The sequence below is a fragment of the Vibrio sp. V33_P6A3T137 genome (assembly GCF_009904835.1).
GTDB classification, from domain to species: Bacteria; Pseudomonadota; Gammaproteobacteria; order Enterobacterales; family Vibrionaceae; genus Vibrio; species Vibrio metschnikovii.
Window position 1 is genome coordinate 1 of the sequence record NZ_WXWK01000081.1, and the last position, 57,671, is coordinate 57,671.

At 44.6% G+C, this 57,671-nt stretch carries 40 protein-coding genes and 1 pseudogene (1 of these 41 running past the window's edge); 12 read left to right on the forward strand and 29 right to left on the reverse strand.

Annotation, left to right across the window (positions count from 1 at the left end):
* Nucleotides 1-104: 104 nt before the first annotated feature.
* Nucleotides 105-1,559, reverse strand: coding sequence for an N-acylglucosamine 2-epimerase (locus CAG60_RS07615; RefSeq protein ID WP_161438686.1), 1,455 nt, complete (start codon nt 1,557-1,559; stop codon nt 105-107).
* A gap of 270 nt (nt 1,560-1,829) precedes the next feature.
* Nucleotides 1,830-2,546, reverse strand: coding sequence for a substrate-binding periplasmic protein (locus CAG60_RS07620; RefSeq protein ID WP_161438658.1), 717 nt, complete (start codon nt 2,544-2,546; stop codon nt 1,830-1,832).
* Nucleotides 2,547-2,756: 210 nt separating this feature from the next.
* On the opposite strand from CAG60_RS07620, the gene CAG60_RS07625 reads away from it, so the two are divergent.
* The 3 genes from CAG60_RS07625 (at nt 2,757) to CAG60_RS07635 (ending at nt 11,769) form a co-directional block, all read left to right on the forward strand.
* The gene (locus CAG60_RS07625; RefSeq protein WP_161438659.1) at nt 2,757-3,335 is read left to right on the forward strand and encodes a class I SAM-dependent methyltransferase; all 579 of its coding nucleotides are present in this window, start codon (nt 2,757-2,759) and stop codon (nt 3,333-3,335) included.
* A gap of 6 nt (nt 3,336-3,341) precedes the next feature.
* The gene (locus tag CAG60_RS07630; RefSeq protein ID WP_161438660.1) at nt 3,342-6,266 is read left to right on the forward strand and encodes a DEAD/DEAH box helicase family protein; all 2,925 of its coding nucleotides are present in this window, start codon (nt 3,342-3,344) and stop codon (nt 6,264-6,266) included.
* A gap of 238 nt (nt 6,267-6,504) precedes the next feature.
* The gene (locus tag CAG60_RS07635; protein WP_237667761.1) at nt 6,505-11,769 is read left to right on the forward strand and encodes a RecQ family ATP-dependent DNA helicase; all 5,265 of its coding nucleotides are present in this window, start codon (nt 6,505-6,507) and stop codon (nt 11,767-11,769) included.
* A 290-nt stretch (nt 11,770-12,059) separates the two neighbouring features.
* Here the strand turns inward: CAG60_RS07635 and CAG60_RS07640 are convergent, their stop codons facing one another.
* The 3 genes and pseudogenes from CAG60_RS07640 to CAG60_RS07650 all read right to left on the reverse strand — a co-directional run bounded on the left by CAG60_RS07640 (nt 12,060) and on the right by CAG60_RS07650 (nt 15,502).
* Complete coding sequence (locus CAG60_RS07640) at nt 12,060-13,409, reverse strand: phospholipase D family protein (RefSeq protein ID WP_161438662.1); 1,350 nt, start codon at nt 13,407-13,409, stop codon at nt 12,060-12,062.
* A 332-nt stretch (nt 13,410-13,741) separates the two neighbouring features.
* Nucleotides 13,742-15,184: pseudogene (locus tag CAG60_RS07645) on the reverse strand (DUF4041 domain-containing protein).
* Between the two features lie 3 nt (nt 15,185-15,187).
* Nucleotides 15,188-15,502 carry a hypothetical protein gene (locus CAG60_RS07650; RefSeq protein WP_161438663.1) on the reverse strand — a complete coding sequence of 105 codons (315 nt, stop codon included), beginning with the start codon at nt 15,500-15,502 and terminating at the stop codon, nt 15,188-15,190.
* A gap of 338 nt (nt 15,503-15,840) precedes the next feature.
* On the opposite strand from CAG60_RS07650, the gene CAG60_RS07655 reads away from it, so the two are divergent.
* Entirely contained in the window at nt 15,841-17,688 is a 1,848-nt protein-coding gene (locus CAG60_RS07655; protein WP_161438664.1) for a M3 family metallopeptidase, read from the forward strand.
* Nucleotides 17,689-18,087: 399 nt separating this feature from the next.
* Nucleotides 18,088-19,761, forward strand: a complete 1,674-nt coding sequence (locus tag CAG60_RS07660; RefSeq protein ID WP_161438665.1) for an alkaline phosphatase D family protein — start codon at nt 18,088-18,090, stop codon at nt 19,759-19,761.
* 82 nt (nt 19,762-19,843) lie between these two features.
* Here the strand turns inward: CAG60_RS07660 and CAG60_RS07665 are convergent, their stop codons facing one another.
* On the reverse strand, nt 19,844-21,526 hold the full coding sequence (locus tag CAG60_RS07665; protein WP_161438666.1) for an SWIM zinc finger family protein: 1,683 nt from the start codon (nt 21,524-21,526) through the stop codon (nt 19,844-19,846).
* Nucleotides 21,527-21,772: 246 nt separating this feature from the next.
* On the opposite strand from CAG60_RS07665, the gene CAG60_RS07670 reads away from it, so the two are divergent.
* Nucleotides 21,773-22,795: a helix-turn-helix domain-containing protein gene (locus CAG60_RS07670; protein WP_161438667.1), complete on the forward strand. Its 1,023-nt coding sequence runs from the start codon at nt 21,773-21,775 to the stop codon at nt 22,793-22,795.
* A 37-nt stretch (nt 22,796-22,832) separates the two neighbouring features.
* On the opposite strand, the gene CAG60_RS07675 is transcribed toward CAG60_RS07670, so the two are convergent.
* Nucleotides 22,833-23,855, reverse strand: coding sequence for an alpha/beta hydrolase family protein (locus CAG60_RS07675; RefSeq protein WP_161438668.1), 1,023 nt, complete (start codon nt 23,853-23,855; stop codon nt 22,833-22,835).
* A 299-nt stretch (nt 23,856-24,154) separates the two neighbouring features.
* Between CAG60_RS07675 and CAG60_RS07680 the strand changes: the two genes are divergently transcribed.
* Nucleotides 24,155-25,522: an endonuclease/exonuclease/phosphatase family protein gene (locus CAG60_RS07680; protein ID WP_161438669.1), complete on the forward strand. Its 1,368-nt coding sequence runs from the start codon at nt 24,155-24,157 to the stop codon at nt 25,520-25,522.
* A 61-nt stretch (nt 25,523-25,583) separates the two neighbouring features.
* Here CAG60_RS07680 and mgtE (CAG60_RS07685) read toward each other — a convergent pair whose 3' ends face one another.
* The 6 genes from mgtE (CAG60_RS07685) to CAG60_RS07710 form a co-directional block, all read right to left on the reverse strand.
* A complete protein-coding gene (mgtE, locus tag CAG60_RS07685) occupies nt 25,584-26,954 on the reverse strand; it encodes a magnesium transporter (RefSeq protein ID WP_154168936.1) in 1,371 nt (456 codons plus the stop codon).
* Between the two features lie 284 nt (nt 26,955-27,238).
* Nucleotides 27,239-27,946, reverse strand: a complete 708-nt coding sequence (locus CAG60_RS07690; RefSeq protein WP_158137975.1) for an MgtC/SapB family protein — start codon at nt 27,944-27,946, stop codon at nt 27,239-27,241.
* A 76-nt stretch (nt 27,947-28,022) separates the two neighbouring features.
* On the reverse strand, nt 28,023-29,393 hold the full coding sequence (gene mgtE, locus CAG60_RS07695; protein ID WP_202598546.1) for a magnesium transporter: 1,371 nt from the start codon (nt 29,391-29,393) through the stop codon (nt 28,023-28,025).
* A gap of 12 nt (nt 29,394-29,405) precedes the next feature.
* Nucleotides 29,406-29,912, reverse strand: a complete 507-nt coding sequence (locus CAG60_RS07700) for a hypothetical protein (protein WP_072668742.1) — start codon at nt 29,910-29,912, stop codon at nt 29,406-29,408.
* A gap of 559 nt (nt 29,913-30,471) precedes the next feature.
* Complete coding sequence (locus CAG60_RS07705) at nt 30,472-30,795, reverse strand: DOPA 4,5-dioxygenase family protein (protein WP_158139017.1); 324 nt, start codon at nt 30,793-30,795, stop codon at nt 30,472-30,474.
* A gap of 174 nt (nt 30,796-30,969) precedes the next feature.
* Complete coding sequence (locus CAG60_RS07710; RefSeq protein WP_158137971.1) at nt 30,970-31,875, reverse strand: LysR substrate-binding domain-containing protein; 906 nt, start codon at nt 31,873-31,875, stop codon at nt 30,970-30,972.
* A 103-nt stretch (nt 31,876-31,978) separates the two neighbouring features.
* Here CAG60_RS07710 and CAG60_RS07715 point away from each other — a divergent pair, with 103 nt between their 5' ends.
* The 3 genes from CAG60_RS07715 (at nt 31,979) to pcp (ending at nt 35,854) form a co-directional block, all read left to right on the forward strand.
* Complete coding sequence (locus CAG60_RS07715; RefSeq protein ID WP_161438670.1) at nt 31,979-33,244, forward strand: D-amino acid dehydrogenase; 1,266 nt, start codon at nt 31,979-31,981, stop codon at nt 33,242-33,244.
* Nucleotides 33,245-33,497: 253 nt separating this feature from the next.
* Entirely contained in the window at nt 33,498-35,042 is a 1,545-nt protein-coding gene (locus CAG60_RS07720) for an alanine/glycine:cation symporter family protein (protein WP_161438671.1), read from the forward strand.
* A 167-nt stretch (nt 35,043-35,209) separates the two neighbouring features.
* A complete protein-coding gene (gene pcp / locus CAG60_RS07725) occupies nt 35,210-35,854 on the forward strand; it encodes a pyroglutamyl-peptidase I (RefSeq protein ID WP_161438672.1) in 645 nt (214 codons plus the stop codon).
* A gap of 55 nt (nt 35,855-35,909) precedes the next feature.
* On the opposite strand, the gene CAG60_RS07730 is transcribed toward pcp, so the two are convergent.
* The 5 genes from CAG60_RS07730 to CAG60_RS07750 all read right to left on the reverse strand — a co-directional run bounded on the left by CAG60_RS07730 (nt 35,910) and on the right by CAG60_RS07750 (nt 42,616).
* A complete protein-coding gene (locus CAG60_RS07730) occupies nt 35,910-36,503 on the reverse strand; it encodes an acetate uptake transporter (protein WP_154168954.1) in 594 nt (197 codons plus the stop codon).
* A 376-nt stretch (nt 36,504-36,879) separates the two neighbouring features.
* Nucleotides 36,880-38,352 carry a BCCT family transporter gene (locus CAG60_RS07735; protein WP_161438673.1) on the reverse strand — a complete coding sequence of 491 codons (1,473 nt, stop codon included), beginning with the start codon at nt 38,350-38,352 and terminating at the stop codon, nt 36,880-36,882.
* 261 nt (nt 38,353-38,613) lie between these two features.
* Nucleotides 38,614-40,065 carry a glycoside hydrolase family 19 protein gene (locus tag CAG60_RS07740; protein WP_161438674.1) on the reverse strand — a complete coding sequence of 484 codons (1,452 nt, stop codon included), beginning with the start codon at nt 40,063-40,065 and terminating at the stop codon, nt 38,614-38,616.
* Between the two features lie 383 nt (nt 40,066-40,448).
* A complete protein-coding gene (locus CAG60_RS07745) occupies nt 40,449-41,636 on the reverse strand; it encodes an MFS transporter (RefSeq protein ID WP_161438675.1) in 1,188 nt (395 codons plus the stop codon).
* Complete coding sequence (locus CAG60_RS07750; RefSeq protein ID WP_161438676.1) at nt 41,633-42,616, reverse strand: aldo/keto reductase; 984 nt, start codon at nt 42,614-42,616, stop codon at nt 41,633-41,635. The genes CAG60_RS07745 and CAG60_RS07750 overlap by 4 nt, the downstream gene beginning before the upstream one ends.
* A 61-nt stretch (nt 42,617-42,677) precedes the next feature.
* On the opposite strand from CAG60_RS07750, the gene CAG60_RS07755 reads away from it, so the two are divergent.
* Nucleotides 42,678-43,619 (forward strand): LysR family transcriptional regulator, encoded by a 942-nt coding sequence (locus CAG60_RS07755; RefSeq protein WP_161438677.1) that lies wholly within the window; start codon nt 42,678-42,680, stop codon nt 43,617-43,619.
* Between the two features lie 70 nt (nt 43,620-43,689).
* On the opposite strand, the gene guaA is transcribed toward CAG60_RS07755, so the two are convergent.
* Together guaA and guaB are read right to left on the reverse strand one after the other, a co-directional pair.
* Nucleotides 43,690-45,243, reverse strand: coding sequence for a glutamine-hydrolyzing GMP synthase (gene guaA, locus CAG60_RS07760; protein WP_154168966.1), 1,554 nt, complete (start codon nt 45,241-45,243; stop codon nt 43,690-43,692).
* 91 nt (nt 45,244-45,334) lie between these two features.
* The gene (gene guaB, locus CAG60_RS07765; protein ID WP_040904637.1) at nt 45,335-46,798 is read right to left on the reverse strand and encodes an IMP dehydrogenase; all 1,464 of its coding nucleotides are present in this window, start codon (nt 46,796-46,798) and stop codon (nt 45,335-45,337) included.
* A gap of 208 nt (nt 46,799-47,006) precedes the next feature.
* Here guaB and xseA point away from each other — a divergent pair, with 208 nt between their 5' ends.
* Nucleotides 47,007-48,338, forward strand: a complete 1,332-nt coding sequence (xseA, locus tag CAG60_RS07770) for an exodeoxyribonuclease VII large subunit (protein WP_161438678.1) — start codon at nt 47,007-47,009, stop codon at nt 48,336-48,338.
* Nucleotides 48,339-48,363: 25 nt separating this feature from the next.
* Here the strand turns inward: xseA and CAG60_RS07775 are convergent, their stop codons facing one another.
* The 9 genes from CAG60_RS07775 to CAG60_RS07815 all read right to left on the reverse strand — a co-directional run.
* Nucleotides 48,364-48,585 (reverse strand): zinc ribbon domain-containing protein, encoded by a 222-nt coding sequence (locus tag CAG60_RS07775; RefSeq protein ID WP_158137954.1) that lies wholly within the window; start codon nt 48,583-48,585, stop codon nt 48,364-48,366.
* Nucleotides 48,586-48,655: 70 nt separating this feature from the next.
* A complete protein-coding gene (locus tag CAG60_RS07780; protein WP_161438679.1) occupies nt 48,656-48,844 on the reverse strand; it encodes a hypothetical protein in 189 nt (62 codons plus the stop codon).
* A gap of 413 nt (nt 48,845-49,257) precedes the next feature.
* Nucleotides 49,258-50,748: a ribosome biogenesis GTPase Der gene (gene der, locus CAG60_RS07785; RefSeq protein WP_158137952.1), complete on the reverse strand. Its 1,491-nt coding sequence runs from the start codon at nt 50,746-50,748 to the stop codon at nt 49,258-49,260.
* Nucleotides 50,749-50,919: 171 nt separating this feature from the next.
* Entirely contained in the window at nt 50,920-52,080 is a 1,161-nt protein-coding gene (gene bamB, locus CAG60_RS07790) for an outer membrane protein assembly factor BamB (protein ID WP_158137950.1), read from the reverse strand.
* Between the two features lie 12 nt (nt 52,081-52,092).
* Nucleotides 52,093-52,707: a tetratricopeptide repeat protein gene (locus tag CAG60_RS07795; RefSeq protein ID WP_161438680.1), complete on the reverse strand. Its 615-nt coding sequence runs from the start codon at nt 52,705-52,707 to the stop codon at nt 52,093-52,095.
* A gap of 39 nt (nt 52,708-52,746) precedes the next feature.
* Nucleotides 52,747-54,015 (reverse strand): histidine--tRNA ligase, encoded by a 1,269-nt coding sequence (gene hisS, locus CAG60_RS07800; protein WP_161438681.1) that lies wholly within the window; start codon nt 54,013-54,015, stop codon nt 52,747-52,749.
* Between the two features lie 24 nt (nt 54,016-54,039).
* Nucleotides 54,040-55,164 (reverse strand): flavodoxin-dependent (E)-4-hydroxy-3-methylbut-2-enyl-diphosphate synthase, encoded by a 1,125-nt coding sequence (ispG, locus tag CAG60_RS07805; protein ID WP_004395841.1) that lies wholly within the window; start codon nt 55,162-55,164, stop codon nt 54,040-54,042.
* An 8-nt stretch (nt 55,165-55,172) separates the two neighbouring features.
* Nucleotides 55,173-56,087, reverse strand: a complete 915-nt coding sequence (locus CAG60_RS07810) for a RodZ domain-containing protein (RefSeq protein WP_161438682.1) — start codon at nt 56,085-56,087, stop codon at nt 55,173-55,175.
* A 559-nt stretch (nt 56,088-56,646) separates the two neighbouring features.
* Nucleotides 56,647-57,671: the 3' portion of a bifunctional tRNA (adenosine(37)-C2)-methyltransferase TrmG/ribosomal RNA large subunit methyltransferase RlmN gene (locus CAG60_RS07815; RefSeq protein ID WP_161438683.1), read on the reverse strand. It continues 97 nt past the right edge of the window; 1,025 of the gene's 1,122 nt are visible here — the last part of the coding sequence; its start codon lies beyond the right edge, outside the window — the gene reads right to left on this strand; its stop codon occupies nt 56,647-56,649.

The following is a 57,671-nucleotide window of genomic DNA, read 5'->3' on the forward strand; positions in this document are numbered from 1 at the left end:
CTTTTTAGCACTCGATATCACGATGAGTGCTAAAAAAGAAAACAATTAACCACTTTCGCGCCGCGATTTACGCTCGAACAACAAAATCCATTTTGGCCGAAACATTAAGGATGAATATCAACAAATTGCACCTCTAGACGCGGTAAACCCTCTACGGACGTAAAGCGGTGTTGCTGAACGTGCCCTTGGAAATAATAAGGCGCAAGTCGGCTCTGCTCTGTTGGCTCAAAAGCAAAGTACAACGTTGCTGGTTGTTGATTGAGCTGCTGGGCGGTCAAATATCCCACCAACGCATGCTCAAACTGATGGTAGCCATTACCCCAATGAAACGCCTTGGTTGATTTCGGGTTAAGGCCCACTCCGCCATACTGCTCATCCACCCAGACCTGCATAAACGCGGGCGCTGTATACGCCAAGACAGACTCCAACTGGCCTTCGAGTAGCGATAGCGTCATCGCCGCTTGATCCAGCTCTGCCCATTCCCATGAAGAAATGCCATAACTCATCGGCCTGTTACGCCAACTCGCCACCGGCTTACCTTGCCACTGTTTTGCTAACGAATCGGGTAAGCGCGGAGCGATATCCGTCCAATTCGGCTGATATTGCGCTTGGCGAATGGTCGTTCTCATCCCCTGCTTTGCTAAGCTTTGCCACTGTGAGTTTTGCAATACACTGCCGGTGAGATACGTCATCCAATAGGCTTTAATCGTATGGCCAAAATCATTATGTTTAGCGCTTTGGGTCATCACTGCTGGATGATGTATTGCGCCATAAAAGCGCTGCTCGGGTTGATGATGATAGTGAGTTAACATCACCTCAGTTAGCCAAGCGAGATCCCCAAGCCACTGGCTACGATATGGCTCAGGTAACAAGGGAGCGACCAGCAATAAATACCCATTGATTTGATCAAGCTGGGCAACCAATTCGCGCTGCTGAGCGCTTTCGCCATCGCCCTCTTTTAACACCCACGCCAATCCTTGATCATCGGCTAATCGATAATGGTCAAAAATAAACTGTTGCTGTTTAATCAACACCGCTTCCAATTGCGGATCACGAGTCAAATAATAGAGCATCGCCAGCCCCACCAAGGCATAGGCTTGGTCTTGCGAGGTGCGCTGTTGCCACTCAAGCCCCGGCTGACCGTTTTCGGTAAAACTAATAAAACCGCCGTTGTGCTTATCTTGCAAATGGTCAATTAAATAGTGCGCTCCAGCGTTGGCGAGCACTAACGCCTGAGCATCACCAGTTAAATGATACAGCACGGCATATGCGTAAGTTTGGCGCGATTTCATCCGCGTATAGTCACGACCAAAGTGTGGGGTTATCCACCCTTTATTGAGCTCTTGGCAAACGTGGTTAACATCAAGCAATTGACCGTTATCACAACGAAAGGTAGGAAAGTTACCCAGCGGCTGACCGTGAGCGGCCTCCATCATCCAGTACGGCGCTAAGCCCTGCTGCGCATGGTTTAACCACGCCTCACCATTTGGAAAACTGGCCAACTTATCGGTTTGTGCCTGCGCTAAAGCACTGCATAACCCCAAACTGAGTAACCACATAGTAGGTTTTAAATTGTGTTTCATTTTGCTCTCGAGATCGTCTTGTTCATGCTCCGCACTATACAAGAGAGCAAACGCGCATTTCGTTGAAAGGGTCACAGTTAACATGCAACTGATTGAGAAGTAAGGATTAGGAGATAAGTCTGAATTGAAAAGGCTAAACCGCCAATGTTCAAAATTTAAATAGGCAGTTCTGATTCAAAGTAGAACTGCCTAATACGATTATCACAAACGGTTATTAATGGTCATCGGTTACCAGCAAATTAAAACCTACTGACCAAGGATCTCAGCCAAACGACCATTGCTCTCTAATTGCTTAAGTCCATCATTAAATGCGGCAATAATCTCTGCCGCTTTAGGATGTTTACGAGACACAATTAAATGATAAGGCACGAATTTAATACTTTTGTCAAAATAAGCGACTTGGCTAAAGCCGACACTGGCCGCCAACCCCAAGCCAACCAATCGCTCTTCCATTACGCCATCCAAACGGCCTGCTTGCAGCTTACGAAAGTTGTTTTCGGGTTGACTAACTCGTTCAATGGTATAACCCGCATCTTCACGGACAAAGCCATAATCATAGGCAACCACGCCACCGAGCGTTTTAGCTAATAAATCTTGCTCACTCTCCCAGCGCAGCGGTTTATCGGGATGATAAAAAACCACTGTACTCAAGGTTATCACCGGCTCACTATAGTGAAAGCGCGCAGCACGATCTTGATTAAAACTGTACAAAAAAGTCCCATCCAGTTCAGCATTCTCAGCAGCATTGAGCCCCCTAGCCCAAGGAAGGTATTGGTAGTTCACCTGCCAGCCCGATAGAGCAAACGCTTCGCTCACGACCTGAGCCGCCGGCCCGCCACTCGCTAAGCTTTGCCCTTGATAAGGCTCCCACTCACCACTGGCAAGGGTAATGGTATTCGCCAAAGTCACACTCGCCCAAAACACCAACGAAGCCAATATCGATTGCAGTATTAATTTCATCATAAACTCCAAACTCACACTATCGAATGATAGTGTAAATCTAGTTCAGCTTGCTCTATTTACAAGCTTGTGATCCATGAGCCTAACATGGCTGATGCCGTACAAGAGCAGCAAAGAGATGTGCGATTTCGCAGATAGGGTCACACTTAACATGCAACTCATTGAGTGAGAAAGCGTAGACAGTTACAATCCGTTGGCAAATTAGGAGTGCTTATGTCTATCGACTTTTATAACCAACATGCCGCGCAGTTCTTTTCATCGACCGTAGACATCGATGCGTCGAGCTTACTTAAGCCATTTTTAGATTACCTACCAGACGGTGGGTACATCCTTGATGCCGGATGTGGTTCAGGTCGTGATAGTAAGCATTTGATTGAGCTTGGTTATCAAGTGCAGGCTTTTGATGCCAGTCCAGTGCTCGCTGGGTTAGCACAAACGCTGATCAAACAACCGGTCACCGTTGCCACCTTTCTTGAATTTCAAACCGACCAACACTTTGACGGAATTTGGGCTTGCGCATCGCTACTGCATGTTCCGCGCCCATTGCTCACCCAGACGTTGGCGCACCTCGCTGCAATGCTCAAAAGCGGAGGCGCGTTTTACTGCTCATTCAAATACGGCCAAGAGGAAGTCACTCGTGATGGCAGATGTTTTACCAATTGTGATGAATCATTACTCTGCGAACTATTAAGTGATGTGCCTCTAGGCATCGAAAAGCTATGGATTACTCAAGATCTGCGAGCAGGCAGAGAAACTGAACAATGGCTTAACGCCATTTTATTAAAGGCATGATCGACCATGCCTAATGCAACGACTGGTCAACTCTATTCTGGGCATCGACTCTCTTCGGGTGGGGTAAACGATCCGCTCCTACCGAGGTTAATTCAAGCCATCAACCATGCCAGCGAGATCGAAATATCAGTCTCCTTTATTCAACCTTCCGGTTTAGCACTGCTGTTTGATCCTCTGTTCGATGCTATGCAAAGCGGCGCGAGAATAAAACTCCTTACCTCAGACTACTTAGCCATCACTCACCCCGTTGCTCTGCGCCGCTTGATGCTATTGGTTGAACGGGGCGCAACCTGCCGCATCTTCCAATGTGGCAACGATAGTTTTCATATGAAGTCGTACATTTTTGTTCGCCAGCAACAAGGGGAAATCGTCGAAGGCTGCGCATGGATAGGCTCGAACAATATCAGTCGCACCGCTTTGTTAAGTAGCCACGAGTGGGCTTTGCGCCACGACTTTGAGTTACCCAAAGATTCCCCAGCCGCACTTGAATTTACTCATATACGTCAACAGTTCAATGCTATTTTTGAACACAACCAGAGTCAGCCATTAAGCCATCAATGGATTGATAATTACCTCTGCCGTTATCAACAAACACAGCAGCAGCGTACCATTGCTCAGTTGGTCACAGAGGATGAACAAGAAACCATCGACGTCCCAACACCAAATTCAATCCAAATTGAAACCTTAGCCGCACTGGATGCCACTCGACAACAAGGCTATTCAAGAGGTTTAGTGGTACTGGCAACTGGCATGGGAAAAACTTGGTTATCCGCCTTTGATGTGATGCAAATGCAAGCGAAAAATGTGTTATTTGTCGCTCATCGCGAAGAGATCCTCCTGCAAGCAGAAAGAACCTTTAGCCAGTTGATCCCCTATGCCAAGACCGGCCTCTACAACGGTTCGATACAAGATGATCAAGCAACGCTATTATTTGCCTCTGTCGCCACCTTAGGTAAGCAAAATCACCTACAACGTTTTGCCGTTGATCACTTTGATTACATAGTAGTGGATGAGTTTCATCATGCCGCCGCAAAAAGCTATCGTCAGTTATTGGCCTATTTTCAGCCTAAATTTCTCCTCGGTTTAACAGCGACACCAGAGCGCTCTGATCAAGCTGACATTCTCTCTTTATGTGATGATAACTTAGTCTTCGAACGCAATTTAGTGCATGGCATTGATGATGATATTCTCGCACCGTTTGATTATCACGGTATCTACGATCAAGCGGTAAATTATCAAGAGATTCCGTGGCGTAACGGTAAGTTTGATCCTAATACGCTTGATAATAAACTGGCTACATCGCGACGCGCTGAACATGTCTATCGTGAATGGCAAGCCAAAAAACAAACGCGAACCTTAGCGTTTTGTGTCTCAAAAAAACACGCGGATTTTATGGCACAGTATTTTACCAGCAAAGGCATTCATGCCGTGGCGGTGTACAGTGATTCAGTCGTAAGGCGTAATCAAGCGCTGCAATGGCTAGACCAAGGTAAAATTGAGATTATTTTCTCGGTCGACCTGTTTAATGAAGGCACAGATCTCCCCTCGATTGATACGATTTTAATGGCTCGCCCAACCGAATCAAAAATTCTCTTTCTACAGCAATTAGGTCGCGGGCTACGCCTTTCTCCCATCACCAATAAACGCAAACTTGTCGTGCTGGATTTTATTGGTAATCACGATTCATTTTTAAACCGACCAGCAACCTTGTTTAATGTTAAAACCCTAAAAGAAGTGATGGGGAGATTGGAAACTAACGCGCCACTAGCCAAAGGTTGTCATGTTAATTTTGATATTGAGCTGATCAATTTTTGGCAAAACTTAGCCAAACGGCTACGCAATAATGTCCAAGATGATTATCAACAATTAGCGCATCAATTGGCTCATCGCCCGACCGCCAGTGAATTTTTCCATCATGGCTACCCGATGAAGAAAGTTCGCCAGCAAGCGATAAGCTGGTTTCATCTGGTTGCCAGCCAAGAAAATGACCCACGAATCAGCGAGTTCGTCAGTCATTATGGTGATTTTCTCCTCCATGGCATTGAAAACACAGCGATGAGTAAATCGTTTAAAGCGATCTTACTCGAAGCCTTGCTGGAACTTGATGGGCTGCGCCATCCACCGACACTCAGCGCGTTAGCCGAGCGAAGCCATCATGTGTTGTCACGTCGCCCACAGTTAATGGCGCAAGAGCTCACCGCCAGAGCCAAGCAGTTTAAAGCCAGCGATCGTGGCTGGTTAAAATATTGGCTAGATAATCCCATCAAAGCTTTTACCAAGCCCAATAATAAAACGGCTCCTTGGTTTGCAATTAATGATCAAAAGTTTGTCGCTACCTTCGCGGTAAAAGATCAGCATATCGAGTTATTACACGATGCCATGCAAGAGTTGGTTGATTTACGTTTGGCTGAATATGCCCAGCGACCTAAGCAACAACAGCCATCGAATCAGCCAGACATTGAACACTCACCTTCAGCCCAAGTACTCGAATTTGCCAAACAAAGTGATCCGCAAGGGACGATGCTGCCGTTTTACCCTGAACTTAAAATTGCTTGCGGTCATTTTAAACGCGGATCTCATGAAGCAGTTCAATACCACTGTGTTGCCGATGGCTATGGCAAGCTAGACCCTACTCGCCATTTTGTTGCCCCCGCGGCAGGAAACTCTATGAATGGCGGCAAAAATCCAATTCAAGACGGGGATCTGTTATTACTTGAATGGGTGACACCAAGTAGCGCGGGTTCCATTTCTAACTTAACAATGGCAATCGAAACCCAAGATGAGACCGGAGATAACCACTATTTGCTGCGGGTAGTACGCAAAATCGCACCAAATCAATACCAGCTACAAGCGCAAAACCCAAGTTATCCAGATATGCCAGCAACCGATACAATGAAGACCTTTGCACGGTTGAAGGCGGTGTTGAAGTGATAGCTAAGCCAATCATTAATCGGTGAAGGGTTTTATGATTATTTAATAAAATTAAACAACCAAACTGTGTAATTATGGCTCAAATCACAATTAATACTGTTGCATAGACAACAAAAATCATACTTCCGAATTCCATCATCATAGACTTTTAGTAATATTTTGAATCCATAAGCCTTACTAATATTTTCGCTTGTACCGTAAGGAATAATTAATCTAGGACGAATATTTGATGGAACCCATGAGCATGGTCAGTTTTTTCCGTGATGCGAAAATCCTCTCTTTTGATTTAGAACTGAGCAGAGATGAAAAATTTCATCATCTAGGAGCAATTCTCTCAGAGCATCAACTGAGTATAAAAGGTAATCAAGAGCAAGCGATCCAAGCATTAGATAATTTAGCGAAGACGGCTGATCTCGTACTAGGTCATAATATCTTAGATTTTGATCTCCCTTGGCTCTCCAAGCAAATACACAGACCTCAGTACCTACTCGATAAACCAGTTATTGATACTCTTTATTTGTCTCCATTAGCCTTTCCAAGAAACCCTTATCACAAATTGGTTAAGGATTATAAATTAGTAAGGGATACGCTCAACAACCCTGTTGCGGATGCAAAACTAGCACTGTCCATATTTCAAGAACAATTAATGGCACTGAATGCTTTACCTCTAGCGCAACGTCAACTCTACCAATATCTCTTTAGCCAAGGCGTACTCAATCCATTTAATACTGAGGGTCTATCATTAGTTTTTGCAAAATTAACCGGCCTAGAACTGATAAAACTCTCTGAACTGCCGACCATAATAAAAAGTGTTGTACAAAATAAAGCCTGCTCTAACCAGCTTAACCGCGTAATTAGTGATGCCATAAGACAACCAGCATTACTTCTTCCTTTAGCTTATGCCTGTGCTTGGTTACCCGTGTCGGGAGGGAACTCGGTATTACCACCTTGGATTTGGCGACGATTCCCACAAACTGCGGAGATTATTAACACCATTCGCGAACAACATTGTGGTGATAACTTCTGTTCATATTGCGAAAAAAATCACAATTCACAATACCATTTACGTAGACTGTTTGAGCTTGATAGCTTTCGTCCTTTACCCGATGGTACACCACTCCAAAAAATACTAGTTGAAGAAGCGATGGCAGGTGTCCCTTTGCTTGGCATATTGCCTACCAGCGGTGGAAAATCCCTTTGTTATCAATTACCAGCTCTCATCCGTAATCAACGTACTGGATCGCTAACTATAGTAATCTCTCCATTACAAGCGTTAATGAAAGACCAAGTCGATAACCTCAAGCACAAAGCGGGCATTGAAGGAGTTGCAGCAATCTCAGGCATGCTAACGCTTCCAGAGCGTGGTGCCATTCTTGAACAAATTCGTATGGGTGATATAGCCCTACTCTACTTATCACCAGAGCAACTTCGTAATCGTACGGTTAAACGAGCCCTAAAACAGCGCCAAATCGGAGGTTGGGTGTTTGATGAAGCGCACTGCTTATCAAAATGGGGACACGATTTTCGACCTGATTATCTTTATTGTGCCAAGGCAATCGAAAATATCGCTAAAGAACAACAAGTTGTGATACCACCCATTTTTTGTTATACCGCAACAGCTAAACCTGATGTCATCAATGATATTTGCCAGCAATTTATCAGCAAATTCCCTCAACCACTGCGTCGTTTTGAAGGTGGCGTTGAACGTACAAATCTAGATTACGAAGTAATAGAAAGTCCAAGCTTCAACAAACAAGGGCAAATTCTGTTACTACTGGAGCAGTTTTTTGGTCAAGAACAACCTGGATCTTGTGTTATTTATTGCGCGACAAAACGCAATGTTGATGAGCTAGCGGATTTTCTTGGTCAACAGCAATCGCTGCCTGTTGGTCGCTTCTACGCTCGAATGGATGCAGGACAAAAGAAAACGACACTAGAGCAATTTATTCAAGGAGAACTGCGTATCATCTGTGCTACCAATGCATTTGGAATGGGTATAGATAAAGACGATGTTCGTTTGGTGATTCATGCAGACATTCCCGGCTCATTGGAGAATTATTTACAAGAAGCTGGACGTGCAGGAAGAGATACTCAGCAAGCACATTGTATTTTACTGTTTGATGAACAAGACATAGAAAAACAGTTTCGCCTCGAAGCCATGAGTGAAGTAAGCCTTCGCGATATAAAACAGATCCTGCGAGGAATCCGTTCGCGGGCCAATAAAGGGGATAAAGGAAATAAAGATGCCAGTGGGTCTCACCAGACTTTAATTGCCACTAGCGCTGAGCTGATTAACCAACCAGACGTCGATACTAGTTTCGCCTCAGACGATAATAATGCTGATACAAAAGTTAAAACAGCGATAGCTTGGCTCGAACGAGCTGGCTATGTGGAAAGATCCGACAATATCACTCAGGTATTTCAAGGTCGTCCGTTATTTACCTCTCTCGATGAAGCGATGCAGCAGGTTGAAAAATTCAATCTAAATCCTAAAGCAAAAGCCATTTGGCAAGCCGTTATCTTAGCATTGATCACTGCCGATGAGGATGACGGATTAAGTGCCGATGGGATCGCTGAAAATGCAGGGCAATATTTGACAGATAAAGGATCAGGCGTCCAAGCCAGCGAAGTAATGCGAGTATTAACGCAAATGGCCGATGCTGGTTTACTGTCGAAAGGTATACAGTTAACAGCTTGGATTCGTCCTAAAGGTAGGGATAATAGTCGACTTATCAATACACACGTCCATCAAATCGAACGAGCAATGCTCGATACCTTGCGTGAACAGTTACCTGATCCTGAGCCTCAAATAGCCTGCCCACTCAATATGCGTTTACTCAATCAGGCAATTAAAGACCTTGGTTTTGAACACAGCAATCCTAATTTATTACGTAATTTACTGATTAGTTGGGTTCAAGATGGGCGTTCTGGTGGAGAGAAAGGATCAATAGATGCTAAATACCTCTCTCGCGAACATTACCAAATCAATATCAATCGTCCTTGGTCTCAAATTGAACAGATCATTGAGCAACGCCATAAAGTCACGGGCGCAACCCTAGATTTTTTATACACTCAGCTAGCTCAGAGTGAAGAAAGCGCTCAACGGCAAATAATGATCTCTTTTTCACTTGAGCAACTAATTCAGCATCTGCGCCAAGATATTGATATAGCGCAACAGATACAAAGACGCGACGCTATAACGCAGCAAGAATGGCTGCTAAAGGGAGCCGAACGAGCCCTACTCTATTTACATGAGCAGCACGCCATCGTACTACAAAATGGACTAGCCGTTTTTCGCTCGGCCATGACATTAACTTTAACAGCTCAGCGGCAACAACAATACGGTAAAGCAGATTATCAACCTCTTGATCATCACTATAAGCAGAAAGTCATACAAATTCATGTCATGAACGAATATGCCCGCATCGCTCTGCTTCACCTCAAAAATGCCCAGCGCTTAGTCAAAGACTATTTCACCATGGAAGCCGATCGCTTTCTTGGCCAATATTTTAAAGGTCGCAGTAAAATTCTCGAATTAGCCACCAGTGAACATTCATGGAAACGAATCGTTGAGGCTCTCAACAATCCGACCCAAGAGTCGATCGTACAATCGTCACCGGAACAAAGTCTGCTGGTATTAGCAGGCCCTGGTTCGGGAAAAAGTAAAGTGATAATACATCGATGTGCTTATTTACTCCGCGTCAAACAAGTTGATCCAGCAAAAGTTATGTTGCTTTGTTACAACCATAATGCGGCACTATCACTACGTAAACGGTTAGTAGATTTACTAGGGCGCGACGGCTCACGTGTGGCTGTTCACACTTTTCATGGCTTAGCGATGATCCTCACTGGCCATGCCATACAAAACAGCACAACAGACGAGATTAATTTCACTCAAGTTATTGATGATGCTATTCGACTATTAAAAGGAGAACAGAGCCAGCTAGGTTTGGAGCTTGAAGAACAACGAGAGCGTTTATTAGGTGGACTGCAATATCTATTAGTCGATGAATATCAAGATATTGATGAACAGCAGTACCAATTAATTGCTGCTCTGGTAGGAAAAAGCGAAGAAGATGAAGAAACTCGTTTGCACTTAATGGCCGTCGGTGATGATGATCAGTCTATCTATGGTTTTCGTGAAGCAAATGTCGACTTCATTCGGCGCTTTGAACAAGATTATCAAGCTCAAATTCACTATCTGACATGGAATTACCGCTCTACCGCACACATTATTAATACAGCTAACCATTTGATTGTACATAACAAAGATCGGATGAAACAATCTCATCCAATTGTCATTGATAAGCTGCGTCAACTTGAACCTCTTGGCGGACGCTGGGAATTATTAGACCCCTCAAAAGGACGAGTCATTATCCAATCCTGTTCTGATGCAGCACAGCAAGCTGCTGAAGTAGTCAGACAAATCAAACTAATTTGCGAAAACGACTCTAGTTGTTCCTTCGATTCTATCGCGGTTCTCGCCCGTTATGGCATTGAAAAAGATGAGCTAGCTTGGGTACGCTCAGCCTTAACTGATGCCAATATCCCTTGTCGTTTCACCTTAGACAAAGAACAAAGCTTTCCTATTCACCGTTGTCGTGAGCTTCTTGGTTATCAGCGTTGGTTACAAAAACAAGGCTATCAACTGATGACAGCACAACAACTTACAGAACCTTTACCTCCTATAGAACAAGCCAATCGATGGGAAAAACTGCTGTATGAATTGATCTATCAGTGGCAAGACAGTCAAGGAGAACAAGCTCTCTCCGCTCATCATTTTATGATGTTTTTGCAGGAATATCTTAATGAACAGCGACGCCAGATCCGATTTGGAAAAGGAGTATTACTAAGCACTATTCACGGGGTCAAAGGCGAAGAGTTTCATCACGTGATTGTTTTAGATGGCGGTTGGCAACAGTCTTTTGGCTCAAGCCAAGATCTGCACGAAGAGGAACGACGTTTATTTTACGTTGCACTAACTCGAGCAAGAGAGCGTCTAGTGGTGATGGCGCGTGAAGATCAAAAGCATCCGCATCTAAGCTTAATTGAAACGATTTGCTTCAAAGAAGCTAAACAAGCGAGTCGTCCTCAACATAAACGCCGCTTTACCGTCATGGGCATGCGCGACTTGGTACTAAGTTATGCTGGCTGGTGCGATCCTCAACATGAAATTCATCATAAATTAAGTCAGATCAAGGTCGGAGATTCGGTAAGAGTCGACTTTGATAATCAGCAGCGCCTCCATCTGTTCCATGAAAACTACCCCATTGCTCGCCTATCTAAAAAAGGAGAATCCGTATGGCAATATCAATATCAAACGATCAGCACAGCAAAAGTACTTGCAATGATAGAACGTCATAAAGCACAACAAGAAGAAACCTATCAAGATCGACTACGTAGTGAGCACTGGGAGATACCGATTATTGAACTGGAACTCTATCCTGAATCACAAATAGAGACTGAGTCGCAAAATAAAAAGACACTGATAACAGATATATAATCCCAGTCTCTAGCCATCTTTTGACTAGAGACTGGTTAAATACTGTGAACTGGTTTCGTTTTAATTACGACAGACAATAAGTTGAGCATTCTTTCATAATTTCTATCGGTAGTTAATCGCTTGGTGATCACACGAGCTAGTTTTAGCTTCTAGCTCGGTATTGGACATTCCTGCTTTGAGCTGTTACTCATAACATTACTGAGCCTAGCCCTTTGGAGAGGAAAGCTAAGCTGCCAGATGATCTGGCAGAGAAATGGACTCCCTAATTGGAGCCTTGTTTGTATGGAACTCTACATATTAACCTTAACTGAGTAACCCAAGGCTCTTAGTGCCTTGTTGGTTCGACCATTTCTAGGTGGAGTATCTTCAGGTCTTGCCCATCCTGCAACTTCAGCTATTGAGTTGATACCATAGTGACTAAATCTGTATTCTGGATCCTTACCTGCTAGGTAAATCCGTTCCCACATCTGATCTGCTTTCCCACCATACAAAACGAACTTTAGAAGATCAACCACAGTCTGTCTCTTTTCATTGCGTTGAGCCATTAGCCATTCGGTAAATAGGGGGATCCTTTCATTTTTGGTAAGAGACTTCTCATGTGGCTTCCCAAGTGATGCTGTACTCATCTTGATTAGATGATCCATGGTTGCATGAGTTGCCCTTAGTATGCCTGTTAGCTCACTCTCTGTTAGGGAATCAATATTGGCTTTATTTAGACTTTTTCTAATCAGGGGAGCATAGTCGTATAAGTTTATATCTTCATGTGAAGGTGGTGATGGAAGCTCTTTCCACCATGTTAGCATTTCAAGAAGTGCAGCTTGAGGGTTCTTGCTGTTAGTTTTGTGGTAGCTTTCATAGGGATAAGTATTGTCCTTCTGTTTGACTTGGTTGTAATAGTAGGCATGTAGAAATTGGTCCACTTGCCAATATGCAGGGATATTTTCGCTAATCCAGTTAGGTCTGTAGTCGTTAATTTGAGATGCGATATTTCGGATATAAGATAATGTGCCATTCCATTCCATACGGAAATTTTCTTTGCGTTTGTCTTTGGCTTTCTTGTCTGAAACGAAACTAGGACCTTCCCAGAGTGGTACTTTACGTTTGGGGGCTTTAGCTCTCTCTTCTTTCTCTTTTTCTCGCTTCTGTTTGAGCAGCAACTTCTGTTCATCAATGATCTCTTGGGTTAGCTCAAAGGCTACGTCCAGTTGTTCCAAACCATCAAAAAACTCTTCCAATTGCTCTAGCATACCTGATTCGTTTAGGTCGCTCTCACTAAAGAATACACCAGCTTCTATGTTGCCGTTCCATGCTCGATCTGTGAGGTTAGCTGAGCCAACATAAGCACCGTATCCTCTCCACCAGATGACCTTGCTGTGTAGGCAGTCGGGAATCAATTTACAGAATATATTGTTCTTAGCATTCGCAAGTAGCTTGCTAAGGAAACTAGGTGCAACTGGTACTGTTTGGTCATAGCGCATCCAGATATCTAGTCGATACTTGTTGTTGAGACAGTGCTGTAATAGTTGGGTTCTATCGTCTCCGTATGCGATAGCTGCTACCACACCATCAATCTCTGTTCCTGTTGGTGGAAGTAGAGACCTGAAATACTCACGGTTCAAACTGTTTGCTACTAATTTCATCTTGCTCATTGCCTTAGCTACTACTCTCTGCATTAAACATACATCGTTCAGTAAAGAGTGAGCAAACGTAAGTCGTTGTTATGTGGACCACATTACAAATTGGAGGCCCAGTAATTCAGAGTTAAATAGATGTGAGTGCAAAGTGACCACTTGGCTGTAAATTAGACCTACACTAAGGGACGGTCCTCATTGATACGCCCCAGCAATACTGAACAATCATCTAAGCGAAACTTGCCATACTTCAGACAATTCTTTGCTAAATTGGCAAAGACGCGACTCAGAAATGTCCAAAATTGAGCTAGCTAGAGCAGCTAGCTCAGTACATTTCCACATTATGCGGCTTCACTTAATCTCAAGCTTTCATAGTAATCCTCAGCTAAAGCCGTCATTTTAAATTCGGCTTCTATTCCAGCTATCTTTTCTACGGCTTCTTGGATAGATGTAAGGTCGACATTAAAGAACTCTTTACGAAGGTTTACAGCGTTTACACGTTTAGAATTGAATTCGCGGTGTAACGCTGTTTCAAGAGCTGGAGCATCATCGGTGTAAATCATGGCATGTACGTCAAATGGGAATGGTACACTTGCATCGCCTAGTTCTTTAACCCTATCCATTGGCTCTAGACGGCGAGTAAGTCCTATCTTGTAAACATCCTCACCAAACGAACCAATATTACTGATGACGTAAACATGCCCCTTACGGGTTTGTTCCGCCATACTCTTAGCTCGTTCTTCTTTGGCTTCTGCTTCGGCGAGTTGCTGCTCAAGTATTGCTATGCGTTGCTCCATTTCAGAGCGATCCTGCTCACTAGCCTGAGCAAGTTCTCGCTGTGCTTTATCAAGAAGATTACGGTACATTTTTTCTTCTTTTTCGGCATCGGCTATCGCTTTCTCAAATTCTTTAATAGCTCGCTGTTCTTCACGGATCTGTTCTTTGATAAGCTTCTGCTCAGCGACCTCTTCTTGCTTTTTAAGTGTGTATTGGTATTGAAGCTTACACTCTTCGAACTTAAGTTCGATGTAATCTATATTAAATCCGCACTCTAATGTCGCTGCTGACTTTTCTAGTGTGTTGGCAAGTTTTTCTATACGTTCTAGAGTACGCCCAAACGAACTCGGCGACACCTTACCGATAAGAAGATCACATTCAATATTAAAAGCAATAAGCATGAGTTTAACTTGACCATTTAGAATTGTATTATTGAATGACTTGTCGTTAGATATCACCGTTGACTCTGGGAAAATGATCGCAGTTTTATCTTTGATCATATCTTTTTGCTGCTGTCTAACATCCTTGATCTCTTCCGCGAATCGAGTAGATGTTTCGTAAAGGTACTTAGGCATTTCAAAATGACCATGAGCAGTGTATTCATCAAGCCTTGAATATAAGTCAAGATCACCCATTAACTCTTCTAGCTCAAGCTCACCTTTTTCAATCCTTGAGTTAAGTTCATCTAATGTTGATTTAGTCGATTCTAAGGTCGCTTGCTGCTCTTGAATGCTCTGTTTTAGTACATTATCTTGTCCTTTCAAAGCTTGAAGTTCGGCAGTTTCCTCATTGATTTTATCTAGCTCTAGCTTTGCGGTTTCAGTGGCAGCGATTATTGATTCTCGGCTTATACACGCTGAATCATATTCCTCTTTTGTTTTTGCTAGTGCTTAATCTAGCGACTTATATTGCTCGATTTTCTTATCGGCTGAGCGTTTTGTTAGAATATAAGTTAATACGACAGCTATTAATGATAAGCCTGCCAACATCAGTAAATTATTATCCATTGATTACTTTAGAACCTCTTGTATGAATTGCTTCCTAAGAGCGGCTCGCTCTTCACATCGCTCCTGGTATTCTTCTGCGGCGTTAGCTACTGCATCTTTAAAAGCTTGCTTTGCTGCTGACTTATTTAGTCTCGCTTGCCTTTGTAATTCGCGCTGAGCTTCTCGCACTTCTCTTTCGTGCTCTCTCATTTCCTGAGCATGTGCGCGCTCACGAACTTTTTGCCTACGCTCGGATTCACGAACCGCTTGTTTGTTAGCTCTATCTATTGCTTTAACAATCTTTATAGCCGTTCGTAAACCACTACCTCGTCTAGCCAATGGTTCCTCCTTTAAAGTGGTGTAATGCTGACTTTTTGGATGCTAGCACAATCGAATATGTGCAACTGATGCTCATGTCAAACAGATGGCATATTTTTAGGGGTTATGGGGTGTAAAATGGATTACTTTTAGTATTGCAAAAGCTCATGAATAGGGTGTGAATGAGTAAAAGGTCTAAGCAACTTTGGGAAAAAAGCGTATTTGCTCCCCATCCCCCTGTAAATACCAAGTACATTTACCTTTACGCGGAGGCCATCAACCATAGCTGGGTTTGTATCGCTCGTTTGTGCTGAGCGTGAGATAATCTTCGATTAACTCAACCATTTTTAAGGATAAAAATGACGGCTACCACCTACCTTAACCAACTCAACCAAGATTACTTGGCCATGCACCGCCGCAAAGAAGATTACTTTTGGCAAACCTACATGGGCATTAGCGACGACCAAGCGGGGGCAACCAAAGCCCAAACCGAGTGGACTCACTTTCTCTCACAAGGGTCAAGAATAGAAGAGCTCCGCCAACAGATCGCCGCGACAGAAAACATCAGTGATAGCGAGCAGCGCGAGCAAACCCTGCAAGGGCTGAATGGCTGGTTAGCCATGTTCCAAGCTCATGCGATAGAATCTCGCCAAGCTCAGCAACTGAAAACCGAACTGATCGAGTTCGAAGCCGACCTATTCACCAAAAAGCAGCAACATGTGCTGACTTACACGAATGAACACGGTGAGGCGATTGAAGCCAGTTTACCGGTGCTCAGTTCAACCATTCGTGCCAATAACCTTGAGTCCGTGCGTCAATCAGCCCATCAATCGCTGCTAGAACTAGAGCAATGGCTACTTGAACAAGGCTTTTTGCAATTGGTGCAAAAGCGTAACGCCTTTGCGCGCGCCATGGGTTATGCCAATTACTTTGACTACTCGGTACAAAAAACCGAAAAAATGAGCAGCGAAGCGCTGTTTGCTATTTTGGATGATTTCGAGCAGCGTACCCGTCAACGCCATCAAGATAGCCTAAGCACACTCGTTGCCGAGCAAGGGGAAGAATGCCTCAAAGGGCATAATTTTGTTTTCTCGTTTGCTGGCGATGTGATGCGCGATCTCGACCCTTATGTGCCGTTTTCGCAATCCTTGCGCCGTTGGGTGGAATCATTTGGCCGTTTGCATATCAACTATTCAGAGGCTGAGCTGACTTTAGATTTGCTGGATCGTAAAGGAAAATACCCCAATGGTTTTTGTCATGGCCCGATCCCATCTTTTTACCATCAAGGGCAATGGGTTGCGGCTAAAGTCAATTTTACCTCTAACGCCAAGCCCGACCAAATTGGCAGTGGCTATGATGGTATCAATACCTTGTTTCATGAAGGTGGCCATGCGGCGCATTTTGCTAATGTGAAACTCAATGCCCCTTGCTTCTCACAAGAGTTTGCGCCGACCTCAATGGCCTACGCAGAAACTCAATCGATGTTTTGCGATAGCCTACTCAACGATGCTGATTGGCTAAAACGCTATGCCTTAGATAAGGCTGGCAACCCGCTTCCCGATAGTGTCATTCAAGCGATGGTCAATAACCGCCAGCCATTCAAAGCGTATCAAGAACGAAGCATTCTGCTGGTACCTTATTTTGAACGCGCCTTGTACCAATTGAGCGATGAGCAGTTAACCGCTGAACAGGTGACGGCTTTAGCCCGTGAAACCGAGCAGCGTATTCTTGGCCTTGAGTCGAGCCCTCGTCCACTGTTGGCGATTCCGCACCTATTATCCGATGAGTCGGCCTGCGCTTATCAAGGTTACTTATTGGCTCATATGGCGGTGTATCAAACGCGGGCTTACTTTATGGAAAAGTTTGGCTATCTGACGGATAACCCACAGATTGGCCCACTGCTCGCCAAGCATTATTGGCACAAAGGTAACCAAGTCTCACATTCTGAATCGATCCAAAGCCTCACTGGTGAAGGCTTTAATGCTAAATATCTGGCCGATGTCTGTAACCTTTCTGCCGAGCAAGCTTGGCAACAAGAGCTGCAAAAAATCGCGGCGATGCAGAACCGTCAACCGAGCAGCCCAGCGCCACTGAATGCGAAAATCACCATCGTCGATGGGGAGCAAGTGATTGCGTCTAATGCGGTGTCTGATGAGCAGATGTGCCAGCAGTTTGAAGATTACATTATGCAGACTTACGGCTGTTAACGGCTCTATCCCCTGACGACTTGAGCAGCGGTGATCTTTATTGCCAGCAACCTCAAGTGGTTTGGGGATAGAAAACCCATAGCTTAAACCTGCTTCGGATAATGCTTTTTCAGTAAGCTGTGCACATTGCGCTTATGTTTGTAGGTTTCCGCCAGTGATGTTATCGCGAGATAAACATTGCTCGATACTGCACGCCACTCATTATCTTCCCCCTTTTTTTAGCGCTCCGCATTAACTCATTGAACTGTAATTATTATTTTATATTGATGACATATTAACTTCATTTTTGGATGCCAACCTCCTGCTCTGGTTTGACCAGTTTTGGATTTTTAGTGCACAACCCCCATCCCCAAACAGCGTGGTGTTAGGGATAAAAAAGATGGAAATAAGGAAGTTATTATGTCTATGTCTCGCAGAGGCTTTATAAAGGCGGTTTCCGCTAGCATGGTCGCTAGCAGTTTAATCGCGTGTCAATCTGATGATACACAGCTCAAACCTGTCACCTTTGAGCATGGTGTAGCCAGTGGAGATCCGTTACAAGATGCCGTTATCATCTGGACTCGGGTAACCACCGAAAGTCGTTACGCAGAAGTGACTTGGCAACTCTCTGAGCATGAGGATTTTGCTCACTTAGCGGCTTCTGGCAAACAGCAAACTGACAATGGAAAAGACTTTACCGTCAAAGTTGATGTCACAGGATTAGCCGCAGGAAAAAACTATTTTTATCGCTTTATGTGTCAGGGAATAAATAGCCAAGTTGGGAGAACCAAAACGTTGGCACAAGGCGAGTTGGCCAAGGCATCGTTAGCGGTGGTTTCTTGCTCTAATTACCCAACAGGTTACTTCAACGTTTATCGAGAAATCGTTCACCAGCATCAGAAAAAGCCGTTTGATGCGGTACTGCATTTAGGCGATTACATTTACGAATACGGCTCCGGTGGTTATGCCACCGAAAATGCGGCGGCCCTTGGACGTGAACCAAGTCGTGGTACTGAGTGTGTCAGCCTGCAAGATTACCGAGCACGTTATGCACAATATCGCCAAGATAGCGACCTACAAGCCTTGCATGCTTCGATGCCGATGATTGCAGTATGGGATGATCATGAAATTGCTAATGATACTTGGCTTAATGGCGCTGAAAATCATCAACCAGAGCAAGGCAGTTTTGAATTGCGACGCGCCGCAGCCGCTGCTGCATGGGTAGAATGGCTCCCTGTCCGTGAAAACCCTGAATCGAATGTAATTATCTATCGTCACTTCTCTTTTGGCGATCTTTTGGATCTCTACATGCTCGATACTCGTGTCGTCGCCCGTGATGAACCATTGGATTATTTTTCGTTGTCCTCTCCCTCAATCGAAGGCATCGCAGGATTGGTTGCTCAGTCTCGTCAACCCGGTCGAAACCTATTAGGTCAGCATCAAAAACAGTGGCTAAAAAACCAAATGGCTAACGCTTCTGGTAAATGGTCAATCATGGGCCAACAAGTATTGATGAGTCGAATGGAGCTACCAAGTACAGTAATGCAAGCGCTGTTTGGTTTGTTTATGGCTGATGACGAGAATAAAGCCCCAGCCCTAAGTCATGTCAACCAAGCTATCCAAGCCTACCTTGCCAATCCTAACTCAGATCCGCATCTTATCCCCTACAACCTTGATGCTTGGGATGGCTATTATCAAGAGAGGGAATGGCTTTATCATTTAGCGCAACAAGAAGGTAAGCGGTTTATTAGCTTAGCCGGTGACAGTCACAATGCGTGGTGTAGCCAACTGTTTGATGCGCAGGGCAAAGCGATCGGTATCGAATTTGCGACATCGTCAGTCAGCTCGCCCGGTTTAGAAGAGTACCTAGGTGTTGATGGCTCGACTATCATGCAAATGGAGCATGTTCTGCCACTGTTGGTCAGAGAGCTGCAATGGACAGACTTGAAGCAACGCGGTTTTCTACGCTTAGATGTCACCAAAGAGAAGGCTGAAGCGACTTGGACTTTTATTTCCAATATCATGACCAAAGATTACCAAGTAAAGCAGAAAACCATCATCACTGAAGATGGTAAAGGGATTAGCATCCGTTGAGTCTCTATCCCCTGACGACTTGAGCAGCGGTGATCTTTATTGCCAGCAACCTCAAGTGGTTTGGGGATAGAAAACCCATAGCTTAAACCTGCTTCGGATAATGCTTTTTCAGTAAGCTGTGCATATTACGCTTACGTTTGTAGGTTTCCGCCAGTGATGTTATCGCGAGATAAAAATCAGCGAGTGCGGCTGGGTGTTTAGCCAATAAGCGCTCGACGCGTTGTAAATGGTGAATTGCCTCTTGATAACCTTGGTTACTGGTGCGGTCAATACACACGCGAGCAACACGAAGGTAGTAGTCCAAAGTATGTTTGGGTTTATCCGTTACGATTTCATCGGCCAGTGTTAGCAATACATGGCTATCGGTTGGCCGAGTAGCGACCCAATCACACGCCTTTTCCCACGCTTGTTGCTCAATATAAAACTCAACTAAGGCGCTATTGTGATGGCTAACAAACCCGCGAGCATCGGCAGGTTGGTAGTTATTGATCAATGTCTGTTCGATACGAGTTAAAAACTCTGCATCCTCAATCTGGTGTGTCACTTTAAAAGCGCTCAACTCTTGGTAGCCTTGAAAAGTCGGAGCGTCAGTAAACAATCGATTAGCCAAACTCCACGCCTTAGCAACCTCGCCCAAGCTAATATAGAGGTTGACTTGCAGTCGCTCGCACTGTTGCATCTCAATATGGTTAGCTTGTTTTTTCGCTTTGGCTAACCAAAATTCGGCTTGAAGTGGTTCCTGATGCTCAAGATAGAGTTGCACGATTTCCAGAAAATCGTCGCAGCGCCACGCGATTTTTTGCTTAATAGCGATACGCTCATGCCAATCACTGGCGGTGCTTAGCAGTGGTCTCGCCCATATTTTCAGGTTCCATGCGTTATCACGATTAAGTGGGGTTTTCTCAATCGCGGTTTTGCACAATTCAAGAAATGTCTGATTGCTGCGCCAAACGGGCTCGAAGTGAGTGTCAATCGTTGGGTAAACATCAAACTCATAGTCGGTCATGCGCTCAAACATCCACTGCGCTTTTTCCGCTTCACTCCAATTCAACTGATTGAGGATTAACGGCATCTGAACATTGATCAGCGCTTCAACCCCAAACCGCTCTCCGTTCGAATCATCAATTTGCTCTAACACGAGATTTAAACGGGTCACGATGTAGTGAATTAATTTCCACTGCTGATCCGCTTTCAGTGCTTTCGCGGCTTCACAGATCAGTTCGAGTTGATCTTCTGCGTAAGAGAAGTAGTCGCCAACTTCACGCCAATTCCAAATCTGTTCACGGGGTAACGCTTGGGTCACCATTTTTTTCAAATCGTTATAACTGACGCTCTGCTCAGTGAGCTGCATTTTTGCTATTAGCGTTTTCCAAGCGGATTCATCTTGTTCGAGGTAATCGAGTAGCTTCTCTAAGATCGCCTCTTCCCCTAATGTTTTTAGGTGATTGCGGATCCGATCGCGTTCATCATCTTGATCAATGGGCAAATCGCTCAGTAAGCAATACGCAACGGCAGCACCATGTTTACACATCTCTTGGTATTCAGCGGCTGGGCAAGTGCAGTAGCTTGATAATGTTTGACCACCATTGAGTTGCACACGATAAAGCTGAGAGCCTTTTACTTCGGCATTGGCGGTATGACCATTAACGGTCAATTTACGCACCGCTCCACTTTTCGCGAGCTGCATGCCTTTTTGTAATGAGCTCGGTTCGCACAGGGCAAACAGAGCAGTAAAATCAAAGAAAGAAGAGGAGTTATTAGGCATAAGCAGATCCGTTTTTGCTATCGTCAGCCTTGTCTGATCAAGACGTTGCTAGGGGTTTCACGCACTTTGCCTGTTTTGGATTGGAGCTTCAAGTCAAACATCGTGATAATGAATAAAATGGTGGCTCGTTTAACTTTATAACTGGTTTGCAATTAAATAGTTTATTTAGGAATTTCACTAAGCGATAATCTCGTACATAGGCTTCTCATATAATCAGCCTGATGATGAAGATAAAATGGATTTTTAATGCTTGCCGTCCCGCTTCCCTTTATAGCATCTTTGCTATTTATCATTACCGCCCTATTAGTGCGCCCCAAAAGTAACTGGCTAAAGTCTGGAGTATTTTGGTTCAGTATACTTTGTGCAGCGATGACCACTGTCGTCGGATTAAGGTGGACATTTGATATTGCTTTATTACGCTGCGTTCAACCTATTCTCGGTGCGATGTTACCTGTCGCAGCCTGGCTTTGCTTTTCTAAAACTCAGCACGTAAATACTAAATATCTCCACTGGCTTGGTCCTATTATTGTCGCAATTGCTTCCATCAACCCATCACGAGTTTGGTTAATCGCTATTGATATTGTTTTGATTTGTCTTTATTTAGCCTACGGACTTTTGCTCATAAAAGAATCATTAAAAATACCAACCCATGTCCGCCTCAATCGAATTACCACGGTTTTATTTGCTCAAAGAGCTGCGGGACTTTTGTTACTAATGTCAGCTCTGATTGATGGGATGATCAGTTATGATTTAATTCGTAACAGTGCAGCGCACATCAATCTTATTTTATCCTTTAGCTATCTCGCCCTGATCGCAGGAATCGTCACAACGGTAACTATCGCTAGTCAGCATACCGTGGTTGAGGCAACAAATAACGCGATAACACAGCCCTCACTAACAGAAATAAAATCATCCTCGTTATCAATGAGTAAGCAAGAAGCAACACAGATTTGTGACAAGCTCAGCCACTTACTCACAGAAAAAGAACTGTATAAGGATGTTGATTTAACTCTAGCGCGGCTCTCAAAGCAGCTCGGAGTTCCAGCGAAGCCACTTTCTCAAGCAATCAATCAGGTGTACGGAGAAAATATATCTAGAGTGATCAATTCATTTAGAATAGAGCATGCTAAATCACTGCTCTTAACCAGTAATATGTCGATCACCGAAGTTTATTTAGCGTCAGGGTTTCAAACTAAATCCAATTTCCATCGTGAGTTTTCACGTATCACAGGGCAAACGCCCAGTGGCTACCGAAGTTCATTGTCATAATGACTCTCAAGCCGTTCTTAAACATATCAAGCTTAATCTACGGTCTTTGCCCAAGAAATAAGAAAATATCAGCAAATATGCTTTGATGAAGGGCGCTGCGCGTTATGCCTCTTCCATCTTTACAAATGATACCGTCACCTTGCACTTCTTCTTCAAGTAAATGGATTGCACCAGGCTTGCAAATGGGTAAAAAACTAAAATGCATCGCTTGCTCATACACTTTATAACGCCGTGATAGTAGCGGTATGTGTTCAGCTAAAAAACCTGACTCTTGAGTTTGAGGGAAATCACCAATATCAATGCCAGCCGCCAAAATCAAAACAGGTGTTTTTATTTTATGAAGACTAGAGGAGGAAAAACTGCGCGCCAAACCTAAATCTAAGCTGATTACTTGCTTAATACGCTCATCGTGTAACCTTGCTGACAAAGGTTCATTGGGTTGTGACTCGGCCAATCCTAGCTCTTTTGCCAACCCACAAGTTCTAGGGTTTGGGTACAAAAGACATTGCTGATGAAAAAAAGCGCGATCTACCTGAGCACCAACCAGTTGTAACACGGTCCAGCCACCTAAAGAATGGCCTATCGCAGTCACATTCGTACGATCAATCACGCCGGACCACTGCTCATCAGACAATAAATAATCAAGCAGCCGACTTAAATCCTTCGGTCTTTGCCACCATTGCGCCGCTTGTTGAGGAGATGAATCAAGTGTCGTTGTTCCAGGGTGATCAACCGCTGCAACAACATAACCCTGCTCAACCAACTTCACCGCTAGCCAATGCTGGTTTCGCCAGTTACCTCGATAACCATGAGAAAGCATCACCAAAGGGGCAGAAGCGGTATTTACTGCACCATTTTCTATCACTGGATTACCTTGAAAAACTGGATTATCAGCAATCAAAGTGATTTGATTGGACGGCTTAGCTGGGTACCAGATGGATATAGATAAGGGCCTTTCTAAAGATTGGCTGATAACCTTTTGTTGGAAGCCAATTTCTGTAGCCGCAATACTTGATGGTAACATCAGTACCAGAGTAATAAATGAACAAAACCAACGCATAATCAGCTCCTTTATAAATGATAATCTTCAGAGCTAGATTCTGATATCGCGCTTTCTAATGCGTCCTAAATCCGGTTTTAGGACCTAAAAAATAAACCAAACCTAACCAAAGTTGGCACCAGTCACACAAAAATAAACAAACAAGAAGCTTATTACATCTTGGGCGTGATTTTTATCACTTACAACAGGTAAGCATATCCTTACCATTCAGATAACGAATCAATGTGTCTTATCTGTCTGTATCGTTTAAATCGGTTTTGTTTTGATTTTGAATAGACAGTTACTCTATGGTGTGAATAATGAAAAAAATGCGACTTACTCCGACCGCTTTGCTGCTCAGTAGCGCACTGCTCTTGGGCTGTAATCAGGATATCGATACCATGGCAACACCTGAAAAAACGCTTAAAATTGCTACCTATAATCTCTCTTTTGACCGTAACACCTTTGCAGAACTGGTGACTGAAATGCAGGTAGAACCTGCTCAGCAGCAAGCTTTGGTTGAAGCTTACTTAGCGGGCAAGATTGATCAAAAAGACAAGAAATTAGCGCAAAACGTTATCCAGATCCGCAATGTCACGGCGGTTATTCAACACAATCGCCCTGATGTATTGATGATGGCGGAATTTAATAATGATGGCACTGGTGAAGATACTTCGGCGCTGATCGGCTTTCAAAACAATTATTTATCTGTCGCGCAAAGCCGACAAGGCGCGGGAGGCGAGCCCGATCTAGAGCCAATTGATTATCCGTTTGCTAAAGCTTACGCCACTAATACCGGGCTATTGAGTGAGTTTGATTTAGATAACAATGGCCAAAAAGGTCTGTTGCCAGGCGATGCTTGGGGATTTGGTTTTTATCACGGCCAATACGCGTTTGCTTTACTGTCTAAGTACCCGATTGATGCGAGCCAAACGCGCACCTTCCAGCACTTTAAATGGAAAGATATGCCCAATGCTGACATTCCTGCCATTACTATTTGTGATGGTTCACAAAATATCCCTCAGGGCATGGTGTGCGGTGACCCTTGGTATAGTGATGCAGAGTGGCAACAGGTACGTTTATCGTCTAAAAACCATGTAGATGCGCCGATTATTATTCCAACGGCCGATGGGGAGCAAGTGATCCATTTACTGATGTCTCATCCGACGCCTCCGGTCTTTGACCCTGGTAAAAATCAGCAACAAAACGCAGCAGAAGTGCAGTTTTGGCACCATTACATACAAAATCAGCCCTATTTTTATGATGATGCTGGTAAGACTGGCGGATTAGCCAACAATGAGAAGTTTGTCATCATGGGCGATTTAAATCTCGACCCGGTCGCCGGTGATGGGCTCAGTGAAATAATGCAAGCACTGCATGCCGATCCGTTACTCAATCAAAAGGTGACTCAAGGGACGCTTTACCCAAGTAGCCTTGGTGCCGCTGAATTTGCTGCGCAGCGATCATTAACTCATCCCCATCCGCAGCGAATCACGTCCACTTTTGGCTTAGGCGTTGATTATGCTCTGCCTTCGGCCAACTTAACGGTTATTGATTCAGGTGTGTATTGGCCAGCGTCTGATCAAGTGGGCTATCGTTTAATGAATGACTCGCGTTTGGGCCGTTATGGGGACGGTAAAGATGTCTCTTCCGACCATCGCCTAATATGGGTTGAAGTGAAGTTATAGGATATCCCAGTTGTTTGGGGATAAGAAAAGAGGCTCTATTTAGAGCCTCAATCAAGCGAGTTTAGCCAACCGCAGGAAAATCTAAAATGCTGGTGGCGACTGAGAAATAGATAATAACTCCGACCGCATCGGCAATAGTGGTAACCAGTGGCGCACTGGCCGATGCCGGATCAAACTTAAGTTTACTGAGAATAAATGGCAGTGACATCCCCACTAGCGATCCAACCACCACCACAATTTGCATGGTTAGCGCTACGACTAGAGCAATTTCTGGACCGCCGCGCCATAAACCAAGCAGCGAGACGGCAATCGCCATAGTGATACCCAGTAAACCGGCGATAAACAGTTCTTTAGCCAGCATTTTCGCCCAGTCTTTACCAATCACTTCACCGGTTGCGATAGCTCGAACCATCAAGGTTGCCGACTGCGCCCCGGCGTTACCACTACTACCAATCAATAATGGCAAGAAAAAGACCAGCGCAACGTAGGCTTGAATCGTATCTTCAAAATAGGCGATCCCCGCTCCGGAAAAGAGATTACCGAACACCAGCAAAACTAACCAAAACACGCGCTTACGATACATCAATCCAACGGAAGCATCTTTTAGGTTACCGGAGAAGTCAACCGCGGCAGATTTATGAATCGAGCGATCGGCCTCTTCTTCTGCAACGTCCATCGCATCATCATAAGTCACAATACCGACCATGCGATTTTGTTGATCCAAGACCGGAAGAGCGAGTAAGTCATATTTACTGATCGCTTGCGCGGCGACATTTTGCGCTTCATCCACCCGCACGAAGATCAGCACTTGAGTCATGATTTTGCCAACCGTTAGACTTGGCTCAGAAATCATCAAATCACGCAGGGAAACCGTACCTTGCAGATGCATTTGTTCATCAACAACGTAAGCTTGATAAATGGTTTCTCGCTCGCTGGCGATTTTCCGTAGTTGGTTGATGGCTTCTTCAACGGTTTGATGGGCATCGAGCGTCGCGAAATCCGAGGTCATTAATGCCCCGACGCTCTCCTCTGGATAAGAGACTAAACGCTGAATATCACGCCGATCTTCCGCATCCATTTGTTGTAAAACTTGATGCTGAAACTCGGGCTCTAATTGGGTCAGTAAATCGGCGCGTTCATCATGGGGCATGAGCTCCGTCATTTGTGCGAGCTCTTGCGCATTAAGCTCTTCGGCGAGCTTTTCTTGCCAGCGCAAGGAAAAATACCCAAATAGAGCCGCTTGTTTTTCTAACGAAATCAGCAGTAATAATTGTCCCGCTTCTTTAGCAGTTAAACTTTGATTATCCAGTAATTCGGTGAGGGCTTCTGCGCAGTCAGCCAGTGGGTGCTCTTCAACAAAGCGTTCCATAGCCTCGGCATTTTGACTGATGTGCAGCGCCATGAGGTCTTGAGTCATGATATTGATTGACATCTAAATACTCTTTTTGTTGTCACGTGAGCATGAATCAACGTCATTATTGTTTTATCTTATGACATGCTCTTTGCTCTTAGCGACTAAAGATATTGAGAGATAAAATAATAATGAGATGAATAGCATGCAAATGGCTGATTTTAGCACAGTTATAAGACAACTAGAGCGAAGAGAAAGAAAAATCAGGCTATTCTGACTGCGCGCTAAGAAAATAGACGTCGACAAAATAGCCTGATGAACGTTGTAAATGACAAAGTCGCTTCACTTATCCAGACGACAGCGAGTTAAGCCTCCACAACTTGCCAACTCGCCAGAGAAACGGTCGGCTCTAAACTTAAGCGACCTATCACCCGTTCGATGTGTGAATCAGTCCGCTGTGTTGCCATCACCGAAGAGATGACACGTACCTGAGTCTGTTTATCTTGGATTAATGTTTCACTTTCTAGCTTTTGTAATTGCAAAGCCCCCGAAGAGACGCCTTGCAATAATAAAGCTCGAACATGCGCTTCATCACTCTCTAAACAAACCACTTCCAAACGGTATTGCCACCAGCATTCCGCTTGTTGAACGGACTCGACGGGGCGATGGTTTATAAACCTGACTAATGGTCGTAATAGGGTATTGGTGGCCAAAATAACGATCGTCACCGCAACCGCGCCTGACCACTGATTGGCACCAATCATCACTCCTATCGCGGCAGAGCACCACAAAGTAGCCGCGGTATTTAAGCCGCGAATATTGGCTCCTTCTTTCATTATGACGCCGGCACCGAGAAAACCGATACCTGAGACCACCTGCGCTGCCACGCGTGTTGGACTGGCATCGCCATCAACCATCATCGACATCAAAGTAAAGCTTGCGGCACCAAGGGACACTAAAGCGTTGGTCCTCAACCCGGCCATGCGTTGATGCCATTGACGCTCAAGCCCAACCATGGCCCCTAAACCTGCAGCTAACATGAGCGGCAGGATAAAATCAAACATTTCCCACATGATTTACTCTCCTTGCTAGGACTATGAAGCCTTGACAAACGATAGCAATGCCAAAGCTCCCAGCCTATCAACCCACTTAAACCGTTGGTGGGAAATCCAAAATCATGGTTGCTACGGAGAAGTAAATGATGACTCCCACCGCATCGGCAATCGTAGTGATCAATGGCGCACTAGCGGAAGCAGGATCAAACTTCAGTTTACTAAGAACAAACGGCAGTGACATACCAACGACCGAGCCAACAATCACCACAATTTGCATGGTAATTGCCACGACTAAAGCAATCTCTGGCCCGCCGCGCCATAAACCAAGCATCGACACAGCGGCGGCCATGGTTACGCCGAGTAGCCCCGCTATCATCACCTCTCTACCGAGCATTTTTGCCCAATCTTTACCAATCACTTCTCCGGTAGCCAGTGCCCGCACCATCAAGGTGGCTGACTGAGATCCCGCATTACCGCCACTGTCGATAAGTAGCGGTAAGAAGAAGACCAACGCCACATAGGCATGGATGGTATCTTCAAAATGGGCAATCCCTGCGCCAGAAAAAAGATTACCGAATACCAGCAAGACTAACCAAAAGACCCGTTTACGGTACATTAATCCCACTGAGGCTTCTTTTAAATTACCCGTGAAATCGACCGCTGCCGATTTGTGCATATGGCGATCAGCTTCTTCTTCAGCCACATCCATCGCATCGTCATAAGTTACAATACCCACTAAGCGATTTTGTCCATCGACAACGGGTAAAGCGAGTAAATCATATTTACTGATCGCTTGTGCCGCGACGTTTTGATCTTCATCGACTCGGACAAAAATCAACACTCGGGTCATGATCTTACCCACGGTTAAACTAGGCTCTGAAATCACTAAATCGCGTAGTGACACCGTACCTTGTAAACGCTGCTGCTCATCGACCACATAAGCCTGATAGATGGTTTCGGTTTGCTTAGCAATGCTGCGCAATTTTTGCATCGCTTGTTCAACCGTATAATCAGCAGCGAGCACAGCAAAATCAGAGGTCATCACCGCACCGACACTCTCCTCTGGATAAGCAACCAGCCTTTGAATGTCGGAACGCTCCTCGCTATCCATTTGCTCTAATACTTGCTGCTGAAGCTCGGGCTCCAACTGAGTCAATAAATCGGCTCGTTCATCGTGTGGCATCAGCTCAGCTAATTGAGTAAGAAGCTGAGCATCCATTTGCTCAGCCAACTTTTCTTGCCACGTTAAACTAAAATAACCAAACAGAGCCACTTGCTTTTCTAATGGCAGTAAAGCGAGCAGTTGGCATACCTCTTGTTCCGTTAATTGTTGCTCAGTTAATAACTGCGCAAAAGCTTCAGCACAGTCCGCCAAAGGATGTTGGTCGATAAAACGTAGCATCGCGGCTTGATTATGGCTGATGTGCAGTGCCAACAGCTCTTGAGTCATGATAGAAACAGACATCGTGCTCTTCCCTTAGTGCTTCCAAAAACGCACAAAGCGCTTCCAGCCAGATGACGTTTTAGCCACACCTTGATCATTAAGTTCAAGTTGGTGACGAATGATCGCGCGGGCAGCGTTTAATTCCAATACTCCCACAACACGGTGGCGGCTATCCAAAATTGGTAGCACGGGCCACTGGCTTTTTCTCAGTTGTAATGCGGCTGGATAAGCTTCGCTTAAGGCAAAAGTATAATGATTAGCCCCTTGTACCAGCGCTGTGACAGGCTGAGTTTTATCAGCACATAATAAACGGCTAATAGACACCAAACCTTGGTACTCAGCGCGATCATTAATCAACGCAATAACATGAACGGAAGAAGAAAACAGCGGGCTCGCTTTGAGCATGGTGATCACTTCTTGCACCTGTAATTGGTCACTAACACAGAAAAAATCACGCTTAGCGTGGCTTAATACTGCGCGTTGCACTGGGGTACGGGCTTTTTTTACATCAGCGATGTAATGCGTACGAAAAACTGTCATCTTTGTCTCTCCTGAGTTGGGCTCAGGACAAAGAAACCTGGTGATCGCAACCACAAATTTTGCCTAAACGAAAAACGCTTAGCGCAACAATGGGTTTGCGAAGCACGACGTGTCGGCTCACAACATGTGAGCATCAGTCATAGGTTACGCACGGGCAAACGTTGCCTTACTGCGCAAAGTATTAACGTATGGAATTAACGATGGAAGGAAAGAGTTCGCTTTGCCAAGGGTAGTTACCGCCTGACAACAGCTAAAGAGAATTTAGCGACAGGCTAGCAAGAAACCGTTGGTGTTTTCGAACCATCGAAAAGACCATACTGTGATATTCGACTACTCGACGAGTCCATAGGTTTCTATTGTACCTCGATAAATTAAAAGGGATCGGTTGTTACTCGGTTTAACGCTTAAAGTATAGCGTTAAATTGCATCAACCGGGTTATTTTTCGCGCTAAATATTATTGATCAACCAATTGAAAGTCAATTTAAAATTAAGCGCGAACGGATTTTTTTATCATTTATCTCACACTAGCAACAACGGTTCCTTTAGAAAGCGGACCAACTAACGCAACGTCTCTTGATTGACACCGAGGTTCTCACCTAGCCACATCACTTGATGTTCACTATGATCATGCCAATCATCACCAGAAACAGGATGAATCAAGACACTCAAAGGGCCACGCGCATTATCCAGCCAATCAATAAAGGATTTTTGCTGTTCAGAAAAATGAATTTCAAACATCGGTTTGCGATGGGGGCCAACCAAACGCGGGACCAAGGGAAAGATGGCACTAATCTGCTCGCGGCATTCAGCAATGATGGTTTGCTGCAAAGCATAAGCGAATGGCTGTTGAGATAAATCAAAATAAACATGAGCGTGATACATCATTCACTCCTTTTCGAAGTAGGACAAGTTCTCACTATTATACGGGGCGTAGCGATGAAACCTAGCCTGAGTTTTTCAGCAACTTGGTTAAGATTTTTGAACGATCAGATTGATTCATCGTTACTCGCCAGTGCATATCACTACAGAGTCAGCAGCCATCGCTAATCGTATCGATTAATCAGCTCGATAAACTTGCCCTTTTAACCATTCAATGAAAATCGCCGTGGTTTCTGTTTGATTATGAACAATAAAGTAATAACCAGCGTTCGCGGCTATTGGCTCAAATGGCGTGACTAATTTGCCCTGTTCTAATTCATTACTCAGTAGAGCCAGCCTTGCCATCGCGATACCAACGCCCGCCTCAGCCGCCGACATGGCCATGTCGGTTCGATTAAAAAAATGGCCTTGATGCGTCGCCAATTCAATGCCCATTTCCGAAGCCCAGTACAACCACTCATAATCTCGCGCCGCTTTTGCCCATGGCATCGCATCATGCAACAAAACGACCTCGCGCCACGCCGATGGGCGACGTTCATGTGTGATTAAATCAGGATGAGCCGCCAGATAAGCCGGGCTCATCACTGGTAATAAATACTCTTCCAATAATAATTCTGCGTTGGCTTTAGAATAAGGAAACGGCCCGTAGTCAATCGCCAGATCAAAATCGCGCCGATCGCTATCTACCAATGCTCCTTCCGCGAAGGTTTGAATTTGAATATCAGGATGATGACGATAAAAGTCTTCCAGCCGAGGCACCAACCATTTAAAAGCAAATGATGGGGTGAGTTTTAAACGTATCTCACGTCGATTGGCTCGTTGGTTAAGATGCTCAATTGTACTATCAATATCTTGCAAGCTACGTTGAACAACCACTAACAAGGTTTGCCCCGCTTCGGTCAACCGTACTCCTCGTGAGTGCCGTTCAAAAAGACTAAAACCTAATTGCGCTTCAAGCTGCAATAATTGTTGGCTAATCGCGCCCGTCGTAATGTGCAAACTTTTGGCCGCACTACTGAAACTGGTATGATGAGCAACCTGTACAAAGGTATGTAATCCAGCAAGGTAAGTATTCTTTAACATGGCTATGGCTTTTAGAAAAACTAAACACTGATGATAATTTTTATCGATTGTTAACAAAAGGTAAAGCAAAGAAACTACTTACGTTGTTAATTTGGAGGTTGTCATGGAAATTATTGTTTTAGGTAGTGGTGTGATTGGTTTAACCAGTGCTTGGTATTTATCACAAGCGGGACACAGTGTGACGGTTATCGACCGTCAAGCCAGAAGTGCAGAAGAAACCAGTTTTGCTAACGCAGGGCAAGTTTCCTACGGTTATTCTTCGCCTTGGGCCGCTCCTGGTGTACCGCAAAAAGCCATTAAATGGCTACTGGAGAAACACGCCCCTCTGAAAATTAAACCATCACTTGATCCAAAATTACTCAATTGGACAACCCAAATGCTGGCGAACTGCCAGTTATCTCGTTATCAAATCAATAAAGCTCGCATGTTATCGATTGCCAATCATAGCCGAGAGTGTTTGATTGAGTTGAATAAAAATTACGATATTCAATATCAAGGCCGCCAAAAAGGTACCTTGCAAGTGTTTCGGAAACAAAAACAATTGCAAGCGGTTGAAAAGGACATGCAGTTGCTGGAAGAAAGTGGTACTCGTTTCGAACTGCTGGATGTCGCTGGCTGTTTAAAACAAGAGCCAGGATTAACGCCCGTTCAAGATAAACTGGTTGGTGGCCTGTATTTACCCGATGACGAAACTGGTGACTGTTATCTGTTTTGCCAACAATTAACCGAGTTAGCAAAATCGAAAGGGGTACGCTTTGAGTTTAATACTCAAGTGCAAGGCTTACTAAGCGAAGGCAATAAGATCACTGGTGTCCAAACCGATAAGGGATTACTTAAAGCCGATGCTTATGTGGTTGCGATGGGCAGCTACTCTCCGGCGCTACTCAAACCATTTGGCATTGATCTCCCCGTTTATCCAGTAAAAGGATATTCATTAACCGTACCGATCCGTGACGCCGATTTTGCTCCGCAATCTACTGTGATGGATGAAACCTATAAGGTTGCCCTAACCCGCTTTGATGAGCGTATTCGCGTCGCTGGAACGGCTGAATTAGCGGGTTTTGACCCTTCAATTCCCGAAGCGCGTAAAGCCACGATTGAAATGGTGGTGAAGGATCTCTTCCCTCAAGGCGGTTATTTCGAACAAGCGGAATTTTGGACCGGTTTTCGCCCGATGACTCCTGATGGCACACCGATCATCGGCGCAACCAAGCTCGACAATCTTTATACTAACACTGGTCATGGCACATTAGGCTGGACGATGGCTTGTGGCTCAGCAAGTTTGCTGGCTGATATTATCAGCCAACGTCCAAGTAAAATAAAAACCAGTGAACTCAACGTGTCTCGCTACGGTCAAGCAGTATCATAAGACCATGAGCGTCTAATCAATCGTATTTTCAGCTCCTCTCTGGCTCAACACCCTTATGGTGTATGAGCCATTTTTGTTTAGCGTCTATCATCTCCGCACGAAACATCACTAAAAATTAACATGTTAAGAATATTTATGTGATCAAAGCCACGCAAACACACAAGAAAGAAAAAACCAGTTAACAAAATAGTTACAAGAGATTTAAGATGTGGATGCAAAACAAACACAACAATTCGTTAACAGGGAAACTTTCATGCAGTCATTTGTTGATTTTATTAATGGAATAATTTGGAGCCCAGCCCTAGTGTATTTATGTCTTGGCGCTGGTTTGTTCTACTCAATCAATACTCGCTTTGTACAAGTTCGTCATTTCACCGAAATGTGGCGCTTGTTACTGTCAGGTAAAAGCTCATCAAAAGGAATATCTTCTTTTCAGGCATTGGCGGTATCTTTATCCGGTCGAGTCGGGACAGGTAATATCGCTGGTGTCGCTGCTGCGATTGGTTTTGGTGGGCCAGGCGCAGTATTTTGGATGTGGATGGTGGCCTTTTTTGGTGCTGCCACCGCGTATGCAGAGTCGACCTTAGCGCAAATTTATAAAGAAGAAGACAAAGATACTGGTCAGTTCCGTGGTGGACCGGCTTATTACATTGAAAAAGCCATGGGTCAAAAATGGTATGCGTGGATCTTTGCCATTGCGACTATTTTAGCCTGTGGGGTTTTACTGCCAGGTATTCAATCGAACAGTATCGGTAATGCGGTTGAAATGGCGTTTGGCTCTGGAGACATGGTCGAAACAGCCATGGGCACCTTTAGTTTTGCGAAGATCTTTACCGGTGCATTAATCTGTATTGTGCTGGCTTTCATTATTTTCGGTGGCGTTAAGCGTATTGCTCAATTTACTCAGTTTGTCGTTCCTTTTATGGCTCTGGCTTACGTTATCCTCGCCTTTATCATCATTCTTTTAAATATCACTCAAGTTCCCGCAATCTTCATTATGATCATTGGTGATGCTTTCACTCCTATGGCTGGCTTTGGTGCTGCTATCGGTTGGGGGGTGATGCGTGGCGTATATTCTAATGAAGCAGGTCAAGGCACAGGGCCTCATGCTGCAGCTGCAGCGAGTGTCCAACACCCAGTGCAACAAGGATTAGTTCAGTCATTTTCTGTCTATATTGATACTTTACTGGTTTGTTCAGCCACTGCTTTCATGATTCTCATCACCGGTGCTTATAATGTTCACGGTGCTGAGGGGATGATACTGCAAAATTTACCAGCCGACATTGCTGCTAACAGCCCAGCCTTTACTCAAATGGCGATTGAAACCACCCTACCAGGGATTGGTAAGCCATTCGTTGCTATGGCACTGTTCTTCTTCTCGTTTACCACGATTTTAGCTTATTACTATATCGCAGAGACTAACATTGCCTACATTCGCCGTACCTTCAAAATCAGTAGTGCTATGTTTTTGCTTAAAGTGGCCATGGTTGCTGTGGTGTTCTACGGTAGTATCAACACGGCTAACCTTGCATGGGCGCTCGGCGACGTTGGTGTAGGGCTAATGGCATGGCTCAATATTGTTGGTATTTTAATTATCTTCTTTTTGGCTAAACCGACCATCGTGGCGCTAAAAGATTATGAAGAACAACAAAAGCAAGGCGTTGAAGAATTTACTTTCAACCCCGTCAAGCTTGGCATTAAAAATGCCACTTATTGGGAAGAGAAATACCTACGTAAAACCGGCCAAGCTCCCACCGCTGAACCTGAAGGTAAAGCAACCGAGCTGCCAAGTACCTAATTAGTAAGGCCGCTTTGTAAACACAACTTGCTGTATATAAAAACAAAAAACAGTACCAAGGGTTAGCGATTGCTAACCCTTTTTTATATTTGCATAATGCTGATTGTGATAAAAACCGAGCGCAAGATAAACTGTTCCGCCCCCCCGATTTATAAGGATTTACATGGATGTTTAAAGTACTGCTCACCGGCTTTGAGCCTTTTGGAGAGGATAGCCTTAACCCATCGCAGGCATTACTCAACGCAAAAGAACAGCTACACGTAACAGGGGTCGAGGTGATAGGTTGTGTTCTGCCCGTGGTCCGTTATCAAGCCGCTGAAGTTGCCATCAATGCAATTAAGACCCATCAACCCGATTTAGTCTTGATGTTCGGGCAAGCCAGTGGACGTGCCGCCATTACACCTGAGCGAGTAGCCATTAATCTTGATGACTACCGGATAGCCGATAATGCTGGTCATCAACCGATCGATGAAGCCATTATTGCCGATGGACCAGCGGCGTACTTTACTACCCTGCCGGTCAAAGCCATGGTGGAGGATTTACAGCAAGCAGGGATCGCCGCCGAAGTATCCTACTCGGCAGGAACCTTTGTCTGTAATCATCTATTTTATGCTGTTCAGCATTATTTATCTCAACATGATATTCCGAGTGGCTTTATCCATATCCCAGCATTACCAGAACAAGTTCCAGCGACTAATCCATCATTACCCAGCTTAGGATTAGAACCACTCATAGCAGCCGTACGAGTCATGATTCAAACTTGTCATCACAGCAAACAAGACAGGCAAATCATCGGTGGCAGTGTGTGCTGATGGCCATAAAACGCAAAAAGCTGGCCTGAGCCAGCTTTGATGGACCATATTAGATTTAAGCGCTAACTGGCTCAGCGACCACCGCCGCTTTACGCTTAGCACCAATCGGTAATACGGTTCGGCCATATTCATTATTGATCACTTGCGCCATCGCAAAATAAATCGCGCTCGCACCGCAGAAAATACCTTCAAAACCAGCAATCGTACCAATCAGCTCACTACCGGTAAAATCACGCAGCGCCAGTAAAGCAAACAAGATAGTTAACGAACCAAACACCACTTGTTTAGCGACTGGGTAGCACAGTGAACCAATAAACATAAAACCAGTAAAAATGCCCCACAACGTTAAATACCAGCCCATAAAATGAGCCGGGCTGGCTGGCAGTCCCATATATGGCATCACTAATAGACCAACTAAAGTTAACCAAAATAAACCGTATGAGGTAAACGCAGTGGTACCAAAAGTATCGCCGCGTTTAAAGCACATGATGCCAACAATCACTTGGCTAAGGCCACCATAAAAGATCCCCATTGCCAAAATCATTGAATCAATAGGAAAGAAACCAGCATTATGGATATTAAGTAGAATTGTTGTCATACCAAAACCCATCAAGCCAAGCGGCGCAGGGTTAGCAAGTTGCGTCGACATTCACATTACCTTCAAAAATGTTAATAAAAATTACGCGCGAAGTTTAGTGAACAAGTCGTCAAAAAGGAAAAACCATTAATGAAAACTTAGATTACACTTATACACTTTTTGTTACATGTAAAATAGATAGCCAAAGTCCTTGAAATAAAAGGTTATTGGGTAAGTAAGTGCGTTTCCATGAACATAGCTATACGATGTGATGTGTGATGTGTGATGTGTGATGTGTGATGTGATAAGTACCAACGAACGTAGCCACTTCAAGTAGTAAGGGATGATATCCCTGATTTCCCTGATTACTCAGAGACGGGCAGTCAAGGATGGAGCTGACGTCTAATCATCGACCAGTCTCCGTCCTCAATTCATGACCGAGAATAACTCAGCTTAAGTCATTTTGGCCCTCTGGTTCGGCGGCTTGAGCTGAGGATGAGCCGCGAGTTAGCAAGGTAAAGCAAGCTTGTGCAATTAATACAAACGTAAACGGCAGTGCCCCTGCGATGGCTATCTGTTTATTGAGATCAACATCGTTAATCGTAACCAAGGCAATCGCTAAAGTGACCACAATCACTGACCAACTGATCTTACTGGTCAAACGTTGATCATTGGTCAGCATGCCAGCGGCATAGATAGCCGAATCAGCACTTGAAATAACAAACGTCAGTAACAATACCAGCGCCACTATCGCTAATAGATTGCTCGCAGGAAGATGAGAGAAAAACACGAATAAGCCTTTGGTGTAATCATCACTCACTGCCGTGATGACTTCTTGTAGATAAAGACTATCGAATATTGCACCAGCAAAGCCAGAGAACCACAAAACAGAAGCAAGTGTAGGGATCAGCACGGTACAACACAAAAATTGTCGAATACTTCGTCCGCGGCTAATGCGAGCAATAAATGGCCCAACAAACGGCGTCCACGCTATCCACCAAACCAGATAAATCACCGTCCAATTTTGACTCCAGCTTTTATTTTCTCCCAGAGCACCGAACGAGACTTGCGGCAGAATGTTGATATAGGTGACTAAAGAACTCAATAGGCGCTGAATAACCGCTAAGGTATCAACATAAACAAACACCACGGCAAATAAAATCAACATCAACAAAACGTTAAAACGGCTGAGTTGCTTAATACCTTTTTGTAAGCCTAACGCACTTGATGCAGTAAATAACACGCCAAGCAAGACCGTCAAGCCAATCCGCAATACGGTTAAATCCCCTTGATAACCACTAACACTACGTATCCCCTGCTCAACCAGCGCCATGGTATTGGCCAACACACCAGCAATCCCAAATAAAATCGCCAATACTGCAATTAGGTCAATGCTGGATAACCACCCCGCTTTATTGTGACCAACAAATGACGCACTGACTCGCATCGGTCTTTTTTGTACATAAGCCAGCCACGCCATCATTAACCCAGCGAGCGCATACAAACTCCAAGCATGAATTCCCCAGTGAAAATAAGTTAAGGCTAAAGCGAGATCTTTTTGATCGCCTTGATAATCGATACTTGGCAGATGATTAAAATGGAAAATCGGCTCCGCAACGCCCCAAAAAATCAATCCCGAACCCATCCCGGTGGTAAAGAGCATGATTAACCACGTCGTAAAAGAAAACTCTGGCTGACCATCACCGAGTGTTTTTTTACCGATTGGACTAAAACAAAGTACGACACACAAGACAACAGCCAAGCTGGAAAGGAGGATAATTTGATCGTCAAACTGCTCAATACTCCATTGGGTTAATTGAGCAAGTTTAGCCACGCTGATGCTAGGAAAAGCGACAAAAAAAACCGCAATCAAAGCGGCAAAAAAAATCAGGCGGTGGGAAGGTTGTGGTAAAAAAGTCATGAATATCAGGTATCAGTCAGTCAATAGGCATAACCTAATACGCAATTAATCCGCTAATAGGTCATCAGAAACCATTGTTAAGTACGATCCCAAAACCATGCTGAGAATATACAAAAACCGTGGCATATGTTGACCTAGCTTAACACAATTTATTTTCATTTTTGCAACCTTGATGCTCCTCTCCTGCCTTTTATCGAGAAAAGCAGCAGGCAATATGAGTTAATCTATATCGCCTGTTACTTTAAAGATAACGCTATTTATCTAGGGCTGTGTAATCGCCATCCAAGGATCACCCGCTGTTGGTACATCACCTTGCGACCACCATTTCACCTGATACACCACTCCTTGATAGGTCACACGATCACCAGCATAGTAAACCTTACTGGCTTGCCATAGCTCAGTTCCTTCAACCGGTGGTTCATCTGGCTGTTCAGGCTCGGTTGACTCTAATTGTTCCACCACCCGCACTTTAGGCCAACTGGCGTGAGACTGATAATAGTTGGTCACACACTTTTCATAATCGCCTTCAACCAGAGCTGAATAGGCGGTTTGAAAGCCAACTAAATTACACTCAAAAGAGTAACCACCGGGACGATCAGGATAATAACGCCAATTGCCGTCCCAATTGGTGTAAAGGACATCCGTTGCACCATTCAAGTTTAAACTGCCATAAGGCGTTTGTTGCCAACAAGTATTCAGCTCATCAGTTTCAATCGGGATCTGATAATGCTCAGCCAAACCTTCCCAATAACGAATCCGGTTAACCGGCTGACCTTTATCTTTGTTTTGCTCGCCACACTCAATTCCACCATTAATGACATTGATGGTGGTACCAAATCCATAACCAATTCCTGCATCGATTTCACGTTGAGAAGGCGTCCAAGTACGGTCGATAACGTGCAACATTGCTGGTTTAGGTGCTTGAGGGGTTAAAAAGAACCAAATCGCAGAAGCGAGGTTAAGCCAAGAGTCCGCGACTAATCCGGGATTATTCAATAATACAGAAGCATCCCCATCAAACATCACTTCGGAAAAAGCACCGTAGTTAAAATGATAAGAAAGCTGTTTGGCACCACGACCAAAATAGCCTTGACCATCACCACACGGCCATTTCCGGTTTTGCCAGTCATATTGTCCACATCCTGTGGTATAACCAAGTTGCCCTTCCGACCAGCCCATTTCCCGAACATGGACAAGCGCTTGCTGCCACTCTTCCAGTCCGAGTGGATTATCAGAAATATTATCTTTCGCAATATGGCCCCCGGTCTCTTGAGCAAAATGTGCAAAAGCCGTGATCACCGACTTTTTACAAATAGCATCGGCATCACGTCCATCATCATAATCACCACAAAAGGCGGGGAACTTGCCGATGGCTCTTAAAAATCGGGTATAGGTGTATTCAGGTGCGGCCATATGAGTGAGGAAGTTCCACTCATGTTTAGGAAAAACCCGTTCCACCCGTTTCACATTGTCTGGATTACTCACCAACCCCGGCTCAATACTGTCGACTAAACTATTAGGTGCTGTTCGTAAAGCCTGTGACCAAATCGCATACATAGGATCCGCCGCTTTTTGCTGCTCAATGGCTTGTAACTCCACGCGAGATACCACGTATCCGGAGCTGTCGAGAGGATCGACTTGAATCGTCATTGCATAGCTTGGGAGTGCACAAATAAGACTCATCCAACAGGCCGTTTTATTGAGTATGAACATGAAAAAAATCCCTCTTATTGATAAACGCCACTTTAGGATAGAGGCTATTCATCTGCTTTTAAGCAAAAACAAACGATGATAAGAAGGTTTTGCGAGGCACTAGCGATCATCCTGCGCCTATGTTGCATGGTGACATTTTTCTTGGAAGCGCCACGACAAATGTGGCCCAATAAAAAACCTCAGGCAGAACCTGAGGTTTGATAAACAATAAATTTAGAAGCTAAAGCTGGGAAATCATTCCCACTCGAATATCAATAAGCAGAAAATAAATCTATATAACAGCTAGTTAGAAAGGTGACTATTAACGATATCGTCATCTGTACCATGCGCAGAATTTTTTTGATTTTTTTCGTCTCGTCGACGTATTTAAAAACATTCCAAACTTATACCATAGTAGCTTGTTCCGTAGCCCCTTTACGACTACCAACCATCAAAGCAAGACTTAGCAGCGTAATTAATGAAGCAGATAAATAAAGCGTACTAATATTCCAATGGTCTAAAATTCCTGCTCCTAATACGGCTCCCGTACCAACAGCACCATTGAAAATAGCAGCATAAATAGCTGAAGCTGGTAATGCATCGTCTTTAGCTAATCGGATGATCCATATTTGAAGACCAACGAATAGTATCGCAACACCAAGGCCCCATCCGGAGACGATCAGTAGTGTAATTATTTTGCTGTTAACAGTCGGAAGACTAATTAACATCAAACACAACGAAATAAGTAGAAGCCCAGTGCTAAGGACTCTCTTTAAGTAGTTGTCTATATACATTCCACACATGAAGTTACCAACTATACCAGCAACACCAAATGTCAACAGACAGATAGAGATCCAACTGTTTGGCAGGGCAATCACTGAAGAAAGTAGCACCTCAATATAAGTAAATGCAGCAAAGTGTGAAACGATACCACAAGCCGCAATGAGGTAGACGATTCTCAACTTCGAATTTCGAAACACAGAGAAGAGTTGCCCCCTTCCCAAACGCGGTGTACCTGATACATGCGGAAGGCTTAGAGCCAGAGTTAATGCCGTAACAACAGATAATATTGCTAAAAGTAAAAATGATGATCGCCAGCCAGCATCAGAGCTTATCCAATTAATCAGTGGGACACCTAAAACACTCGCGGTTGAAACGCCGCCGAAAATAATGGCAGTGGCTTTCCCCACGCTACTTTCTGAGACCAGCTGTGCGCCCAAAGTGCCAATCATTGCCCAGAAAGCACCATGAGCAAGAGCACCGACAAGCCTGGCAGCTAGCAATACGCTAAAACTATGACTGACAGCTGCCACACCATTAGACAGCCCCAATAATAGCATCAGTCCGACTAACAATGGTCGACGGGGTAAATGGCTAATCATCATGACTGAAATTAAAGCGGCAGCGGCACCAAGCCATGCATACAAAGTAACCACTAACCCTGTATAACCAGCACTCTGCTGCATATCCTGTGCAATCGAAGACAACATACCTATTGGTGCTAACTCAGTAGCAACAACCGTAAATGACGCAATACCAAGCATAAAAACAGCGACCCAGCTGCGCCAATTTGTGTGGTTTAACGGGCTCAAGCGTTCACTCCTTTCATACCTTCAGTTGTATAACGCTCCCCTGCGGGCTGAAATTCTCGCACTGCTGATTCAATGCGGGCCAAATCGGCTGCCGTTAATACGACATCAGGAGCTCCCAAATTATCAATCAAATGCTTCATTTTCTTTGTACCCGGAATAGGTACGATGTCAGGTCCCTGTGCTAATAACCATGCCAATGCAATTTGTGCCGAAGAGCATGACTTACTACTGGCCATGCTAGCAACCACCTCTGTTAGCGGCCGATTTGCTCTTAGGTTATCAGGCGTGAATCTCGGTAATGATTGTCTTGCATCTTCAGGAGTAAAGTCACTGTCAGGCGTAATATTCCCTGTCCAAAAACCACGCCCTAATGGAGAATAAGGAACAAAACCAATACCTAATTCTCTACAAGTTGGCAAAACATCTTGCTCCACATCACGGGTCCACAGTGAATACTCGGTCTGCACGGCACTAATTGGATGAACAGCATGCGCTTTTCTCAGTGTACTTGCGCTGACCTCAGATAAGCCAATATTTGCAATTTTCCCCTCCTTAACCAATTGAGACAACGTAAAAACGGTTGTTTCTATAGGCACATTAGGATCTAATCGATGGATATAGTATAAGTCGATGCATTCAACACCTAAGCGGCGTAGTGAACTCTCGCAAGCACGACGAATATAATCTGGACTATTATCAATTACTCGTTGGTACTCCCCAGGACGACGCACAATTCCACACTTAGTCGCAACTTTAATTTCAGCACGGCTTTCTTTCAAAAACTCCCCAATTAGCTGCTCGTTATGATAATGGCCATAAGTATCTGCGGTATCTAAAAAAGTGCAGCCAAGATCAATAGCTTTATGGAGTACCGACTTGGATTCGGCGTCATTTCTGGGCCCATAAAATTCACTCATGCCCATACAGCCTAACCCTATCTCGGAGACTTCAAGACTTTGACCTAATACACGTTTCTTCATAATTAATATCCCTTGGTTTACGTTGAGATATTCATTATGCTTTCCGAAAGTGGAGATTTATATGCACACAAACCGCAATCAGTTTTCCGAAAATGGAAACCAGAAAACCCCCCCGTCTTTGAATTGGGATGATGCCAGGATATTTCTCGCCATCGCTAGAGAAGGCACATTAAGTCGCGCAGCAAAACGATTAAATTTGGGGATTGCCACCACTTCTCGACGTTTAGAACGTCTGGAGTCTGCTCTACAGACTTGCTTATTTACGCGTGATCAACAGGGCTATACATTAACCGACGAAGGCAGAGATCTGATTTCACCGGCTGAAGCCCTAGAGCAAGCTGGCTTTGCTTTTGGAGATGCTACGTATCGTAATAATGATGAAGTGATGGGTCATGTACGCCTGGCAACAGCGCAAGGATTGGCCGATTATCTAATTATTCCAGCCATGCCAAAACTTATTGCGGCTCATCCAAATTTAACCATGGAGATAGTCACGGGCGTGTCCACAGTTAACCTACACCGACGCGATGCTGACATTGCCTTGCGTATGGTAAGACCAGAACGGGGTAATGTGAGTATCCGCCGACTAGGCACACTAGGGTTTGGGCTTTACGCCTCACAAGACTACGTAAACAATAGAAAGCGCTCAGACACCACTAGCTTATCTTTCGAACATGATGATTTCATAGGGTGGTCTGAAATGCAGCAAAATTTGCCAGCAGCACAATGGTTAACAAAAATGTTAAGAGGAAAACCTTGTCGCTTAATCACAACCAGTCTGTCAGCACAAATGAGCGCTGTAGAAGCAGGAATTGGAATGGCTATACTCCCTCATTTTATTTCTAAGAAAAAAAACTTGGTTTGTGTCCAAGGTGATGTGGGTTGTGATCAGCCTATTTGGTTGGCTATTCACTCAGATTTGGCACACTCACGTAGAGTTAGGGCTGTTGTCGATTTCCTAGATATGCTTATCTCTGAAAACCAACTATCATTATCCCTATAAAAAATGCCAGTCAGTAATACTGACTGGCATTTTTATTTTATAAGGACTTGGTTAGTTTTTACAACTAAGCCTATTCCCACTCAATAGTCGCGGGTGGCTTACCGGAGATGTCATACACCACGCGAGAAATGCCACTCACTTCATTGATAATGCGGTTGGAAACCTTACCCAAGAAGTCATAAGGCAAGTGAGCCCAATGGGCAGTCATGAAATCGATCGTTTCTACTGCGCGTAGTGATACAACCCAGTCGTATTTACGGCCATCACCCATTACACCAACAGAGCGCACTGGTAAGAAAACGGTAAACGCTTGCGACACTTTATTGTACAAATCCGCATTGTGCAGCTCTTCAATAAAGATAGCGTCAGCACGACGTAGCAAATCGCAATACTCTTTCTTCACTTCACCGAGGACTCGCACGCCAAGACCTGGACCTGGGAATGGGTGGCGGTATAGCATGTCGTAAGGTAGACCTAACTCAAGACCAATTTTGCGCACTTCGTCTTTAAACAGTTCACGCAGTGGTTCGACTAAGCCCATTTCCATATCATCTGGTAAACCACCGACGTTATGGTGTGATTTAATCACATGCGCTTTACCGGTCTTAGAGGCGGCTGACTCAATCACATCCGGATAAATCGTGCCTTGCGCTAACCATTTAGCGTTTTTCAATTTCTTGGCTTGCTCATCAAAAACATCAACAAACACATGTCCGATCGTCTTACGCTTTTCTTCTGGATCGGCTTTGCCTTCTAAGGCGGCGAGGAAACGCTCTTCAGCATCGACTTTGATGATGTTTAGGCCAAATTTATTGCCAAACATATCCATCACTTGCTGACCTTCGTTCAAGCGCAGTAAGCCATTATCGACAAACACACAAGTCAGACGTTCACCAATCGCGCGGTGTACCAGCATAGCGACAACCGATGAGTCAACGCCACCAGATAAGCCAAGGATCACTTCATCATCACCGACTTGCTCTTTAATCCGAGCAATCGCATCTTCAATGATCGATTCAGACGTCCATAAACGTTCACAACCACAAATATCGAGTACGAAATTCTCGAGCATTTTGAGGCCATGTTTGGTGTGGGTCACTTCTGGATGGAACTGAACTCCGTAGTATTTTTTCTCTTCATTGGCCATGGCTGCGTATGGGCAGGTCTCGGTTTCACCAATTTTTACGAAGTCGGCTGGAATCTCCACCACTTTATCACCGTGGCTCATCCACACATCTTGAATGGCTTCAAGATCGTTAAATAACGCCGATTGACCAGAAACCGTAACTTGCGCATAGCCAAACTCGCGCTCGGTAGAGGTCGCTACGCGGCCCCCCAACTGCTCAGCCATCGTTTGCATACCATAGCACACACCGAATACCGGCACGCCTGAATCAAATACATATTGAGGCGCGCGTGGCGAATTAAGCTCAGTTACGCTTTCAGGACCACCAGACAGAATAATGCCGTCTGGGTTAAATTCGCGAATGTCCGCTTCTTCGACATCCCAGCTCCACAACTCACAGTAAACACCAATTTCACGTACACGACGGGCAACTAATTGAGTGTATTGTGAGCCAAAGTCTAAAATAAGGATTCGTTGATCATGAATGTTCTTGGTCATAGTTAAGCAGTCTTATCAGCTAAATTAAGAAACGGAGGCGAGTCTACTCGCCTCTCAGAATGGCATCAAGGAAAAAAGCAAACGTTTACGTTTAGCTCATCCGATAGTTAGGCGCTTCTTTGGAAATTTGTACGTCATGGACATGAGACTCTTTCATGCCCGCGCCAGAGATACGAACAAATTGTGCTTGAGTACGCAAGGTTTCAATATCTGGTGAGCCAGTTAAGCCCATGCATGAACGTAACCCGCCCATCTGCTGATGAACAATCTCTTTTAATAGACCTTTGTAAGCGATACGACCTTCAATACCCTCAGGGACTAATTTGTCTGCCGCATTATCGGTTTGGAAATAACGATCAGAAGAGCCTTTTGACATCGCACCTAAAGAACCCATGCCACGATAAGCTTTGTAAGAACGGCCTTGATAGAGGATAACCTCTCCTGGGGCTTCTTCGGTGCCAGCAAACATTGAACCCACCATGACACAAGATGCGCCTGCAGCAATCGCTTTAGAAATATCGCCCGAGAAGCGAATACCACCATCAGCAATCACAGGAATGCCATATTGATTAGCCACTTCAGCAGCATCAGCAATCGCGGTGACTTGCGGAACCCCTACACCAGTAACGATACGCGTAGTACAGATAGAACCTGGGCCAATACCAACTTTAACGGCACTAACACCCGCTTCAATCAGTGCTCGGGCACCTTCGGCGGTCGCCACGTTGCCACCAATAATATCAAGATCAGGGTAAGCGGCGCGTGTTTCACGAATCCGTTGCAATACGCCTTCTGAATGGCCATGAGACGAGTCAATTAACAATACATCAACGCCAGCTTCAACTAACGCTTTAACGCGCTCTTCATTACCTGGCGCAGCGCCAACGGCAGCGCCGACTCGTAGACGTCCTTGAGAATCTTTGCATGCATGAGGTTTACTTTCTGCTTTGTGGAAATCTTTCGCGGTGATCATGCCTTTTAATTGAAACTCATCATTAACCACCAGAATTTTCTCAACGCGCGCTTTATGCATCCGCTCTTGAACTTCTTGGCCTGAAGCACCCTCTTTCACCGTCGCCAGACGATCTTTCGGTGTCATTACATCAGAAACCAACTTGGTTAAGTCAGTAACAAAACGCACATCGCGCCCAGTAATGATCCCAACCAGTTCATTATTTTCAGACACCACTGGGAAGCCGGCAAAACCGTGTTTCTCGGTCAATGCCATGACATCAGCAATCGTTGCTTGAGGACGAACGGTGACAGGATGAGTAACCACGCCGGCTTCAAAGATTTTTACTTGGTGAACTTGTTCCGCTTGCTGTTCTATCGACATATTTTTATGAATAAAACCAAGGCCACCTTCTTGTGCAAGTGCGATTGCTAGGCGAGCTTCTGTTACTGTATCCATAGACGCAGAAATCATAGGGATGTTTAGCGTAATGTTTTTGGTAAGTCGAGTGCGAAGATCGGCTGTATTGGGGAGGACAGTAGAGTGTGCAGGGACGAGGAGAACATCGTCGAAGGTCAGAGCTTCTTTAGCAATTCTTAGCATTTGCAATATCTCACAACGTGAAGGTTAAGAGTAATAAATCGCTTTATCGTTTCGCATAATAAAGAGATTTAGATTTGATATTGCGGACGGATTATACGCCCAGAGCAATCGCTTGACCACTCATTTTTTCATTTTTAATTTGCAATCCCCCCCTTGATATGTATTATATTGCCGCTAATTTCCATACTTATGTCTGGCCAAATTAGCGGTGCCCTCCTTGACTAATCCAAATATCTACACGGTTTCTCGTCTTAATGCTGAAGTCAGATTGTTACTTGAAAATGAAATGGGCATCGTCTGGCTGATCGGTGAGATTTCTAACTTCTCTGCGCCGGTATCCGGTCATTGGTACTTGACCCTGAAAGACAGTCGCGCTCAAGTCAAATGTGCGATGTTCAAAGGTAATAACCGTTCCGTTTCTTTTAAGCCCCAAAATGGCCAACAAGTGTTAGTCAAAGCTAGGCTCTCTTTGTATGAGCCTCGTGGTGATTATCAAATTATCATTGAAAGTATGCAGCCTGAAGGCGACGGACGGCTACAACAAGAGTTTGAACAACTCAAAATGCAACTGGCCTCAGAAGGGTTATTTGCGCAATCACTCAAAAAACCACTTCCCGAACACCCGCGCTGTGTGGGCGTGATCACCTCAAAAACCGGAGCTGCTCTGCACGATATTTTGCAGGTGCTGAAACGCCGCGATCCAAGCCTGCCGATCATTATTTACCCGACCATCGTCCAAGGTAATGAAGCGGCGATAAGTATCGCTCAAGCGATTGGCTGTGCGAATTCTCGCGCAGAATGTGATGTGTTGATCGTCGGCCGAGGCGGCGGTTCACTGGAAGATCTCTGGTGTTTTAACCATGAAATTGTGGCGAGAACGATAGCGGCAAGTCAAATCCCGATCATCAGTGCAGTCGGCCATGAAGTGGATGTCACTATTGCTGATTTTGTTGCCGATATGCGCGCACCAACGCCGTCTGCTGCAGCTGAACTGGTAAGTCGAGACAATAGCAATAAAAAACAGTCATTTAATCAAAAACAACACCAACTCACCAATAGCATTCGCTATTACTTTGCCCAGCAAAAAAATCAGTTACAACAGTTGCAACACCGATTGGATAAACAACACCCAGCTCACCGTTTGCAGCGACAGCGTCAACAATTGGATGAACTCACCTTACAATTGACACAAGCGATGCAACGGCGTTTGATGTTATTAGCCAAAGGCGTCAGCCAACAGCAGTATCGCTTACAGCTTCGCTCTCCAGAAAAACAGCTCAGTGCACAAAAGCATCAGTTGATGATGAGCCAACATCAGTTGCGTAAAGCAATGGAGCGTCAATTACTCGACGCACAGCATCGTTATGCCCGCTTAGTCGATAAACTCAATACCGTCAGTCCACTCGCCACCCTCTCTCGTGGCTACTCAATTACCCAAAATGAACGCGGTGAAGTGATCCACAGTAAAGACCAAGTCCAAACTGGTGAAGTGATTGTTACCCGCTTAGCACAGGGTGACATTCGTTCTACTGTTAATTAATCACCATCAACAACCAGCGAGCTTGTTACTTTAGCTTTGCGAATTCAATCTGAACACGTGATTTAGACTTAAGTTCGTTGCACGAATGACAAAAATAATTCGCCGCACCACAAGCCTGAAGCTTTTCTAACTCTGCGCTACAATCTGGGCAGTGAGCTATTTTTGTATAATTTACATCACACGACGCACAGTAATAACGACCATTCCAGACCAATTCATGCGAGCATTGTGGACAACATGTTTCCATTGCAGGTTTCCTTACTGATAACGATTACTTTACCAAGACGCTACATCACCGGCAGAGCCGAAACCGTCGATTAATCCAACGCGATACTCGACTGGTTGACAAAAAAGGTCAACAAAGGCGGCACACACCACTGCGGCTTCAAGTAGAAAAAGGGATAGCCTAGAACAGTATAAGGCAAAAAGACACCGAGCCCCTCTTCTTCAAATCGCAAGGCCCTAGCGATCATACCGCCAAGTACTCGATAGAACAAATGGGCCATTGGTGATTTCAGCCGATCTGTCTATTTACATAAAATCACGTGAATCGTTCCACTTGCTGTGCTTTGGGATCTATCATGGATCTTTTGCTTTATCTACCTTGATCAGCGATCTACCGTAAAAAGAACATTTATATCACCACACACCGAAAGCATAAGTTACATATTCTGCATTTGGATTTTAAACAGATTAAAAATCTAAATTAAAATTCAAAAACCTAAATTTGCAAAATTTAATAAAATGATCATTATCACTAATTCGTCCTTATAAGATCCTCTTTTAAGCATAGTATAACGCCATACTCAAAGAGGAAGCGTTAACTCATCCATCAAAAAACGACAAAATACAATGACGAAAAGGGATAAAAAAAGCCCAAGCTAACAGCTTGGGCTTTTTATAATATGTCGACCTAGGTCTATTTTCGACGATCTTTCACCATGGTCATTAAACGCTTACGTTTACGTTCTTGAGATAACGTCAACTTGCTCACTTTGTTCTCAAATGGGTTTTCACTACTTTGGAACTGAATACGAATTGGCGTACCCATGATTTCTAATGATTTACGGTAATAGTTCATTAGATAGCGTTTATAGGAATGGGGCAGTTCATTAACCTGGTTACCATGAATAACAATGATCGGTGGGTTATAACCACCTGCGTGAGCGTACTTCAGTTTAACGCGTCGACCACGAATCAGTGGTGGCTGGTGATCATCGGTTGCCATTTTCATGATACGAGTTAATACCGAGGTTCCCACTCGTGTCGTGGCAGAACGATACGCTTCTTGTACCGACTCAAAAAGGTGACCAACTCCGGTACCATGCAGCGCCGAGATAAAGTGAATACGAGCAAAATCAACAAATCCTAAGCGGCGATCCAACTCTTTTTTTACACGCTCTTTGATATCATTGCTCAAGCCATCCCATTTGTTGATCGCAATGACCACCGAACGTCCAGCATTTAAAGTAAAACCGAGTAGGCTTAAATCTTGATCAGAGATATTTTCACGAGCATCGATCACTAATAGCACAACGTTAGCATCTTCTATCGCTTTAAGCGTTTTAACAACAGAAAATTTTTCTACCGTTTCATTGATACTTTTACGACGACGCACACCCGCGGTATCGATCAAGACATACTCACGATCGTCACGCTGCATTGGAATATAAATCGAGTCACGTGTGGTGCCGGGCATATCATAAACCACAACCCGTTCTTCACCTAAAATACGGTTAGTGAGCGTTGATTTACCTACATTAGGTCGACCGATAATAGCCAGTTTAATCGGTTGATCTTGTAACCTTTTGAATTCTGCTTCCGCTTCTTCTTCAGTGTATTCCAACTGCTCGGGCTCATCAGTATCAACAAACTCCGTCAGATCTTCTAGATTCTGTAGATCTTCGTTCATCTGCTCTGCGAGCGGATTCAACGCGCGATCGATAAGAACAGCAACGCCTCGACCATGAGCTGCGGCAATTTGGTACATCTGCGATCCCATCCCGAGCTGCCAAAATTCAGCGCAGGCCGCATCAGCATCAATACCATCGACTTTATTCACAACCAAAATCGCGTTTTTCTCAATACGACGCAAATGCTGAGCAATGGCTTCATCGGCAGAAGTTAACCCAGCACGACCATCAACCATGAACAAGACGACGTCCGCTTCGTCGATCGCCGCCAATGATTGCTGAGCCATTTTAGTTTCAACGCCTTCTTCTGTGCCATCAATACCACCGGTATCAATCACGATGAATTCGTTTTCACCTAATTTTGCTTGGCCATATTTTCTGTCGCGGGTTAAACCGGGGAAGTCCGCTACCAGTGCATCTCGTGTACGGGTGAGTCGGTTAAATAGCGTCGATTTACCTACATTTGGACGCCCAACAAGAGCAACAACAGGTATCATAACAACCTCAATAATAATTCTTTCTTATGTAATTATACTCAAATGATTTTGCTACTCGGTACAAAAGTTTAGTATGACAAACACATTTGGGTATACAAACTCAAGGTTTATTGCAGCAAAACGGCTCCTGGCTGTATACAGCCAGGAGCCGAATGTGAATTATATCACGATTTATTGAGTGATAGTCAGTTTCTTTATTTTACCATCTCGCGAGACAATCAAGTAGCCATCGTCAAGTGCAAGGGGACCGACTGCAAAACCGCTTTTACTGACGAATTGCTGAGCCACAAATTCGCCGCTATTGCGATCCAACCAGTGAAGGTATCCCTCACTATCACCAACAACTAGGTAACCATCAATCAATTTAGGCGCCGTTAACAGTCGGTGCTGTAGCTGATTATTCTGCCACAGTTCCGTCCCGCTACGTGCATCAACGGCAACGACATGATCTTTATCAGTAACTAAAAACAGACGGCGGCCATCGCTGACCATATCCGTCGTTGACGAATAATTGCGTTTCCATACCGCACTACCTGAACGCAAATCAATTGAAATTAACTGCCCATTAAAACCGATGGCGTACAAGTTAGCTCCAATGATCAATGGCGCAGCATCAACATCAACTAAGCGATCAATTTCGGTTGCGCCTTGCGGTTGACCTATCGGCTGTTGCCAAATTAATTGACCACGTTCAATAATCGCGGCGGCAAGACGACCGTTAGAGGTTCCCCAAAAAACACCACCAGAAGCGGTAACAGGCCGACTATCACCACGTAGGGTTAAGCTGGGTACTTCGGTACTGATGGTCCATTTTTGAGCGCCATTAGTACTGTCTAACGCAAGCAATATGCCTCGACTGGTATTCACAATCACTAAGTTACTGTCTGTGGCAACCGAAGCCAGTACTTCACCGGCTACATCGACACGCCAATTCAGCTCGCCCGTTTCGGCATCTAAAGCCAGGACTTGACCGTTTTCACTGCCGATAAACAGCTGATTGTAAGCGGCAACAATGCCCCCAGATAAACGCGCTGGCATATCTTGTCTTACATTAACACGCCATAATGTTTTCCCGTCATTGGGATCAAGGGCTTTGACTTCGCCATCACGACTAGCAACAAACACTTTACCATAAGCGTATTCAGGAGTCAGATTAGAGAAAAAATGACCGACTCCCCGACCAACCGAGTTACTCCAAATGGGTTGCGGTGTAAACTCACTACTCACACTAGGTAGCGGAGCCATAATGATATTTTCTTCTTCCCCAGCACATCCGCCTAACAAACCGATTACGGCCGCAGACAAAAGCACTTTGTTGAATATTTTTTTCATCAACAGATGCCCTTATCTGGCTAGATCATCGAGTTTCAGCTGTAATGTTTGGCTAGCATTACTCGATTGTTGAGCTTGTGAATAGGCTGCATAAGCCGCGTCTTTATCTCCTTTACGGAGTGCAATATCACCACGTAATTCAGCAACACGTGCAGCCCAACTTGCCTCAGTAATCGTTGTTAATTCAGCCAACGCGGCATCAAATTGCTGCTGCTCAGCCTGCAAACGTGAAATACGAAATGCAATGACTGGGGTTAATGCGGCGTCTTTCGTCGACTTCTTAGCCCATTCAAGTTGCGCTAACGCCTCATCTAACTGCCCGGCATCGGCTTGTGCTTTAGCAAGCTGCATCGCCGCTAAAACAGCGTATTCTGATTTCTGATGATTATCGATAAAATGCTGCAAATCTGACTCAGCTTGCGCCCCTTTAGCTGAAAAGTTAGCGATAGCTTTGCTATACGTTTCAGACGTTGTTTCTTGACCCGTCGTAGTTGAATGCTGGTAATAACGCCATCCAAACAAACCGCCAAGACCAAGTACCGCACCAAGGAGAACGGCTTTACCATTCTCTTTCCACCAATCTTTTATCGCTTCAACTTGTTGTTCTTCGGTATCGTAGAGTTCCACTTCCTGTCCTCTTAAATAAGAAATCTCAAAAACATGCGTTTAAACGAGATGAGCCAATTGGCTAGCAATATCAGTTTGAGATAACGTGGTTTGCTGACCACCAAGTAAATCTTTTAGTACTACCGTCTTTTCAGCGATCTCGTTTTCACCAAGTACCAGAGCGACCGCAGCACCAACTTTATCTGCACGTTTAAATTGTTTTTTGAAGTTACCACCACCACAGTGGTTCATCACACGTAAACCCGGAACTTGCTCACGCAGTTGCTCAGCGAGTTTCATTCCAGCCATGGTGGTACCTTCACCCGCCGTGACAATATAAACGTCTACGCTACGCCGCACCTCTGTATTACCTAAGGTTTCCATCATCAATACCAGACGCTCAAGTCCCATCGCAAAACCAACTGCCGGAGTCGCTTTCCCTCCGAGCTGTTCAACTAAACCATCATAGCGGCCACCGCCACACACAGTGCCCTGAGAGCCTAAGCTTTCTGTTATCCATTCAAAAACCGTTCGATTGTAATAATCTAATCCACGCACTAAACGTTGATTAACGGTGTATTCGATACCTGCCGCGTCAAGAAGTTCACACAAACCGCTAAAATGTTGTTTCGATTCGGCATCTAAGTAATCAGCCAATTCGGGCGCATCGCCAAGTATCGCTTGAACGTCTGGATTTTTACTGTCAAGTACACGCAATGGATTGGTATACATGCGGCGTTTACAATCTTCATCCAATACGTCTTGATGTTGTTCTAAATACTCAATCAACGCGCTGCGATAATCCGCGCGAGCCGCTAATGAACCAATCGAATTCAGCTCTAGTCGCACATGCTCAGAAATACCAAGTTCACGCCATAGACGTGCTGTCATCATGATAAGCTCGGCATCAACATCTGGGCCATCGATACCAAATACTTCAACGCCACATTGGTGGAACTGACGATAGCGACCTTTCTGAGGACGCTCATGACGGAACATTGGTCCGATATACCATAAACGCTGCTCTTGGTTATACAGCAGGCCATGTTCAATTCCTGCACGAACGCAACCGGCTGTTCCTTCAGGACGAAGGCTTAAGCTATCGCCATTACGGTCAGCAAAGGTGTACATCTCTTTTTCAACCACATCGGTCACTTCACCAATAGCGCGGCTAAAAAGTGGCGTCATTTCCACGATGGGCATACGCACTTCGCTATAGCCATAGGCACTAACGACATTTTTAACTGCGTTCTCCACTTTTTGCCAAAGTGGAGATTGAGTCGGGAGGCAGTCGTTCATGCCTCGAATTGCTTGAATAGTCTTTGCCAAAATATTTACCGTAATATCATGAGGTTAATCTTGCTCGATTTGCTGAATAGCAATACGATTTTTCGTGTCTAACTGAGCTGCTTTTGAACGGATTCTAGCTTCGAGCTGAGCAACGAGATCGTCATTATCAAAGCGCTCTTTCTGACGAACACCATCTTCATAGAAGGCACTTTTTTTATTACTACCAGCCAATCCTAAGTGGGAGACTTCTGCCTCACCAGGGCCGTTGACGACACAACCAATGATCGAGACATCCATTGGGGTTAACACATCTTCCAAACGCTGCTCAAGTGCGTTAACCGTACTGATCACATCAAATTCCTGACGAGAACAACTTGGACAAGCGATAAAGTTGATCCCACGAGAGCGAATGCGCAGTGATTTCAGAATATCAAAACCGACTTTAATCTCTTCAACAGGATCGGCAGCTAAAGAAATCCGTAGCGTATCACCGATACCTTCAGCCAACAGCATCCCTAAACCAACTGCCGATTTAACTGAACCCGCTCGGGCACCACCCGCTTCGGTGATCCCTAAATGAAGAGGTTGATCGATTTGTTTAGCCAATAACCGATAGGAATCTACTGCTAGAAAAACATCCGAAGCTTTAACACTGACTTTGAACTGATCGAAGTTTAGCCTGTCGAGAATATCGACATGGCGCATCGCAGATTCAACCAGAGCTTCAGGTGTCGGTTCACCATATTTAAGCTGAAGGTCTTTTTCTAATGAACCACCATTAACGCCGATTCGAATCGGAATGCCTTTATCACGGGCGCAATCGACTACCGAGCGGATCCGAGCTTCATTACCGATATTACCAGGGTTAATCCGTAAACAATCAACACCATACTCGGCCACTTTTAAAGCGATTCGATAGTCAAAATGAATATCTGCCACTAAAGGAATCGAGACCTGTTGCTTAATTAACTTAAATGCTTCGGCAGCATCCATAGTAGGAACCGAGACACGGACAATATCGGCCCCGACTTTCTCCAACGCTTTTATTTGAGCGACGGTCGCAGCCACATCTGTGGTTCTGGTGTTAGTCATGGATTGTACGGCGATAGGCGCGCCATCGCCAATAGGTACGTTACCCACATAAATACGTGTAGAGGGGCGACGCTTAATAGGAGACTTGTGTTGCATAATTTCGTCTAAGGTAAGGTGAATCTAGCTACTCTGCCTGAAGTATACCCAGAAAGGTCGACAGGTTCACTCGCAAATGTGACAGAAACACCTTCTGGTGCTCCAAGAATGACACTAATCGGGGTTTCACCACGCACATTGATCGATTGGCCGGCTTTTTTAACGCCGGTAGACAGCGTTTTGCCAGTGGCATCTTTAACTTGAATCCAACAATCAGCGCTAAAAGTCATGCTGAGCAAATTACTCTCGTCAGCGTTGACCGGCGTATTTTCGGTGATAGCTGGTGTAATGGATGGCTCCGCTTCTAGCATAGGCTCAACACGACTATCGTTGACGGCGGCCTCTTCCTCTTCTGCTTGCTCAACCGCTGATACCTCATTACCGACAGTCAGGTCACTCACCGTCGGTAGCTGATCCAAAATAGGGTCGGCCGACGAAGACTGCGGATTGGTTTGCTCAGTAATCAATGAACTGCGCTCACTCGATGAAGTGAGATTATTGTGTTGGTTATTCTGCCACCACCACAGTGATGACATACCAATAATCACCAATACAATAACCCAAGTGATCAACATGATACGACTATCGTGCTGATCACGTTTCGTTTTTTTAGAAAAGCTTTGCATCTTCTGCTCTTGAGGCTCAATCACATAGTGCACCTCATAAGCTTCGACGACTTCAGCAGCCGAGAGTCCGACGGCTTTAGCATAAGAACGCAGATAACCACGAGTAAAGGTTGCCACCAAATCAGAATCAAATTGGTTATCTTCAATGTTACGAATAATCGCCACCCGCAAACGTAAGCGATCGGCCACTTGCTTTTGACTCAATCCTAAAGCTTCACGTTTCTGCTTAAGCAGCGTACCAGGTTGTTGAACGTTCGGCGTTTCGTCAACGATAGTCTCTTCTTGCTGTGTATTCATCCGCGCTATCAATCTCTTTTATTCGTGTTCGAACCGAAGCCTACGCTGTTATTTTTGTCTCTATTCGTTAGTCGCGTTTAAGCTATCAGTGTTCCAACAGGGAAAATGGTTTCATCCAATTCACTTAAGTTTCGATAATACTAACTTCCAGACCAATTTTGCTTATACAGCGAGGAAATTGCATTATCACTCATCAAGTAAGTTGGATATCACGTTTGTTCGATTCGACCACTACATCGAATGGGCTCTTATTAAATCATTCTAATGGATCTTAGGCGGTAAACAACATTGATTTGAAAAAGAAATTACAGCTAGGTCAAGATTTTTCGTTAAATTGACATAAAAAAGCCATAATTGGCCACTACCAGCAAAGAAATTCACTATGCATCAAAACACCTTAAGCGGTCTGTTTCAGTCAATAGCCTGATAGCGTTGGCTTGATCGATAACCGCCTAAACACCAGATATCACCGCATCTATAAACTCACAAATAAGCTTATCCTGCCTGCGTTTTTTACTAACAATAACGCCAGCGAAAAGGCTGGCGTTATTAGAAAGGTTTATATCGTTTTAACCGGAATAATATCATCAGGCTGCTGCTTTAATTTCGTCCGTTTGGTTCTGTCTATTACATCACCAACTAACTGACCGCAGGCAGCGTCAATATCATCACCACGTGTTTTACGTATTGTCACAGTATGCTCATATTGCATTAAGGTTTTCTGAAAACGATCAATGCGTGAATTACTGGGTTTTTTATACGGTGAACCTGGATAAGGATTAAACGGGATCAGGTTAATTTTACAAGGCGTCCCTTTCATCAACTGAGCCAGCTCATGCGCATGTTCAGTGCCATCATTCACATGATCCAACAAAACATATTCGACGGTTACTTTACCGCGATTGGCGTTAGAAGAGGCAATATAACGGCGCACTGAAGCAAGAAAATCTTGAATATCCCAGCGATCATTAATCGGCATAATTTCGCTGCGTAGTTTATCGTTAGGTGCATGAAGTGAAATCGCTAAGGCAACGTCAATTTGCCCGGTCATTTGATCTAAACCAGAAACGACACCTGAAGTAGAGACCGTCACACGACGTTTCGACAAACCAAAACCGAGATCATCAAGCATAAGTTCTAACGCAGGAATGAGGTTTTTCATATTGAGCAACGGCTCACCCATGCCCATCATCACCACGTTGGTGATCGGACGGCGGCCTGTTTCTTTTTCCAAACCAATTTCACGTGCTGCACGCCAAACCTGACCAATAATTTCCGAAACGCGTAAATTACGGTTAAACCCTTGCTGAGCGGTTGAACAAAACTTACATTCCAGCGCACAACCAACTTGTGAAGAGACACACAATGTGGCGCGATCTTCCTCGGGAATATAGACGGTTTCGACATCTTGATCTCCGACTCGCATTGCCCATTTAATCGTGCCATCACTGGAGTATTGAGCATCGGAAACGTAAGGCGCTCGAATCTCACAGTGAGTCTGTAATTTCTCACGTAGGTTTTTGTTAATGTTGGTCATTTTTTCGAAGTCATCACAACCGAAGTGATAAATCCACTTCATGATTT

Bases quoted from the DNA above. Each gene is read 5' to 3' on its own strand.
- CAG60_RS07615 (WP_161438686.1), bottom strand. From the start codon at position 1,559: ATGTGGTTACTCAGTTTGGGGTTATGCAGTGCTTTAGCGCAGGCACAA.
- CAG60_RS07620 (WP_161438658.1), bottom strand. From the start codon at position 2,546: ATGATGAAATTAATACTGCAATCGATATTGGCTTCGTTGGTGTTTTGG.
- CAG60_RS07625 (WP_161438659.1), top strand. From the start codon at position 2,757: ATGTCTATCGACTTTTATAACCAACATGCCGCGCAGTTCTTTTCATCG.
- CAG60_RS07630 (WP_161438660.1), top strand. From the start codon at position 3,342: ATGCCTAATGCAACGACTGGTCAACTCTATTCTGGGCATCGACTCTCT.
- CAG60_RS07635 (WP_237667761.1), top strand. From the start codon at position 6,505: ATGAGCATGGTCAGTTTTTTCCGTGATGCGAAAATCCTCTCTTTTGAT.
- CAG60_RS07640 (WP_161438662.1), bottom strand. From the start codon at position 13,409: ATGAAATTAGTAGCAAACAGTTTGAACCGTGAGTATTTCAGGTCTCTA.
- CAG60_RS07655 (WP_161438664.1), top strand. From the start codon at position 15,841: ATGACGGCTACCACCTACCTTAACCAACTCAACCAAGATTACTTGGCC.
- CAG60_RS07660 (WP_161438665.1), top strand. From the start codon at position 18,088: ATGTCTATGTCTCGCAGAGGCTTTATAAAGGCGGTTTCCGCTAGCATG.
- CAG60_RS07665 (WP_161438666.1), bottom strand. From the start codon at position 21,526: ATGCCTAATAACTCCTCTTCTTTCTTTGATTTTACTGCTCTGTTTGCC.
- CAG60_RS07670 (WP_161438667.1), top strand. From the start codon at position 21,773: ATGCTTGCCGTCCCGCTTCCCTTTATAGCATCTTTGCTATTTATCATT.
- CAG60_RS07675 (WP_161438668.1), bottom strand. From the start codon at position 23,855: ATGCGTTGGTTTTGTTCATTTATTACTCTGGTACTGATGTTACCATCA.
- CAG60_RS07680 (WP_161438669.1), top strand. From the start codon at position 24,155: ATGAAAAAAATGCGACTTACTCCGACCGCTTTGCTGCTCAGTAGCGCA.
- mgtE (WP_154168936.1), bottom strand. From the start codon at position 26,954: ATGTCAATCAATATCATGACTCAAGACCTCATGGCGCTGCACATCAGT.
- CAG60_RS07690 (WP_158137975.1), bottom strand. From the start codon at position 27,946: ATGTGGGAAATGTTTGATTTTATCCTGCCGCTCATGTTAGCTGCAGGT.
- mgtE (WP_202598546.1), bottom strand. From the start codon at position 29,393: ATGTCTGTTTCTATCATGACTCAAGAGCTGTTGGCACTGCACATCAGC.
- CAG60_RS07700 (WP_072668742.1), bottom strand. From the start codon at position 29,912: ATGACAGTTTTTCGTACGCATTACATCGCTGATGTAAAAAAAGCCCGT.
- CAG60_RS07705 (WP_158139017.1), bottom strand. From the start codon at position 30,795: ATGTATCACGCTCATGTTTATTTTGATTTATCTCAACAGCCATTCGCT.
- CAG60_RS07710 (WP_158137971.1), bottom strand. From the start codon at position 31,875: ATGTTAAAGAATACTTACCTTGCTGGATTACATACCTTTGTACAGGTT.
- CAG60_RS07715 (WP_161438670.1), top strand. From the start codon at position 31,979: ATGGAAATTATTGTTTTAGGTAGTGGTGTGATTGGTTTAACCAGTGCT.
- CAG60_RS07720 (WP_161438671.1), top strand. From the start codon at position 33,498: ATGCAGTCATTTGTTGATTTTATTAATGGAATAATTTGGAGCCCAGCC.
- pcp (WP_161438672.1), top strand. From the start codon at position 35,210: ATGTTTAAAGTACTGCTCACCGGCTTTGAGCCTTTTGGAGAGGATAGC.
- CAG60_RS07730 (WP_154168954.1), bottom strand. From the start codon at position 36,503: ATGTCGACGCAACTTGCTAACCCTGCGCCGCTTGGCTTGATGGGTTTT.
- CAG60_RS07735 (WP_161438673.1), bottom strand. From the start codon at position 38,352: ATGACTTTTTTACCACAACCTTCCCACCGCCTGATTTTTTTTGCCGCT.
- CAG60_RS07740 (WP_161438674.1), bottom strand. From the start codon at position 40,065: ATGTTCATACTCAATAAAACGGCCTGTTGGATGAGTCTTATTTGTGCA.
- CAG60_RS07750 (WP_161438676.1), bottom strand. From the start codon at position 42,616: ATGAAGAAACGTGTATTAGGTCAAAGTCTTGAAGTCTCCGAGATAGGG.
- CAG60_RS07755 (WP_161438677.1), top strand. From the start codon at position 42,678: ATGCACACAAACCGCAATCAGTTTTCCGAAAATGGAAACCAGAAAACC.
- guaA (WP_154168966.1), bottom strand. From the start codon at position 45,243: ATGACCAAGAACATTCATGATCAACGAATCCTTATTTTAGACTTTGGC.
- guaB (WP_040904637.1), bottom strand. From the start codon at position 46,798: ATGCTAAGAATTGCTAAAGAAGCTCTGACCTTCGACGATGTTCTCCTC.
- CAG60_RS07775 (WP_158137954.1), bottom strand. From the start codon at position 48,585: ATGGAAACATGTTGTCCACAATGCTCGCATGAATTGGTCTGGAATGGT.
- CAG60_RS07780 (WP_161438679.1), bottom strand. From the start codon at position 48,844: ATGGCCCATTTGTTCTATCGAGTACTTGGCGGTATGATCGCTAGGGCC.
- der (WP_158137952.1), bottom strand. From the start codon at position 50,748: ATGATACCTGTTGTTGCTCTTGTTGGGCGTCCAAATGTAGGTAAATCG.
- bamB (WP_158137950.1), bottom strand. From the start codon at position 52,080: ATGAAAAAAATATTCAACAAAGTGCTTTTGTCTGCGGCCGTAATCGGT.
- ispG (WP_004395841.1), bottom strand. From the start codon at position 55,164: ATGCAACACAAGTCTCCTATTAAGCGTCGCCCCTCTACACGTATTTAT.
- CAG60_RS07810 (WP_161438682.1), bottom strand. From the start codon at position 56,087: ATGAATACACAGCAAGAAGAGACTATCGTTGACGAAACGCCGAACGTT.